Here is a 52,595-nt window from a genome sequence, read left to right on the forward strand (position 1 = left end):
GGGCACGGCGACGCCTGCCACGACGCGTCCGGGAGCGCCGCGGGCCCGGGTGACCGTCCGTTGGCGCGCGCGGCGCCTGACGCTCGGGGTGTCGGGGGTCCGCGGGTCGGTGCGGTTCGTCGTCCGGCGGGCCGGGAGGCGGGGGAGCGTCTCCGCGCACCGGAGGCGGTGGACCGTCCCGCGGTCGGTGACGCGGGCGCGGGCGGTGCTGCTCGTCCGGGCGGAGGATCGCCGGGGCACGCGCCTGGCGGGGAGGACGGTCCGGGTCCCGCGCTGACCGCGCCGGGCACGCGTCACGTGCACCGTCCGCGGGACGCCGCGGGCGCTCAGCCGAACAGCGCCGCGATCGGGTCGACCGGTTCCTCGCCGTCGCGGACGGTGAAGGAGGCGAAGATCGCGACCACGGCGTTCCCGACCCAGTCGGACGGCGTCTGCGGATCGAACCGGAGACGAGCGATGTGGCCGTCGAGCAGCGCGTCGATCGCGTTGGCCAGGTCGTCGATGGTGCGGTCCGGACGCAGGCGCCGACCCAGCACCCGGACGAACTCCTCGTGCACCGGGACGTAGTTCGCGATCTGCTCGCGGCGGGCGGCGCGGAGGAGGCGCGCGGCGTCGCCGTCGCCGTCGCAGACCGCGAGCGCCACGTAGTACATGCGCTCGCGCGGTGCGACGTCCTCGTCGGTCGCGCCGGGGGTGAACGCGTCCAGGTTGCTCCGCACGGCCTCGAGGACGACGTCCATCGACCGCTGCTCGGGGAGGTCCCGCGACGCCTGGGTGTAGGTCTCCGCGGCTCGGCGATTGGCGGCGACCGCGTCCGTCAGCGCCGCCTCGAGCATGGCGAGCGCCAGGTCGCGGCGCTTGAACGAGAGCCGGCCGCGCCCGTGGTCCTGGCTCGGCGTGTGCCCGAACTGGTACCGGACGGTCGACGCCGCCCAGGGCGCCTCGGCGGCCAGGAGCTCCGGCGTGGTCGCCTTGAACAGGTCGTCGAACGTCGCGTCTCCGAGGCGTCGCAGCGCGACCTCGACGATCTGGTCGCGGACCGCGGGCGCGTCGCGTGTCGTCCTCATCGCCGGTCAGCGGACCGTGGTGAGGAGCGCGTCGGGCGCCACGTCGATGGGGTGCAGCGGCACGAACCCGCCGCGGAGGGCACCGACCGCCAGCTGCGTGCGCGTCTCGACCCGGAACTTCCGCATCAGCGACTGGACGTGCGACTGCACGGTGCGCGGCGAGTTGTTGAGTCGCCGGGCGATCTGGGGGTTCGTGAACCCCTCGACGACGAGCGAGAGCACGGTCAGCTCCCGCGTGGTGACCTGCGGGGTGGCGTCTGGGCGCCGATCTCCGGCGATGGTCGCCGCGGGGCCCGTCGAGGCATGGAGCACGAGTTCGATCCTGGTGGGTCGAGGGACGATTCCGGCCCTCGACGGGGACTCGCAGGCCGTACGGGACGGTACAGGACGTGAACGGTGTTAGGGCGTATTAGGAGCCTGCTCCCCTGCGGTTTTCCACAGACGTCGGCGGACGATCCCGAGCGTCCGCTCCCGGCGCCGGTTCAGTCTTCGAGGAAGGTGTGGTCCTGGCCGTAGACGCGGCGGTAGTAGGCCTTGTAGTCGTCGGTGGCGACGAGCGGCTTCCACCAGTGCGGGTGGTCGCGGTACCAGTGCACGGTGGACTCCAGGCCGCCCTGATCGAAGTCCATCTTCGGCGACCAACCCGCGAGCGCCTCGAGCTTGCTGCTGTCCAGGGCGTAGCGGAAGTCGTGGCCGAGGCGGTCCTCGACGTGCCGGATCTGGTCGGTCGACGCGCCGGTCAGGCCGATGATCCAGGTGACGACGTCGAGGTTGATCTTCTCCTTCGCGCCACCGACGTTGTACGCCTGCCCGGAGACGCCGTGGGTGAGGGCGGCGTGGATGCCGGAGGCGAAGTCGTCGACGTGCAGCCACGTGCGGACCTGGTCGCCCTTGCCGTAGACCGGCAGCGGCCCGCCGTGCAAGGCGTTCAGCGTCATGACGGGGATCAGCTTCTCGGGGAACTGGCGGGGCCCGTAGCAGTTGGATCCCCGCGCGATGACGACGTCCTGCCCGTAGGTGTGGTGCGCGGCCAGGACGGTGAGGTCCGCGCCGGCCTTCGACGCGGAGTACGGCGAGGAGGGCTCGGAGGGGGTGCTGTTCGGTGAAGGCGCCTTCGGTGATCGAGCCGTAGACCTCGTCGGTGGAGACCTGCAGGTAGCGGACCTCTCGGCGGCGGGCTTCCTCGACGAGGGTGTGGGTGCCCAGGGCGTTGGTGAGGACGAATGCCTGGGCGTCGAGGATCGAGCGGTCCACGTGGGTCTCGGCGGCGAAGTTGACGATCGCGTCGACGCCGGCGGTGGCCTGCTGGACGGCGTGGGGGTCCTCGATCCGGCCGACCATGAGCTCGACGTCGAGGCCTTCGACGTTCTCGCGACGGCCGGCGTAGGTCAGCGCGTCCAGCACGCGGACCTCGTCGCCCGCGGCGACCCTTTGGTGCACGAACGCCGAGCCGATGAACCCGGCACCACCACAGACGAGAAGCTTCATCAGAGGATCTCGATCTCGGAGTTGTCGCCGACCATGAAGCGGTACGCCCGCGGGGTCCGCTCACCACGCCGCACGATCACATCACGCCCCAGCAGCGACGACTCGATCCGGCCCTCCAGCCCGATCAGCTTCGCCCGCTCCAACAAGATCGAGTGCTCCACCTCCGACCGCTCCACCACCGCATCCCTGGCGATCGCGGAATACGGGCCGACGTACGAATCCTCGATCACCGCGTCATGACCGATCACGACCGGACCACGCACCACCGACCGCACGATCCTCGCACCGGGCTCGATGATCACCCTGCCCTCGACCTGGGAGTGCTCATCGATCTCCCCGTCCACGCGGCGTTCGATCGTCTCGAGGATCAGCCGGTTGGCCTCCAGCATGTCCGCGAGCTTGCCGGTGTCCTTCCACCACCCGTGCACCACGTGCGGCTCGACCCGATCACCCTGATCGACCTGCCACTGGATCGCATCCGTGATCTCGAGCTCCCCACGCGGCGACGGCTCGATCGCCTTCGCCGCCTCCAGGATCCGCTTCGTGAACAGGTACACCCCGACGAGCGCCAGATCGCTCTTGGGCTCCTTCGGCTTCTCGACCAGCCGCGCGACGCGACCGTCCTGCAGCTCCGCGACACCGTAGGACGTCGGGTCGTCGACGGGCTGCAACAGGATCATCGCGTCCGGCGCATTCTGCTCGAACTGCTGCACCAGCTCCGAGATGCCGCCCTGCAACAGGTTGTCCCCGAGATACATCACGAACGACGACTCGCCCAGGAACGGCTCCGCCGTCAGCACCGCATGCGCGAGGCCATCGGGGGAGGTCTGGTCGATGTAGGTGATCTGCGCCCCGAACTGCGACCCGTCGCCGGCGACCTCACGGATCTCGCCCCCGGTCTCGGGGTTGAGGATGATCCCGATCTCCGTGATCCCGGCCTGCACCATCGACCGGATCCCGTAGAACAGCACCGGCTGGTTGGCCACCGGCACCAGCTGCTTCGCCGACGTGTGCGTGATCGGCCGCAACCGCGTCCCACGACCGCCCGACAGGATCAGACCCTTCAGATGCGCCATTGCGGCCGGAGGCTATAGGTGTAAGCCGGAAGGGGCGACTCGCACACCGCCCGCCGCGTGTCGGCGGAGCGAGGCCGTGGGCGTGCGCTCACGCCGGCCTGGGTCGCACGAGCGGCGGCCCGTCGCCGCCGGACGGCGGGTCGGTCCTGCTGACGGTGAAGGCGGCGACGATCGCCGAGACGGCGTCGGCGGCTGCCGCTCGGCCGTCCGGTGCGAACCGGGCGTGCGAGCGGCGGCCGTCGTCGACCGCGTCGATGGCCGCGCCGAGCTGCTCGAGCGTCCGCCCCGGCCGGAGCTTGGTGCCGCGGGCGGCCAGGATCGGCGCGTACTCCTCCACGAACCGCGAGATCCGACGGTCCCGGGCCTCCCGCAGCAGCCGGGCCACGTCCGGGTCGCGGTCGCAGACCGCGAGTGCCACCTGGAGCAGGAGGGCCGCCGGGCGTTCCGGAGCGCGCGACGACGGGCCCGGTACAGCGCCGGGCTCGTGCGTGCCCGGCAGCGCCTCCGGCGACGAGGGACCCTCCGCCCCGGGAGGGAATGCGGGGGAGGCGGGCTCGGCCAGCGCCGCCTCGAGCATCGAGAGCGCGAGCTCGCGGCGGCGAAACGCAAGGCGTCGCCTGCTCTCGTCCGTCGTCCGGCGGTCGCCGAACTGGTACCGCACCGTCGAGGGGGCCCACGGCGCGTCCGACGCGAGGAGCTCCGGTGTGAGGGTCTTCAGGAGGTCCTCGAACGCGAGGCCACCCAGCTGCGTGAGGGCGACGTCGACGATCTGCTCCCGGGTGGCCCCCGAGCGTCCCGGCCCCGGCCGGTGATCGCTCAGGCGTGCCACGGGCAGCCCGCCACGATCGTGAGGCCGGTCCGCTGCACCGAGGGCTCCTCAGCGCTCGTGGGGAGCCTGGTCGGCGGGCTCCGTGAACGAGAGGAAGACCGCGAGGAACGCCTCTCCGATCCAGTCCGCGGACGCTTGGGGATCGAAGCGCAGTCGCATGAGGTGCCCGTCGAGCAGCGCGGACACGGCGGCGCAGAGGTCGTCCATCGACCGCCCTGGACGGATCCGTCGCCCGGTGGAGACCATGAACGCCTCGTACACCGGGGCGTACCCCGCCAGCTGCGCAGCGCGCGAGCGGCGGAGCATCCGCGCGGTCTCGGAGTCGACGTCGCAGACGGCGAGCGCCAGGTGGTACATCCGCTCCCGCGGGGCGATGTCGTCGTCCGTCGCGCCCGGGGTGAACGCCGCGAGGTTGTCGGCGATCGCCGATGCGATGCTGTCGAACGGCCCGTCGACCGTCGGCTGATGGACGGCTGCGGCGTACGAGGCCGCCACCGCCTCGCTCGACTCGATCGCGTCGTCGACGGCCGACTCCAGCATCGCCAGCGCGAGGTCGCGGCGGCGGAACGACAGACGCCCCCGGTCCTCGCTCCGGCCACCGTGACGCCCGAACTGGTACCGCACCGTCGAGGCGGCCCACGGCGCGTCCGCGGCCAGGGACTCCGGGGTCAGCGCCTTGAACAGGTCGTCGAGCGATGCGTCCCCGATGCGCTGCAGCGCGACGTCGACGATCTGATCGCGAACCGGGCGGACCGGCTTCGGGCTCATGGTGCGCATCAGCCCTCCGTCGAGCGGCGAGCGACGCATCGCGGGGGTCCCGAGCCGATCGGCTCGAAGCGTTCGGGGTGGCTTGAGGGAGAGCCGATCGAGGAGTCCATGTCTGTCCGATCCTGGTCGGGCGTGCAACTGATGATCACGACGGGGACTCGTTGATCGTCGGCGACGGTACTCGAAGGTAACGGCGTTCGCAATGAGCATTCTGCACACAGCGGCGCATTCCCTGTCCCAGACAGGGTGTAATCGGCTTACGAAGTTCACTAGATGCGGCTTATAGCGTTCACCGCGTGGCAGGTCGCGCGCGGCGGGCGCCCGGGAACGATCAGTGTCAGCCCCTACTCGCGCCGCGTCGACGATCAGTGGTGGCGCGCATGGCCGACGTCCGCGGAGCCGGCGTGGGTCGGCGAGTGCGATCGGATCGGCGACGCGCCCGGCGGGGTCGGCAGCGACGAGCGGCGCTCGCGGGCGCCGCTCGAGGTCACGGGAGCGGGGCGGCCACCCGGGCCGGTCCGGCTCAGAGGATGCCCGCAGCGGAGACCGTGACCTTGAACTGGCCGTAGTTGTCCTTCGCCGCCGGATCGTAGAACCGCACCGCAATGCGGTTCTTCGTCGGGATGACCAGGTACGTGTAGGAGTGGGTCGCCGAGTACGGCGCGCCCAGGTAGCCGAAGCCGTTGCCGGTGTCGATCTCGAAGTTCTTGTCCGTCGTCTCCGGCAGCGACGGGCACGTCCCGTCGGCCTTGACGACCGACGCGAACCTGGCGATCGCGTCCGCGCCGACCGGCCCGTTCGCGACGCCCAGCGTCGGGAACGGCGTGGTCGCCGACGGCGTTCCGCAGGTCTTGAACCGCGGGTTCGCCCAGTTCGCGGGTGCGTAGAGACTGACGGCGCCCTCGACCTTGATCGTGTACGGGACGAGTGGGATGACGTCGACGCCGACCGGGCCGACGTACGTGCTGCCGTCGGTCTGCGGGCTGCGGGAGTCGAGGAAGAACGTCGTGGCGGCGCTTGCCTGGCCCGCCACGGCGAGCGTCGCTCCGGCGGTCACCGCCGCTCCGACGATCGTTGAGCGGAGCTTCGTGGTCATGGGGTTTCCGGTATTCCTGTGGTGGTTCGCCGAGGCGTGGTCCGCGGCCGATCCAGACTGATTTTAGTGAGCAGCGCCTGTGACTTCTGGTCGTCATGTGCTACCGAAAAATGGCACGGAGGAGTGTCCGCGATGCGGACGGCGCTCCGAGGGGAGTGAGGCTCCGGTCGGTGTCGGGTGATGGGTCAGGAGACGGCGTGTGGCTGAGGTGGCGCCATCCGCTCGGTAGGTGGTCCCGGTTCGCGAAGCGTGGCCGAAAGATGTTCGGCGACACACCGATATCCTTCGCGCGACAGGTGCACGCCGTCGGTGGTGGTCCCGGGTCGAGGTGTGCCCCGCGCGGAGGACAACGGGGCATGGGTGTCGACGAACGCGTGTCCTCGGGCGCGGGCGGCCTCGCGGAGGAGGGCGTTGACTCGTGCGACGGCGCCGGGATCGGCGCGCCGGCTCGTGATCGGCGGCAGGGCCATCACGACCAACCGGACGTGCGGGGCCGTCCTGGCGCACGCATCGAGGAGCGCGGAGTGCGCCCGGTGCACGTCGGCGTCCGTGGACCCACGGAGCAGGTCGTTCGTCCCGGTCTGCAGGACGACGACCGCGGGGTGTCGCTCCAGGAGCTCGTCGACGCGGGAGGCGAGGCCCGAGGTGCGCTCGCCGGGCCATCCCCGGACGAGGACGTCAGGCGCCACGTCGTGCAGGAGGTCTCGCGGAAAGCGGGAGGCGAGGCTGTCGCCGGCGAGGATCGTCCCGCCGGGCGCCGAGCGCTGCGTCCGCCAGGCGAGGACCGGCGCGGGGCGCTCGCCGCGACCGACGGCCGTCCGCGCCCGACGCCGCGTCGCGGCGACGACCCGGAGGGCGCGGCGCGTGACGTCGGCGGGGCGCAAACGGATCCTCGTCGGCCGGGGTGCGAACGCGGGGCCCCGAGACGCCGGCGTGGCGTCCCAGGGTGTCCCGAGCTCGCGCCGGGCTACTTCGCCAGCGGGGTGACCCGGATGCGGAACTGACCGTAGTTGTCCTTGGCGGACGGGTCGTAGAAGCGTGCCTTCAGCGGGAATCCGGCGCCGATCACGCGGTACGTGTACAGCGAGCTGCCGGCGGCCTTCGTGCCGGTCAGGTGCGCGTAGCTGGCGCCGCCGTTCGAGCTGACCTCGAGGTTGCCGGCGGGCTTCGGGACCGCGACGGGGGTGCCCGTCGTGATGTAGGAGAAGACGGCGCCGGCGTCCTGGCCGGTCGGGCCCGTGTTGTCGATGCCCGGGCTCGGGAACGAGGGCTTGACGCCCTTCGTGCCGACGACCGTGAAGCGGGGGTTGGCCCAGTTCGCCTTCGAGTAGACGCTGACGATGCCGGCGATGGTGACGGAGTACGGCTTGCCCGCCGTCATCGTCTGCGCATCGGTGACCGGGCCGACGAAGCTCGACGTCTGCGTCGCCGCGTGCGAGTCGAGGAACGTGGTCGTCGTCGCGGCGTTCGCCACGGCGGGTGATGCGGCGATGCCGACGGCGACGATCGCCCCGGTGAGGGTCGTTTTACGCATGTGAACTCCGGTGAGGTTGCGCTCGAGCGGCGCGGGTCAGATGAGGCTTGTCGCTGCCGGCGAACGCTGTCAGCCGGGTCGAACTCGAAGGGACGGTGACGGGTCCGGCGAACGTTGTCAACCATCTGCTGACGTGGTTTCTCACAACCTCAAGCGCGTCCAGTCCGGGCCGATCAAACGTTGCTCGCGCGGCCGGATCGCCCTCTGCAGCGGGGCCGACGGCGGGCGTCGGCCCTCGCCTTCCACCCTCCGGGATGCCGCCGCGAAGGATGCCGGGCGCCGAATCTTCGACGAGCGTCGGCTCGGGGCGGGGCCGTCTTGTACCGCCGGATGAGCGGCCGTCCGTCACCTCCGGCTAACGTAGTTCACGGCCCCGGTACATCCTCGCTCACATCTTGGAGGACCATTGACCCGTCTTCGTCGCCCATCGGATCGCAGCGCCGCGCCCTCGCGTTGTGGGATCGCGCAGCACTTGCCCTTGAGCGCAGATGCTAACGCTGTAACCTCCGCCTCCGTCTTGCCGAACACCGCTGTCCAGAACCCTCCCGCATGAGCGCCGTCCAATCACCTCTGCCGGGTCCGCCCGTCCGCAGCCTCCAGCTGGTCGGCGGTGGTGGGCTTGCCGAAGAGCGCGTCGCTCCCGAGCGGTTCCGCCGCCGGCTCATCCGCGGACGGGTCCGGAAGATCGCGCTGGTCAGCGCCGACCTCACCGCCCTCGGCGTGGCGTTCGTCGCCGTCGAGGTCCTGGGGCTCGGCGTCCGGACGTCCGGGACCCTCTCGCTGGTGGCCCTGGCCCCGATCTGGCTGTTGGTCTTCCAGATGTACGGGCTCTACCCGCGGCACCCCCGGTTCGTCACGACGTCGACGCTCAACGAGCTCCCGCAGAGCTTCCACGCGACGCTCGTGGCCGGGATGCTCTCCGCCGCGTGGCTCGGCCTGACGGGTGGCGACCACCTCCGCTGGACCGTGGGTGCGCTGCTTGTTGGCGGCATCGTGGTCCTCCCGATCGCCAGGTCCGCGGTCCGTCATCTGTTGACGTCGGTCCTCGGGCCCGAGCGCATCCTGCTCGTCGGCGGCGGCACGATCACGAAGACGGTCGAGCGCAGCCTCGGCCTCCGCCGGGACGTCGACGTCGCCGGGTTTGAGCCGCTGCCGGCCCGCTGGGCCCGCGATCCGCGGACCGACGAGTCGATGGCGCACGTGCCCCGTGACCTCTCCTCCGTCGTCCGCGAGGGGCGGATCGACCGGATCCTGCTCTCGACACGTGATCTGCGCGACTCGTCGCTGGCCGAGTTCCACGACTGGGCGCGCACCAACGTCGTCAGCCTGACCGTCCTGCCGGAGCACTTCGACGTGGTCGGCGTCGGCGCGACGGTCGATCAGGTGCAGGGCGTGCCGGTCGTGTCCCTGCAGCCGCCGACGCTGTCGCGGACGTCGCGCTGGCTCAAGCGTTGCCTGGACGTCGTCGGCGCCGGCCTGGGCTTGCTGGCGCTCCTGCCGCTCGCGTTGATCATCGTGACAGCGATCAAGCTCGACTCCCGCGGGCCCGTGTTCTTCCGCCAGCAGCGGATCGGCCGTGGGGGCCGGAACTTCGGCGTGTTCAAGTTCCGCACGATGGTCCCGGACGCCGACGCGATGGTCGAGGGGCTGATGAAGCACTCGTCCGACCCGCACTGGCTCCAGCTCGAGTCGGACCCGCGGATCACCCGCGTGGGGCGTCTCCTCCGGGCCACGAGCCTCGACGAGCTGCCGCAGCTGCTGAACGTGCTTGTCGGACACATGAGCCTCGTCGGTCCGCGGCCGCTGTCGCTCCGCGACGACGCGTTGATCGACGGCTGGGGTCGCGGCCGGCTGAACCTGACCCCCGGCCTCACGGGTCTCTGGCAGGTGCTCGGCCGCAAGTCCGTCCCGTTCGAGGACATGGTCAAGCTCGACTACCTGTACGTGAACAACTGGAGCCTGTGGGGCGACGTGAAGCTCCTGCTCCAGACGCTGCCGGCCGTGGTCTCCGGCCGCGGCGCCCGGTAGGCGCTCCGCGAGGGCACCTCCGCCCCGACGGCACCTCCGCTCCCGGCCGCGGTCTCTCACGAGGCCGCGGCGCGCCTACGCCGGCCGCTGGGGCACGTGGCGCCCGAGGACGACGAGCAGCCCGATCCGCTCGGCGGCGGCGCGGACGGCGAACCGGGGCTTCCCGGTCGTCGCGAGCGCACGGAAGGCGATCCAGCGGACGCCGTGCCGGAACGCCAGCGCCGACAGGAAGCCGAGGCGCCCCGCCGGTCGGAAGTGCTTCTCGGCGTACATGCGCTTCGAGTGCGCGAGGTGCGCGGTGAGCGCCGGCTGGACGCCGTTCCCGTGGTGGTGGGTGATCTCGACCTGCGGGAAGTGCCGGATGGACCATCCGGCCTGGTGGATGCGGAGGCACCAGTCGGTCTCCTCGGCGTAGAGGAAGAACCGCTCGTCCATCGGCCCGGCGTCGGCTACGGCCTCTCGGCGGACGATCAGGAACGATCCCGTGATCCAGTCGACGTCGTGCTCCTCGCGGTAGTTGTCCTCGTCGACGTCGGCCTCCTGGAGCTGGCGCAAGATCGGCCACCGCCGGGCGGCGAGGGCCTCGCCCCACTGTCGTGCGGGGCTCGGGAACCGCCACGCCGACGGGAAGACCTCGCCGGACGATGAGCGCTGGATCACGCCGCCCGCGCCGACCGCCGGGTGCTCGTCCATGAGGAGGACGACGTCGGCGAGCGTTCCCACGTCGATCTCGACGTCGGGGTTCAGGAGGAGGACGTACCGCCCGCGGGCGCCCTCGAGCCCGGCGTTGTTGCCGGCGGCGAATCCGCGGTTCGGGCGCCGGCGGACCTCGACGGCAGGGAACTCGGCCTCGATCGCCTCGGGGGTCCCGTCGGTGGACGCGTTGTCCACGACGACCCAGTCGATCTCGGCGTCCCCGCCCGCGGCGAGGGCCGACCGCAGCGTCTGCAGCGCCATGTCGCGCCCGTTGTAGGTGACCAGCACGACGGTGAGGTCCACCACGCCGGCGGGTCCCTCGGTCGTCACGGGCGGGTCCGGAGCTGGGCGCCGGGGACGACGCTCCCCGCACGGATCCCCGCACCGGGCGCCGCACCCCGAAGGCGGTAGTCCCCCGCCGCGGCGTCGACGAACCGCGGGCGGCCGCGGTAGGCGGGGCGGCCGACGGTCCTGCCGCGGCCGAAGACGTTGCCGCCGGCGCTCGCCACCGCCCCGGCCGACCGGGTCGTCAGGTCGAGCAGCACGTTGTCGTCGAGCCTGACGCGCGTCGCCCCGTCGACCGTCGAGGCGTTCCCTAGGACGACGCCGAGCAGGGCGTTCCAGAACGTGTTCTGGCGAATGACGGCCCCGGGGGCGTTGTAGAGCTGCAGGGCGGCTCCGCCGACCCGCGCGACAAGGTTCCGGCGGACGACCAGTCGCGTGGTCGGCGCCCCGTCCTTGACGATGATCCCGTGGGTGACGTCCTGGAGCACGTTGCCCTCGATCGTGGCGTGGTCTCCGCCGGTGAGCTGGAGGCCGTCGCTGTGGTAGGCGAAGCCGGGTGGCTGGTGGACGTCGCGGATGCGGTTGTTCGCGATCCGGAGGTCCGAGTAGCCGTTATAGACCCCGATCGCGTCGTGGTCGGTATCGGAGATGGCGTTCCCCACGATCCGGATGCGTTCGTTGTCCGGCGCACCGGTCGTCGACGACCCCTGGAGCATGATGCCGCGCGCCGTGCCGCGGAGCCGGCGGATCCGGTTCGCGCTGATCGTGACGTCCGAGCTCTGGCGGACGTAGATGCCGGCACCGGCGAACGAGCTGTGCTCGACGACGACGCCCTTGCTCCGGTCGATCCGGAACCCGCGGTCGAACGCCAGTCCCGTGAAGCTGTACCCGCGAACCGCACGGACCTCGGCGCCGTGGACGACCGGCGGCCTCGAAGTGTCGGCGGCGGCGAAGTGCAGGCCGGACCGCATGGTGCGACCGTCCGCCGTCAGTCCGGCGTACGTCCCGGGGGACACCGCGATCGACGCGCCGTCCGGGGCGGCGACGGCGGCGTGTGCGAGCGTGCACCACGCACCGTCCGTGGACCGGGCCTCCTCAGCGGTGTGCAGATCGTCACACGTTGGTCCTCCTACGACATATTTGTCGGTGGTCGGAGGGGCGGGCGTTCGTAGTTCCCGCGGCTCGGTGGAGGTGGAGTCGCCGGAAGTGCTGCCGGTGAGAACGACGATCGCGATCACGCCGAGTGTGAGAGTCACGATGCCCGCTGCGACGCTAGTGGTCCTCGCGTCGGACCAACGGGAGTTCGGGTGACTCGGCATGAAACGTGTAATCTACCGTTTCGTGGCCGGTCCAGGCCTGGGTCGATCGGGGCTTTCATGGAACTCGTAGCAATTCTCCAGAGGCTCTGGAAGTACAGGATCCTCACCGCGTTGGTCCTGCTCGTGGCAGTGCTGGCGGCTGTGGTGAGCAGCTACGACATCGGTTCATCAGGTCTCACGAAACGTGCGTCCACGTCGCGGTTCGGCGCGGCGCAGGGGCAGTTCTACGTCGATACGCGCAGGCCGTCGCTGATCACGGCCGAGGCGCAGCAGCCCGACCTCATCGCCCGGTCGAAGACCGTCGCGAGCTTCATCGGTGCGGGGCGCGTGCGGTCGGCGCTCGCCCGCATCGTCGGAGTGCCCGTGGCGCAGATCCAAGTGGAGGGGCCGCTGCCGGACCAACCGGGCTCCTCGGCGCAGCCCGTCGCCCAGCAGCGGGCCAACCAGCTCGTCGGCGAGGGCAGCCCGTACAAGATCTTCGTCGACACCGATCCGAGCTCGCCCACGGTCACGCTGTTCGTTCAGGCGCCGGACGGCGCACGGGCGAGCAGGCTCGCGTCAGCGGTGCCGGCCGCCCTGAAGGACTACTTGGACCAGCTGACCCGTGACGCGCTCCCGGCGGAGAAGAACCGGTTCGACCGCGCGCAGGTCCCGACGAACAGCAAGCAGGCCCTGGCGCTCCAGAAGGCGAACTTCGCGCGGAAGCTCGACGACACGCTCGCGGGGCGCACGGTCATCCGGACCGTCGGCGCCCCGGTCGGTGGCAACGTCACCACGCAGTCGTCCCAGGCGATCGGTGGACTCGTGTTCATCGTCGTCCTCGTCGGCGGTGTGCTGATCGTGCTCCTCATCGGTGCTGTCCGGGACCGGCGCCGGGCTGCGTGAGCCGCATGGCCGTCGCCGGGCCTGCCGATGACGTGGGGGAGCGGCGCCGGTACGCGACTGACGACGCCGACTGGCCGCGGACGAACCGCGCTCAACCCTGGCTGCTGGCGGTGATCCTGTGCACCGTCTTCCTGGTCCCGATCGACTCGATCAAGCTGCCGATCAGCCTGCCGATCGACGCCCGCCCCGACCGCATCGTCCTGCTCGCGTGCATCGGACTCAGCATCGTCGTCGCCCTGGTCCGGGCGAAGTCGGCCCAGCGGATCCGGCACCGCTACGGCCTCATCGAGATCACGCTGTTCCTCTTCGTCGGCGCGGCCGTCGCGAGCGTCGCCCTGAACCTCGACACGCTCCAGGCTCTCGACCAGGTGGCACCGACCGTCAAGCGGTTCGCGCTGCTCGGGGCCTACGTCGTCTTCTTCCTCGTCGTCGTCAACACCGTCCGGCGCAGCGAGCTCGACGCGTACGTCGGGCTGGTCATCGGGCTGGCGACGATCGCCGCCACCGGCACGATCGTCGAGTACGCCACCGGCTTCAACGTCTTCTTCTGGATCGCCCAGCACGTGCTCCCGCCCGGGACCTCGTTCTCCGGGAGCTCGTCGATCCGCACCACCAACGGTCGGCCGGACATCACGGGACCGACCAGGCACGGGCTCGCGGACTGCACGATGATCGCGATGTTCATCCCCTTCGCGCTCATGCGGGCGGTCGACGCGGTGCGGAGCCGGGAGCGCCTCCTGTACGGGATCGCGACCGTCCTCATGGTCGCGGGGTGCCTCTGCACGCTCCGCCGCACCGGAGTGATCCTGCCGTTCGTCGCGATCTCGACGCTGATGCTGTTCGGCGGACGGCGCATGGTTCCAGCGGCGGTCATCACGGCGTGCCTCCTGGCCCTCGCGCCCGTAGTGGTGCCGGGGACGGTTCGCGATCTCCGGTACCAGTTCTCCTCATCGAACACCGCGAACCAGCAGTCGTCCGCCGGCCGGCGCTCCGACTACGGGGCGATCCGTCCGGACATCGAGGCGCACACGCTGATCGGTCGCGGCTACGCCACCTACGACCCGGGGCGCTATCGGTACCTCGACAACCAGTACCTCGGGGCGCTGATCGGCGTCGGTGCGATCGGCACCGGGAGCTACGTGCTGATCATGCTCGTGGCCGGTGCGTTCGCGCTCCGTATCGGAATCCGGCTCAGAGGGAGTCCCAGCGCGCTCGGGCTCGCGTCGGCGGGCGCGATCCTGGCCTATGCGGCGAGCAACGCGCTGTTCGACACGTTGTCGTTCCCTCAGGCGCCCTACGGCTTCTTCCTCGTCCTCGCGATCGTCGCGATTCTGCGACGCGAGCCCTCGGACTCGTCCGCCCCGACGGAGCAGCGGGCGTCCGTGGCGCCCCCGGGCGCCGGTGCCGGCAGTCCGTCGGCGGTGGGCGCGTGAGCACCGGTACGCGCCCTCGCGTGGCGGTCGTGTTCGACGGCGACGTCACGGATCCGCGCGTGTGGTCGGGGACGCCGTTCGGCGTGTACAACGGCCTGCGGGCGGCCGGCGCCGAGGTCATGCCGGTCGACTGCAGCCTGCGGCCGCGGGCCCGCGACGCGATCGCGTTGGCCCTCGCGCCACCCCACGTCCTCCGGGCGCGGGACGCGACGCTCGAGCTCCGCGTGCGCTCCGCGTACCGCACCGCGCGCATCGGTCCGCAGATGGCCGCGATCCTGGGCGCCCGCGCCGGAAGGCGCATCCGGCGCCTGGGGGCCCTCGACGGGATCGTCCAGATCGGCACCGGGTTTCGTGTGCCCCCCGTCGCGCCGATCGTGACCTACGAGGACATGACGATCCGGCAGGCGCTCGGGTACCCGTTCCGGCACTGGACGACGATGCCGCAGCGCCACATCGACAAGCGCGTCGAGCTCCAGCGACGCTGCTACTCCGCGGCCCACGCCGTCGCGATGATGTCCGGGTGGGCCGCTGCGTCCGGAAGGACCGACTACGGGCTGCCCGCGGACCGGGTCGTGATCGCGGGGGTCGGCAGCAACGACGAGCCGCGATCGGTCGTCCGGGACTGGTCGACGCCGCGATTCCTCTTCATCGGCGTGGCGTGGGAGCGCAAGAACGGTCCGTCGGTGCTCGCGGCGTTCGACCGCGTGCGCGCCCTGTGGCCCGACGCGACGCTCGACGTGGTCGGCGGCCATCCTCCGCTCGACGCCCCGGGCGTGACCGGCCACGGCGTGGTCCGACGGGACGAGGTCGGAGGCGACGAGCTCCTCCGCGGGCTCTTCGACCGGGCGACCTGCTTCGTGATGCCCTCGCGCTTCGAGCCCGCGGGCATCGTCTACACCGAGGCGATGGCCTGTGGGCTGCCGTCCATCGGGACCACGGTCGGCGGTGCTGGCGGCCTGATCGGCGACGCGGGGACCACCGTGGACCCGGGCGATCCCGAGGCGCTCGTGGAGGCGATGCTGGCCGTCGCCGACCCGGAGACCGCGCGACGGCTCGGGGCGCGTGCCGAGGTCCGGTCGGCGCTGTTCACGTGGCAGGCGGTGGCGGAGCGGCTCCTCGGCGCGATCTCTCCCGACCTGCTCGACCGTCCGCTGGCGGCGCCGCTGCCGGGGTGAGGCCCGGAGCGGGGATCAGCCGGCGTCCCCCACCCTTCGCCCCTCGCGGCGCTGTGCGACGAGGGCCATCAGCTGTCCGGCGCGGTCGTCCCACGTGTTTTCGCTCGCGTACCGTCGCCGCCTAAGGCCGGACGCCGGGTCCTCGGCGAGCGCCTCGCCGACGAGGGTGACGAGGTCGTCCGGCGACGACGCGAAGTGGATGAGACCCGCGGGGAAGTCCCCGAGCGCGGGCGAGCCGGTCGCGACGATCGGGTGGCCGGCGCGGAAGTAGTCCCAGACCTTCAACGGCGAGGCGTACTGCTGCCACTCGTCCTCCTTGTAGGGCACGAGGCAGCAGTCCAGGGCGTCGAGCCACGAAGCGATCCGGTCCCCGTCGACGGGACCGAAGTGGTGGACGTTGGGGAGCGCGAGCAGCCGTTCGAACGCGGCGCGGGGGAGGAGCGGGCTCAGCGGCCCGACCAGGACGAGCGAGCCCATCGGATGTGCACGGGCCAGGTCCTCGAGCGCATCGAACGCCCACCGCCCGTCGATCCGGCCGACGCTGCCGAGAAGCGGCCTGGGGAGGTCTGCGAGCTCTTCCACGACGGGGCCGGACGACGGGCCGGCGTCCGACGCCGCTGACGAACCGTGCCGGAGCAGCACGCTGTCGATCCCGTCCTCGGCGAGCCGCGCCTGGAGCCGGGGGGAGACGGCGCACACGAGGTCGGCGGAGCGCCAGAACCGCAGCTCGCGTTCCCGCAGGGCGCCGGCGTCGAGGCCGGTGAGGTGTCCGCCGGCCTGCAGCCAGTCCTTCACCAGCGCGACGACGAAGGGCCGCGGTCCAGGGGCGGAGTCCACGGTGAACGGCCGCGCGCCGATGGCGATGGTCGGATGCATCCCGGCGCGTCGCACCGCCGCCCTGAGCTGGCGGCGGATCCAGGGCGCGGACAAGCGCTGGGCCCAGGGCCGGCTCTTGGGCGGCAGGGACACGACGCGGAGCACGTCCACAGCGCCGTCGCGACGGAGCTGTCGGCGTCCGAGCGCGAACAGGCGGCGCACACCGGCCCGGGTCAGACCGGCGCGGAGCGGCTGGATCAGCGTCGCCGGGGTCTCGACGAACAACACGTGGTGGCGCGCGCCGAGCGCCCGCGACAGGTGGTGATCCGTGAGGGACGGCGTGTCCCAGAGCGTGCTGCCGTACACGACGATGTCCTCGGCGGGCTCAGGTGGCACCCGCGGCAGCTTATGGGGTCGTGGACGGGGCCGATCGCGCCGGGGCACAATAAGTCCGCGATTTTTAGCCAAATGGAGAACGCCGTTAGCTGTACTGTTCGGCGCGTGCATTCCTCCCGCTCAGCCGGAGCGCATGCGACCTCCGTGGATTCGTCGTTCCGCGCGCATACGTCTTTCAGCGTCCGGATCGGGGTCCTCGCCGGGATCACCGGACTGGCCTTCCTCGCAGCGGGTGGTCGGGCGTCGGCCGCGACCGTCGACCTGGATTCGCACTCGACCGCCGGAGGCCGGGTCATCGGTCCGGCGGCGCTGCCGATCATCCCCACCGGAGTGCGTCAGATCGCCCAAGTCCAGGGCACGGTCAGCTTCTGGTCGTCCGGCGCGTGGGCTTCTCCGCGGGCGCTTTACTGCGGCGCGCCGCTCACCGGGGCGGTCTTCCCGTCGCCCGGCCGGGCGGGCGGTCCCACGGGCGTGGACGCCGAGACCCGATTCGGTGCCCTGGTCTTCAAGGGCCGAGGGGTGTGCACGAATCACATCGGTCGCTCCAGCACACTCGAGGTGTCGACCGGTGGCGCCTACGCGGACCCGACGCCCCTGCCCTCGTCCGACCCGGCGACCCACACGTACCGCTACGCGCTCGTCGGCACGGGCGCACCTGCGCAGTTCCGGATGTTCGATCCGACGTCGTACGACAACTACGGCGTCCTGCGCATCACGACGCGCGATGCCGTCGGATCCGACTGCGTGGGGATCGGCGCGGCACAGCTCGGGTACGGCTCCGAGGTCGCGTGCCGGACCGCCTTGGGCGATGCGCCGCCGGCCGACATCCCGGTCGTCGTGACGCCGGCCGCCCTCCCCGCGTCCGGGGCCACGCCGGTCGCGGTGCCCGTGGGGACGGCGGCGGTCTCGCCGGCGAAGGCCGCGAAGCCGGGGGACCAGCCGACGGTGCTCCCGTGCCGCTCCTCGCGCGCGTTCACGATTCGGATCAAGGAGCCGAGGGCCCGCAGGTTGCGCTCCGCGAAGCTCTACCTGAACGGCAAGCGCATCGCTACGGCCCGCCGCCGCAAGAGCGACGGGCGCCTCGTCGCGCGGGTCTCCGTGCTCAAGAACAAGCGGCGCGGCGTCTTCACGATCCGGATCAAGGCGGTCCGGACGAACGGGAAGAAGCTCAACGGCTTCCGCCGGTACCGGACGTGCACCGGGAAGGCCCCCTCCGACCGCGTCTACTTCAACAAGTCGCTGCTCTAGGTCGAGCGTGATGATCGGTCGGTACGCGAAATGACGACGCTGATGGTCGCCTCCACCGGAGGGCACCTCAAGCAGCTGCACCGCTGGCGGCTGCACCTGGACGAGGTCCAGGGGCCCTTCAGTTGGATCACCTTCGACAAGCAGCAGAGCCGCTCGATGCTCGCCGACGAGGACGTCGAGTACGTGAAGGTCATCGGCTCGCGGGACCCGCGCGGCGCGCTGCGCAGCCTCCCGGACGCCGCGCGGATCGTCCGCCGCCAGGCGCCGTCGGCGATCGTCAGCACCGGCTCCGCCGTCGCGCTGCCGTTCATGCTCGCGGGCCGGGCCCGCGGCGTCCGGTGTCTCTACATCGAGAGTGCGGCACGCAGCCAGGGTCCGTCGCTCACGGGCCGGATGGTCGCCAGGATCCCCGGCGTCGAGCTCTACACGCAGTACCCCGGATGGGCCGACGGCCAGTGGCGGTACCGCGGCTCGATCTTCGACGACTTCATGGTCGCGCCCTCCGAGCCGGTCGAGGACCGGCCGCTGCGGGTCGTGGTGACGCTCGGGACGCTCAAGTACGGCTTCGAGCGCCTGATCCACCGGCTCCTAGAGATCCTGCCCGCCGACGCCGAGGTGCTCTGGCAGTCGGGCAGCACCGGCGTCGGGGGCCTCGGGATCGAGGGCTGCGAGTCGATGCCCGAGGACGAGCTCGCGGCCGCGATGCGCGAGGCCGACGTCGTCGTGAGTCACGCCGGCGTCGGCTCGGCGCTGACGGCCCTCGAGGCCGGCCGGCTCCCCGTGCTCGTCCCGCGCCTCGTTCGGTTCGGCGAGCACGTCGACGACCACCAGAACCAGATCGCCACGGAGCTCGAGTCGCGGGGACTCGCCGTCAACGTGACCCCCGACGCCCTCGACCTCGAGACCCTGCTGGTCGCCGCCGCCTCCCGCGTCGTGACCGGCAGCGAGGTCGGATGCTGACGCTGAACAAGCTGAAGGCGCTACGCCGCGTCCTGGTCGATGCGAAGCGGTTCTACCTCACGCGGATCTTCGGGATCGACCTGCACCCGACCTGCCAGTTCAGCCTCAGCGCCTACTTCGACCGCACGTTCCCGAAGGGCGTGCACGTCGGGAAGGAGTCGTACGTGGCCGTCCAGTCGATGATCCTCACCCACGACCGGGTCCGCGGGCTCTATGTACACACGCGCGTGGGGAAGCGGTGCTTCATCGGCGCGCGGAGCATCCTGATGCCCGGCGTCCAGATCGGCGACGGCTGCGTCGTCGCTGCGGGCGCCGTCGTCACGCGCGACGTCCCTCCCGGCTGCATCGTCGCCGGGAATCCGGCCAAGGTGATCCGCGAGGGCATCGACGTGTTGGCGTATGGGCGGTACCGCAACGCCGACGAGACCACTCTCCGGCTCAAGGCCGAGGGCCTGCTCGACTAGGCGCGAGCCCGGACCTCCCCGATGCATCCCGCCACACGTGCACCACGCCTCGTGCTCGCCGGCCTCCTCGCCGCGGCCGGGTTCCTCGTCCTCGGCCCGCTCCCGGTCGACCTCTTCACCGAGACCGTTCGCGCGACGCGCAACGTCGCCGACGCCCTGGGGTTCGACGGCTCGTCGATCCACAAGCTCGACGTCGAGAAGGCCTGCAACGTGCTGATCGCCGTGCCGATCGGGTTCCTGCTCGCCCGCGGATGGCCCGCGGTCGACCCCCGCAGGTGGCTGGCGGCGGCGCTCGCCGTATCGATCGCCGTCGAGCTCGCGCAGACGTTCGTGCTGAGCGGCCGCTACGGCACCGTGCTCGACGTCGTCCTGAACACGACCGGCGCGGCCGTCGGGCTGCTGCTCGCGTCGGGTGTCCGACGCCCTCAGCGGTCCTCGGCCGTGAAGGCCAAGAGCTCCTCATAACGGGATGCCCAGCTGTTCGCCCCGATGAATCCGAGCCGCTCGTCCTCGGACCCCCGGCCCATCCGCAGTGCCTCGAGGACCCCCTTCGAGAAGTCGTCCGCGCGCCGCAGCACGACGCGGTTCCCCAGCCGCTCGAGCTCGGGGAGCGGCGTCGCGACGACCGGCAGGCCTCCGGCGAGGTACTCGTACGCCTTGAGCGGGGACATCGTGCGTGTCATCGCATTGACGTGGTGGGGCACGATCCCGACGTCGGCGGCGAACACCAGGCCGGTCAGCTCCCGGCGGCCGACCGCCGGGTGCACCGAGACGTTGGGCAGCTCGTCGACGAAGGCGAAGTGGTCGGGCTCGATGAGGTTCCCGACGAAGACGATCGAGGCGTCCGGATGAGCTGCGCTCAGCTCGCGCACGATCCGCTGGTCGACGCGGTCCATGAGCCCGCCGGTGTAGAGGAGCCGGGGCCGGGGGAGCGCGGCGAACCACGCGGGCGGCTCGACCCGGGTCGTCCACTCGTGGGGCTCGATGCCGTTCGGGACGACCAGCGACCGGCCGGACGGCTCGATCCGGCGGAGGATCTCGTCGGTGACGGCGGCCACGTCCGTTCCGTTCCGGCGCAGGGTCTCGTAGGCCCTCGCGTACCACGGGGACAGTCGCCGTTCGCCGGCCGCGAAATCGTCGGTGGCGTAGTACGTGACGCCGGACGTCCAGTCGTCCAGTCGACCGTGGGCGGCGAGGAAGGCGTTCGTCGTCAGGAGGTGCGGACGATCGAGCCCCTCGCGGTGCGACGCGCGGCGGAGCTGGCCGGCGTACCGCCGGTACGTCCGGGCGATTCCCGCATCGTCGGCCGGGTCGACACGCCGCAGCCGGAGCGGCGTCGCGTGCCGGACGGTCTCGGACGCCGGGAACGGTCGCTGCTTCCCGGCGAGTCGCCGGGCCCAGACGACCGGCGCGCTGCTGGCGTGGTCCGCGATCAGCAGCCGCCGGTACGGAGCAACGCCGTCGATCAGCGCACGTGCGAGGTGGGCCTGCGCGTAGACCACGCCGGACGGGGCGCTCGCGTGCCAGGTCAGGCGGTGCAGCGCGAAGAGGAGGTCGCGGTCGGTCGGCTCCAAGGGGGGCGAACAGTACAAGCACCGGGCGTGCCCGACCGCGCGCGAGTGCGGAGGAAGGGCCGCGCGGTGCCGGCCACGGCAGCCGCCCGGACGACGTCGGGGCCGCCGCGCTCCGGACGGCGGTCGGTATGACGCGGGATCCGCTTCGCGTGCTCCAGTCGGTCCGTCTCGGGGGCCGGGAGGCGAGCTACATGGACCACGTCGCCGCCGGCTTCGGGCCGGAGGTCCGCCCGATGGCGTTCAGCTACCAGACGGCGCTCGCCGGCCGCTGGGACGTCTTCCACGTGCACTGGCCGGAGTCCCTGCTCCGTCATCCGAGCCGTCTGCGCCGGCTGCTCCGCCGTACGCTCTTCGCCCTCCTCGTCCTGCGCATCGCCGTCACGCGCGGCCCCGTCGTCCGCACGGTGCACAACGTCCGGCCGCACGAGCCGGGCCCTGCGGTCGAGCGCTGGCTGCTGCGGCGCCTGGACCGCCGCGTCGGGACGTGGGTCCGGCTGAACCCGGTGACGACGACGCCCACGGACGTCCCGGTGGTCACGATCCCGCACGGGCACTACGTGCACGAGCTGACAGACGGCGCGGGCCGCCCGCCGGACCCGGAGCCTTCCCGGCTGCTGTTCTTCGGGTTCATCCGGCCGTACAAGGGCGTCGAGGAGTTGATCGGGGTCGTGGCCGGGATGTCCGATCCGGAGATCCGACTGACGGTGGCCGGCAAGCCCGCGTCGGAGGCCTCGCGCGCCGCCGTGGAGGCGGCCCGGGCCGGCGACGAGCGGATCGACCTTCGGCTCGAGTTCGTGCCGGACGACGAGCTCGGCATGCTCGTCGCCGGCGCCGCCCTCGTCGTGCTGCCGTACCGCGAGATGCACAACTCCGGGGCGGTGTTCGCAGCACTCTCCGCTGGCCGCCCCGTGCTGGTCGAGCGCAACGCCGTGACGACCGAGCTGCAGTCCGAGCTCGGCGACGACTGGATCGTGCTGTTCGACGACCGGGTCGACGCCACGGACCTCCGGGTGGCGTTGCTCCGGGCCGCCGAGCGCGACCCCACTGCGCACCCCGATCTGTCCGGGCGGAGCTGGCCCGAAGTGGCCGAGCGCTACGCCGACGTCTACCGGGACCTCACCGACGGGAGGAGCGGCCGATGACGACCGTCGAAATCGTTCACTGGAACCCGAGGCGGCGCGTCTCGCGGTTCCTGCCGCGGCGGATCGCGCGCCCGGTGAACAACTTCGGGGACCTCGTCGGGCCGTGGGTCGTCGGCGAGCTCCTCCGGCGCCGCGGCATCGCCGTCGACAGCGCCCGGCGCCCGGCGCGCCTCGTCGCCGTCGGGTCGATCCTGCACCTCGCGGCCGACGGTGACGTCGTCTGGGGCGCGGGGATCAACGGCAAGGTGCTCTCGCTCGCGCCCGGGGTCGCCCGTCTCGACGTGCGCGCCGTCCGGGGCCCACGGACGCGGGAGTTCCTGGCCGGCCTGGGGCACGACGTCCCGGACGTCTACGGGGATCCGGGGGCGCTCGTCGGCGCGCTCTGGACGGCCCCCGTCGCGCGGGACGGTCGGGACCTCACGGTCGTCCCGAACCTCAACGACGTCGACCGCTTCCCGGCCCACCCGGCGATGGTCCATCCCCGCACCGACCTCATGTCGATCGTCGCGGCGATCGCCGCCAGCCGGCTCGTCGTGGGGTCGTCGCTGCACGCGATCGTGATCGCTGAGTCGTTCGGGGTCCCGGCGCGACTCGTGCGCTCCGTCGCCGAGCCAGCCTTCAAGTACGACGACTACTACGGGGGAACCGGGCGCCCGACGTACCGGCCGGCGACCACCGTCGAGGAGGCCGTCGAGCTCGGCGGCGAGCCGCCGGCCGTCCTCGACCCACGACTCCTCGAGGCGTTCCCGGCCGACCTCTGGACCGCGCCCGGGCACGGAGGGGCGTGAGGTCCTCACCGACACCCGACGGCACTCCGGCGCCGGTCGACGAGCCGACCCCGGCGGACGGGAAGGACCTCCGCTCCAGGACGTTCTCCTCGGTCCTGTGGGTCGTGGCCGACCGCTGGATCAACCGGGTCGCGTCGCTCGTCGTCTTCGCCATCATCGGGCGGCTCCTCGGGGCGTCGGAGATCGGGCTCGTGGCGCTGGCCGCGACGTTCGTCGCGCTCTTCCAGGTCTTCGCGGACCAGGGCTTCAGCGACGCGCTGATCCAGCGGAAGGAGATCGACGACACGCACCCGGACTCCGCGTTCTGGGTGTCGGTCGGGAGCGCCACGATCCTCTGTCTGAGCGTGATCGCGGTCGCGGGCCCGATCTCGTCGGCGGTGCAGACCCCGGATCTCGCGCCCGTGCTCCGCGTCCTCAGCGTCACGATGGTGCTCTCGTCCCTGAGCGCGACGCCGGCCGCGCTGCTCGAGCGGGACTTCGGCTTCAAGCAACTGACGAAGCGCCGGGTGGTGGCGAACCTGACCGGCGGCGTCATCGGGGTCGTCGCCGCATTCGCCGGGGCGGGCGTGTGGGCGATCGTCGCCCAGAGCGTCAGCTCGTCGCTGATCGGCGTGGTGATCCTCTGGACGGTGGTGCCATGGCGTCCCCGCATGGCCATCAGCAGGCAGAGCGTCCGCGACCTGCGGCCCGTCGGCCTCAACGTGCTAGGCATCCAGCTGTTCGCGTTCCTGAACAACCAGTCCGACAAGTTCGTGATCGGCGCGTTCATCAGCCCGGCCGCGCTCGGCTTCTACTACATCGGGATGCGGATGATCACGATCATCGCCGACATCCAGACCTCCGTCATCCAGCAGGTGTCGCTGACCGCGCTGTCGAAGGTCCAGGACGACCTCCCGCGGTTCAGGAGGGGGTTCCTCGCGCTGACCGGGACGTCGGCGGCCGTCGGGGTGTTCACGTACGCGTACTTCGCGGCGATGGCCCCCGTCCTGATCCCGCTCGTCTTCGGCTCGAACTGGGAACCCAGCGTCCGGATCGCGCAGATCCTCTGCGCCATGGGCGCGCTCAACAGCGTCCTCGTGTTCGACCGGTCCGCCCTCATCGCGCTCGGGCGGGCGAAGCTCGCGCTGCAGATCACGATCACCCAGAGCCTCGTCGGGCTCGTCGCAGTCGTGGCGACGGCGCCCCTGGGCATCACCGGCGTCGCTGTCGGCGTCTCCGCCCGCCAGTACCTCGTCTGGCCGTTCCGCCTGAAGACGCTGCGGACGGCGATCGGACTGCCGGTCTGGACCTACCTCCGGCAGTGGCTGCTCCCCGCGGCGGCCGGGGTGGTGATGTTCGGGGTGCTGACCGGGCTGCGGACGGTGCTGCCCTCCCCGGGCGGGGCGCCGGGCCAGCTCGGCGTCGCGGCGCTCGGCGCCGTGGTGGGCATCGCCGTCTACGGGCTGATCGGGCGGCTCCTGTTCCGGGACATCCTCCAGGAGTTCTCGGGGGCGATCCGGGCGCGCAGGAGGCGCCGGCCGAGCCCGGAGCCGGTGGTGTCGTCGTGAGTGCCGTCGTCGACCCGCCGATCCACGGCCGGGCGGAGCAGAGGAGCGCAGGAGCATGTCGTCGATGAACGCCACCACCAGGTTTCGCACCCGTCTCGGGCAGGTCCGGCGGCTCCCGCGGTACGGGGAGCTCGTGCGGCAGCGGTACGCGACCCCCTACGTGGGGTGGGTCGGTGAGCGGAACCTCGGCGACGAGGCGATGTACCTCGCGCATCGCCACCTGCTTCCGGAACTGCGGCTCACGAGCCTCCCGAACGTGCTGAGCGCGGGTCCGCGACTCGTCGCCGGGATGCCGTGGCTCACGTGCCCCGCCGTCTGCCTCGGCGGCGGGACGCTCGTCGGCAACGGCCATTTCCGCCAGACCTTCGAGAGCGCGACCGCGGCATGGCGCGGGGTTCCGATGTTCGCCCTCGGGGTCGGCGTCGAGGATCCGGCGTACGAGACCGGCCGTCGGGCGGGGGTCACGGCCGAGATCGAGGCGTGGCGGGCGCTGCTCGGGCGGTTCGGGCACCTCAGCGTGCGCGGACCGCGCTCCCGGGACGTCCTCGCGTCGATCGGGATCGACGCGGCGGTCGTCGGCGACTCGGCGCTCAGCCTGCCGGGGATCGTGCGGCGCGAGCGCGAGAGCGGGCTCGTCGGCGTGAACGTCGGCGTGGTCGACGAGCAGTGGGGCGACGACGTCGAAGGGTTCCGGGCGTGGATCGGTGGCGTCGTGCGCTCGCTCGTGGGGCGCGGCCACCGGATCCTCTTCGTGTCGACCTCTGGTCCGGACGACGAGTACATGCGGGAGCTGGCCGCCGTGTTCGCGCCCGGCTCCGAGGTCGTGCCGGCCCGCGACCCGCGGGAGGCCGCGAGCCACCTGAGCCGGTGCGAGGTGCTGGTGGCGCACAAGCTGCACGCCGCGATCCTCGCGGCCGCCGTCGACGTCCCGGCGATCGCCCTCGAGTACCGGCCGAAGTGTCGCGACTTCCAGGAGTCGGTCGATCGCGGCGGGTTCGTCATGCGGACCGATGCGTTGGACGCCGACCTCCTGCTCGGCTGGATAGACGATGCCGTCCGCGACCATCCGCGGCAGTCCGCGGCGCTGCGGGAGCGCGTCGTGGCGCTGCAGGGGTCGCTGGCCCGCGCGGGGGCGGACATCTCCGCGCTCGTCGCGCGTTGACCATCATCCGTCTACTCCACGGATGCCGGTTCGTCCATCGTTCGTCCGCATCGGATGAAGGTCCGTCCTTGCGGACCGATGAACGGGCCATGCTCCCCCGCCGGAACGACACGTCCCGACTCGCCGCGCTCGTCGCGATCGGGGCCGTCGCCGGCCTGGGAGGGGCGGCGGACCCCGCCGGGGCCCGGACCACCGCCGCGAAGCGGGCGCCGACCGCCGCGACGGTGAAGGGCGTCCGGAGCGCGCACGCCCACCTCCATGCATCCCCTGCGCCGCGCGCGGCTCCGCGCCGCGCAGGTCTGCGGGCGGCGGCGAGGGTCGCTGCCGGCGGCCCGACGCTGTACGTCGCGCCGGACGGGTCGGACACCGGGACGGGGGAGCAGTCGCGGCCCTTCGCGACCTTGACGAAGGCCCTCGCCAAGGCCGCCGGCGGCGAGACCATCGTCCTGGCGCCGGGGGACTATCCGGCGGCCAAGGACGGGCGCGCACGCTCGACGTGGGTGTCGGTGGTGGGCCCCGGCTCGGGCCGGGCCTCGGTCGACGGCCTCGCCATCACCGGCGGCCGATACCTCGACATCAGCGGCGTGACCTTCACGGCGGGCGTCGGGCTGCGGTCCTACTGGACCCCCCAGACCGGGACGGTGGCTCCGGGCCACGTGCACCTCTTCGGGAACGAGTTCACGAACCCCGGCGGCACGTGCGTCGGGGCGCGGGACGGCGCCACGGACGTCGTCGTCAGCGACAACCTGATCCACGACTGCCAGGTCGGATTCGGCGCGGGCGCGGGAGGTGCGATCGTCCAGTCGTCGGGGCTGGAGATCAGCGACAACACCATCTCGGACCTGACGGGTGACGGGATCCAGTTCGGCCAGTGGGACGACGTGTCGATCACGGGGAACGTGATCGACGGCATCCGTGATCCGGCGAAGACGTACCACAACGACGGGATCCAGCTGACGGGCAACTCGGCCGGTGTGACGATCGCGGCGAACACGATCACGGACTCCCGGACCCAGCTCCTCCTGATCCAGGACGCGATGGGGCCGATCGACGACGTCGCGGTTGAGAACAACGTGATGGCCGGCGCCGGTGCCGTCGCCGTCCAGAGCCTCGGTGCGACCGGCGTCCGGTTCGTGCACAACACGATCTGGGGCGGGAAGGACGGCGGGCTCTGGCTCGCCAAGGGCATGAGCTACACCGGGCACGCGGCGAGCTCCGCCACCGACGGCGTCGTCGTCAACAACGTCCTGTCGACCTTCGCGCGCCGGGAGGGCGCCGCGACCTCGGTGGCCGCCGGCAACGTCGTCCCCTGCGCGGCGAAGACTCCGCCGCCGACGAACGACGGTGCGGGGACGACGTGCGTCACGGACCCCGGTTTTGCGAACGCCGCGGCAGGCAACTACCGACTCACGAGCAGTGCGGTCGGTCGCGGCCTCGGATCGTCCGTCTTCACGCTTCCGACCGACCGGGACGGCGACGCCCGCTCCGGCGCCCCCGTTCCCGGCGCCTACCGCTGACGCGGGAACGACCCGGCCGGGGCGGTGGCCCCGGGGGACGGGAGGGTGTGACCCGGGGGCGCGACCTGCGGACGTCCGCGGAGTATTCGGCGCAAAAGCGCAAGAACAGTGGACGCATGCGCAGTAAGGTCCGTCGCATCCCCCAATAATGGGACCCACGCATCCACCAATTACCGGAGGCCGTTCGTGAAGAACTCAGGTCGCTCCATCGCCATCGGTGCCACGGTCGGCACCGTCGCCGCTCTCGCACTCGCCGGACCCGCCCAAGGCGCGCTGTTCGAGGGGGAGGCCACGCTCGACGCCCACCGCACGAACCAGGGCTCCGATCCGTACACCCAGACGGCCGAGGTCAACATCCTGAGCCTCCTGCCGATCGTCCTGCCGGTGCAGATCGAGGTCCGCGGGGCGGTCAGCCTCTGGGCACACCAGAACTGGGCGAACCCGCGGTTCCCGGTGATCGGCACGCCGCTGCCCGAACCGCGCTATCCGTCGCCCGGCGTCGTGAACGGCCCGGTCGGCGTGGACGCCGGCGGCCGCTTCGCACAGGTCACCTCGAACGGCGTCTCGGCGGGGACGAGCAACCAGAACCTCGAGATCGACCTCGGCGACGGCCGGGGATTCCGGAAGCTGCCGCTCACGGCCGTCGTCGGCAAGCCGAACACCTACCGCCTGAGCTTCAACACCGCTCGCGTGCTCACGACGAGGGTCCGGGCCCGCCTGTACGACCCGGCCGCCCAGGACAACTACGGGCAGTTCAAGATCACCGTCAAGCAGCTGTAGCCGACGGGCACCGGTGGTCCGCCCGGGACTCCGCGTCCCGGTACGCGCCGGGGGACCGCCCTCAGGCGTCGCGGAGGTCGGTGCTCCCCGACCGCAGGCGCCGGACGTTCTCGGCCCGGGACGCCTGGCGGATGTCGTCCGGGAACCGGGGGATCTTCCGGAACCGGGCGATGTACCACCCGATGACGTAGGCGATGCCGCCGATCACCCGCGGCCGTTGCTTCATCCGGATCAGCCCACCGGCGACGACGCCGAGCGGGTGCGCCCCGATCGCGTAGGTGACCTCGCCCCAGCGGGTGAACGCCCGGAGGCGGCCGTCGTGGGACCCGGTCGGGCGCAGGTGGAACGTCGGAGGGTCCGCGATCGGGAGGCTCCGCGTGGCCCAGCCTCGATCGCGCGCGCGGACCTCGTCCGCGCCGTCCCACCCGATGATCGTCGGGATCGGGGCGATCGCGTCCCAGCAGGTCCGGCGGTAGAAGCGCGTGGGGCCCCGGACGTGCTGGACCGGGTGCGGCTCGATCTCGACCGCGCCGCTCGGGCTGTGGATCGCGAGGTAGGTGCCGCAGATGCCGAGGCGGGGCTCGGCCTCCATCGCGCCGAGGATGGTCTCGAAGTGGTGCGGCGCGAGCTCGAGGTCCGCGTCCATCTTCACCACGACGTCCTCGTCGCCCTCGCAGAGCTCGAGCGCCTCCTTGAACGCCCCGAACTCCGGGGCGGTGGCGAGGCGGTCCTTCGACGGCGGACGACGCGGCCGCTGCACGGTCCGCACCCATGGCTTGTCGGCGGCCCACGCCTCGCACAGCTCCACCGACCGGTCCGTCGAGCCGTCGTCGACGAGCACGAGGCGCTCGGGGAAGCGCGTCTGCCGCGCCATCGAGGCGAGGAAGCGCGGCAGGTAGTCCTCCTCGTTGAGCAGGCACACGAGGGTCAGGCAGCTCAGGTGCTCTCCGGACCGGGCCGGCGTCGGCGCATCGATGGTCTGCTCGTCTGGGTGCGCCATGCGGGTGATCCTGGACCTGGGCGGGGGCGAATCGCCGCGAACTATACGGGCCGGGTCGCCCCGCCCCGTGCCATGGCTCACGGCGATAGCCCGATGGTCGAGGGCGGAGGATCGGCTGGGGCGGCCGGGCCCCCGCCCGCCCATGGCTACCCTCCGTCGATGGACACCGCTGACGTCGGGAAGATCGCCGCCGCCCTGATGGACGCGCTCGACCAGAACTTCGCCGAGGGCGATCTGGAGGATCTGACGTTCATCGCGACGGTGCGCGAGGGGGAGAGCCTGAACGTCATCAACATCTCGACGGCGAACGAGCGCCCGGCCGACAAGCTCTGGATGCTCGAGCACACCAAGCAGGCGACGCTCGGCACCTGATCGGCTCAGCGCCGCGGCAGCGCCTCGTAGCTCGACCGCAGCGGGTAGGTGCTGTTGTCCGAGCGGACGATCACGCCGTAGTTGCGTCGCGAGCGCCCGCCGCCAGTGGCGTTCGGGATCGTGATGATGTTCGTCCCCGCCCGGGCGCAGCGCAGCTTGGTGCGGACCACGCGGGAGCCCGTGCGGGTCTTCTCGCGGACCTCGAGCGTGATCGGCACCGCCCGCCGCATCGCGACGTAGACGACCATGCCGCGCTTGCCGCGCGCCTTGATGAAGATGCTGTAGAGCGGGCTGTTGCCCTTCTTGCCGCTCTGGGCGCCCGTGCACTTGGACAGGTCGAGCCCCGAGCCGCCCGTCCCGCTCGAACCGGAGTCGCCCGAGCCCTCCGCCGTGCTGCCCGTGCCGACCGGGGCCGTCACCGACGACGTGCGGTTCGTGCTCCTGCAGCCGGTGACGACGTCGAGCGCGTCGGCGTTGACCTTGCCGTCGTACGAGGCGTCGCAGACGATCCGCTGCCGGCAGCCGTCGGCGGCCTGGATCGTCCCCGTGCCGCCGTGCAGCCGCACCGCGAGAGGGATCCAGGCGCAGATGCCGCTGCCGCCGTCGGGCTTCGTGTTGAACATCACCAGCGAGGACTCGCCGGACTCCGCCGCGTCGACCGTGATGTCGCGGTAGAGCCGCATGTCGCAGCGCCACGACGCGTAGTCGTTGCCCGTGGGCGTGCACCCCGCGGGGGCCTCGGAGAACGGCGCCTTGTGGTCGACGATCCAGATGCACGGGATCGACGAGCCCGCGAACACGCCGCCGGCCGTCGGGTCCGCCCCGCAGCGCAGGTGGGGGAGGATGTTGATCGAGTCGCTGGTGCCCTGCAGCTTCCACTCCAGGGACTGCGAGCCGTCGGCGTTCTGGACGGCGGTCAGGGGTGCGGTCGGCGACGACGCCGACGCCGGGCTGGCGACCGCGCCCGCGAGGAGCACCAGGGCGACGGGGAGGAGCGCGAGGACACGGCGACGCAGCACCGGGCAACGGTACGTCATCCGGGACCCATGGGCGCAGATCAGACGGGTGTCCGATCGGTATCGGCGGCGCCCGGGGCGGCGCGGGCGGGGGACCGTGCGCTGCCGTCCTCGGTCGCGCCCTCGCCGGATCGGCGGTCTCCGGCGGGCCCGGGGAACGTGGCGTGCCGGCGCTCGCCGCGCGAAGTGAACACATTGCACTCCTTTTGTCACGGAAAGTCACCGAAAGATGTAGTCTGCCGCGGCCGGTGTCCTCAGAACGCCGGCGTTCACCAGAGGGGAGGACCTCGCATCCAAGCGCGGGGGCCTCCGGTCGGCGTCGTCCCCGGACCTCGGCATTCCCGCACCCGCGTCGCCCTCGAGGCGCGGTGCAACACGGTCCAGGAACACACACATGCAGAAGAAGACCCTCCAGGTCGTCGGCTTGGCGGCCGGCGTCTCCGTGCTCGTCGGCGGGAGCGCCGCGACGGCCAAGACGCTGATCTCCGGCAGCGACATCAGGTCCGGCACGATCTCCGCGAGGAACGTGAAGACCAGCACGCTGACGGGCAAGCAGGTCCGCAACGGCTCGATCACGCTCGCCGACCTCTCCCCGGCCACGCGCAAGCTCGTCGAGGACAAGGCCCAGGCCGGTGCGGCAGGCGCGACCGGGGCCACCGGCGCGACGGGTCCCGGCGGGGCCAAGGGCGACACCGGTGCCAAGGGCGACACGGGCGCGAAGGGCGACAAGGGCGACACCGGCAACGCCGGCGCGAACGCCGACGGCTCCGTCACCAGCCGCGTCCGCGGCTCCGGCGACGCCGGCGTCGTGCTGAACAACGTCGCGGGCAGCGGCGGGAACAACGCCACCGGGTCGATTACGCCGGACGGATTCACGACGGTCGTCAATGCGCCCGGCGGCGGCTTCGCGCGTGCCACCCTTCCGTTCGCTGCGGGGACGGCGCTCAAGGACCTCCGTGCGCTGCTCTTCAAGTGGTCGGTCAAGACGCGTGCCTCGAACACCGTCACGCCGACGCTGAAGCTCGACATCACCGACGCGTCGCCGTGCACCGTCGACGCGCTGCCCGGTGGCTGCCGGAACGCCGTGTTCCCGAACAACAGCACGACGCTCGTGTTCGAGCCGTACTACACCGTGGGTACCGTGACGTCGGACACCACCAACACGCTGGACTCCACGACTCCCAGCAAGTGGTGGAGCACGCGCGGCATCCAGGGCGCCACCAACCGCGACACGTTCGTCTCGCTCCAGTCGATCATCGACGCGAACCCCAACGCCAAGATCCAGGCCGTCTACACGGAGTCCGGGCAGAACAGCGCCGGTCCGCCGTGGTCCGGGTTCGAAGGCAGCGTCGACTACGTGAACCTCGGCGTCGTCGGCGGCGGCGTCGACCGGTTCGACTTCGGCAGCTGAGCACCCCGCCCGCGTCGTCACCCAGGTGACGGCGCGGGCATCCGCCGTCCGGCCATCCGGGCGGGCGCCGTTCGTCCAGGACGCTGGGGCGGGGCGACCTGACGCAGGACCCTCGGACGCATGGCCTCCACCGCGTCCCGAGTCCGAGCCGAGCGCGCCCGCAGGCGTCGCGCGGCCCTGGCGCTCGCGAAGGAGCGCCGTCGCGTCGCCGCCTGCAAGCGGAAGGCGCGCAAGAAGGGGACGTCCGTCAAGGCGTGCACCACGAAGAAGCCACGGACCCCGGCGCGCCCCGCCGACCCGGCGATCACGCCGCGGCCGGCGCCGACGGCCCCGTCCGTCATCCTGCCCGCCCCCGCGGTCCCCGGTCCCGCGGCGCCCAGCACCGCCCAGCCGGTCACCGCCCCGTCGGTGCCGGTCGGTGCCGACGTCCCGACGGTGCCGACGCCGCCGCCGTCCACCCCGACGCCCACCAGCACCCCGTGGGGGCCCGTCACGTTCGGCCGCGTGCAGGCCACGCGCCTGCTCTGGCGGGCCGGGTTCGGGCCACGGCCGGGCGACGTGGACCGCATCCTCGCGCTGGGGCTCGACGGCGCGATCGACGAGCTCGTCGACCCGCCGGGGGTGGCCCTCACCGGCGCGGCGCCGCGCGACCAGAACGGCGGCGCGCTGAAACCGACGACGACGTGGGGCCACGACCAGCTCTGGTGGCTCGACCGCATGGTCCGCTCCAACCAGCCGCTGGTCGAGCGGATGACGCTGATCTGGCACGACTGGTTCGCGACCTCGAACGCGAAGGTCGGCAACACCGCCGGGATGCTCGCCCAGAACGCGACGATGCGGGCCGGCGCGCTCGGATCGTTCCCGGACCTGCTGCAGAAGATCACGCAGGACCCGGCGATGCTCGTCTACCTCGACGGCTGGGACAACCGCAAGGGCCATGTCAACGAGAACTACGGCCGCGAGGTCATGGAGCTCTTCACGCTCGGCGCCGGTCGCGGGGCGTACACCGAGCAGGACGTCCGCGAGATCTCCCGCGCCTTCACGGGCCTGAACTTCACGACGAACGCCGACGGCACGTTCACGCCCACGTGGACCGCCGCGCAGGCCGACCGCGCGAGCAAGACGATCTTCGGGAGGACCGGCACGTTCGACTGGAAGGACGCGTGCCGCCTGCTCGTCGAGCACGAGCAGCACCCGTCGTTCCTCGCCGCGAAGCTGTGGTCGTCGTTCGTGCCGACGGCCCCGGACGCCGCGACGCTCGCCGAGCTCGTCCGCGTCTACCTCGCGAACGACCGTCAGGTGAAGCCGGTCGTCCGGGCGATCCTCTCGCACCCCGACCTCCACCACGGCCAGGCGATGGTCAAGCCGCCCGCGGTCTTCGTCGCGGGTCTGCTGCGCGCGCTGAACCGGACGATCGACGTCGACCACTGGGCCTGGATCCTCGACCTCTGCGGCCAGGTCCTGTTCTCGCCGCCGAACGTCTCCGGCTGGGACGACACCCGGTGGATGAACTCCGCCACCTGGCGCGGCCGGTACACGGCGGTCGCGGTCGCCGTCGACCCGATGACCCTCGTCCCGTGGGCCACGGACGTCGTGCAGTCGATCACCGAGACCCCGGACCAGGCCGTCGACCGCGCCCTCGCGTTCTGGGGCAACCCGCCGGTCTCCGCCGACGCACGGCGGGCGCTGGTCCTCCACGCGAAGGAGGCCGGGCTCACGCCGACCGCGCTGCTCTACAAGAAGCCCGGCTTCGCGCTCCGGCAGAACGGCCTCCGCCTGCTCGTCGGCAGCTCCTCCGACGCCCAGACCTCATGACCACGCCCACGACCACGTCCTGCTCCGCCTTCACCCGCAGCGAAGCGCTCCGGATGGGCGCTGCCCGCGCGGGCGACGGGCTGCCCGCGATCGAGCCCGGGATGCCGACGCCCGCCGGCACCGGCCTCACGCGCCGCGGCGTGCTGCTCCGCGGCGCGGGCATGGCGCTCAGCGTCTACGGGGCGTCGAAGCTCGGCGTCGACGCGCTGCAGGAGGGCGTCGCCGAGGCGGCCTCGACCCCGCAGACCCGTGTTCTCGTCTCGATCTACATGCCCGGCGGGATCGACGGGATGAGCGTCCTGGCGCCCACCGGCGACCCGCGGTACGCGACCCTGCGCCCGACCCTGAAGGTCACGACGGGCACGAGGCACAGCGTCGACCCCGGCCTGACGTGGGCCCCGGCCGCCGCCGGCCTCGCCACGCTGGACGCCGAGCGCAAGATCGCGGCGGCCCCGGCCATCGGGTACACGGGCGCGGACCAGTCGCACTTCACCTCGCGGCACTTCTGGGAGACCGGGGACGTCGGGTTCAGCTCGGCCTACGGCTGGCTCGGGCGCTACCTCGACCGGCACGGCGCCGACGGCAACCCGCTGCAGGGCCTCAGCCTCTCCGGCAGCCTCTCGCCGACGCTGGCCCCGGCCACGGTGCCGGTCGCCGCGGTCGCCGACCCGTTCGCCCTCGGGCTCTGGACCCCGGGCATGTGGGGCGACGCGTTGCCGCCGTTCTACGACGCGCTCGCCGACCTCGGCGCGCTGCCGACCCCCGACCCGCAGCTGCGCACCGCGCGCGTGGCCCAGGGGCAGGCGGAGCAGGTCCGCCGGCAGCTCGGTGGCCTGGACGGCGCCGCGCCGTCGACGTCGGCGTACCCGGCCGGGGACTACGGCCGGCGGCTCGCCGGGCTCGCGAAGATGATCGACGACGACCTGCCGCTGCGGTGCGTCACGGTCGACGCCCCGGGCGGGTACGACACGCACGACAACCAGGCCACGGCGCTGCCGGGCCTGCTGAAGCAGACCTGCGACGGGATCCTCGCCTTCCAGCGCGACCTGGAGGCCCGGGGCGTCGCCGACCGCGTCGTCGTCCTCGTGTGGAGCGAGTTCGGCCGTCGCCCGAAGCAGAACGAGACCGGCACCGATCACGGCGCCGCCGGCGTCGGGTTCGTCATCGGCACGTCGGTGAAGCCCGGCCTGCTCGGCGAGTTCCCCGGCCTCGCGACGCTCGACGCGACCGACAACCTGCGCTCCACCCTCGACTTCCGCAGCGTCTACTGCGGGATCCTCGAGCAGTGGTTCGGGGTCGACGCGGGGCCGCTGGTGCCTGGCGCGAGCGGGTTCGCGCGGCCGGCACTCCTGGCCTGATCCGAGAGGCCCGTCACAGGGTCGTGCACCCGGCTCGCCAGACGTTGCGAGGGGGCGGGCACGGATCTACTCTCGAGGGGTGTCCACACCTGAAGCCGCGCCCGGCAGCGGACCACGAGGTCTCGGCCCGGTGCCCTCCGCGAACGCCACCGGCGGGCTCGCGCCCGGCAGCCGGTTCCTGATCGTCGGCGGCGGCCTCGTCGGCGCCCACGCGGCGGTCGAGCTCGCCCGCCTCGGCCACCCGGTGACGGTCTTCAGCCGCTCCTTCAGCACGTGGCTCCTCGAACAGCGGGCGATCCACCCGTCGATCGAGCTCGTCACGGGAGAGCTCCCCGCCGGCGAGGACCTCAGCGCCCTGATCGACGCCGCCGACGTCGTCCTGCTGGTCGCCGGCTCGAGCACCCCGGCGTCGGCCGAGGACGACTCGACGGCCTCCGTCCTGGGCTCGCTCGTCCCGACGCTCACGGTGCTGGACGCGATGCGCCGCACCTCGACGCGCCGGATCGTCATGGCGTCCTCCGGCGGCACGGTCTACGGGAAGGTCCAGATCCTCCCGACACCCGAGATCCACGTCCGCGAGCCGATCTCGCTGCACGGCGTCAACCAGGTCGTCTCCGAGGAGTACGCGCTCTTCTTCGCCCGCCAGTACGGGCTCGAGCCGACGGTCCTGCGGTTCTCCAACGTCTACGGGCCCGGCCAGTACGTCCGCGGCGGCCAGGGCGTCGTGGCGGCCTGGTGCCGCGCGATCGCCAACGGCGAGCCGATCACGCTGATGGGGGAGGGCGCGCTCAAGCGCGACTTCGTGTTCGCCCGCGACGCCGCGCAGGCGATGCTCGCGGTCGCGGGGACGGACGCCCGGGGCAGCTACAACGTGGGCTCCGGGATCGCGACGGCGCTGAGCGAGGTCGAGAACCTGCTCCGCGCGATCACCGGGGAGGACTTCCCGGTCAACCGCCTGCCGTCCCGCGCGGTCGACGTCCCGGTGACCATGCTCGACTGCGGCGAGCTCGAGCGGGTCGCGGGCTGGAAGGCCACGACGTCGCTCGTGCGCGGACTGTCGCTCACGTGGGACTGGTACTCGTCGCACGTGCCGGAGGGCCTGCCGAACCACGGCGTGGCCGCCGAGACGGTGACCGCGCCGCCGGCCTGACCGCGCCGCCGGCCTGACCGCGGCGCGGGACGCACCGGCCGCCGGACGTCCTCCGGCGGGCCGACCCACCGGCCGAGCTCGGGCTCAGGCGCCGAGGCGCCGCGAGACCTCGACGATCCGCTCGCCGTAGCGCGCCCACGAGAAGTCCTCCGCGCGCGTCCGGGCCGCCCGGCCCATCGCGCGCCGGCGCTCCGGGTCGGCGTGCAGCTCCAGCAGCCGCTCCGCGATCGCGCCCGGGTCGCGGATCGGCACGACGAAGCCGTCCTCGCCGTCGCGCAGGACGTCGCTCCCGAACGTGTGGGCGGACATGATCGACGGCAGCCCGCAGGCCATCGCCATGATCGCCGTCTGCGGGAAGCCCTCGAACAGCGAGGGCAGGACGTAGACGTCGGCCGAGCGGTAGATGTCGGGCATCTCGTAGATCGGGACCGGCGGCAGCAGCCGGACGTTCGGCCGGGACAGCCAGGCGTCCGTCGGGCCGATCGGGCGACCGAGGAAGACGAGCTCGCTGTTCGGGATCCCCGCCTGCTCGAACGCCTCCACCAGGTAGGAGATGCCCTTGTACTGGGAGATCTGGCCGGCGAACAGCACGCGGAACGGGCGATCGGGGTCCTCCGGCGCCGGCTCGCCCGGGGAGAACATCTCGAGGTCGACGCCGAGCGGGGTGATCTCGAGCTTCTCCGCGGACACGCCGCGCTCGACGAACGTGTCGCGCGCGTAGCTCGACAGCACGAGGATCCGGTCGGCCTCGGCGATCTCGACGTCCATCCGTGCGTGCCGGCGCTCGTCGAAGTACGCCAGCGGGAGCGTCGCCGCGTAGTCGGGGCGCAGGCGGTGCTCCTCGCGGGTGAGCTCCAGCGTCGTCGTGTGGTGGGCCGTCGTGTAGTCGAGGACGGAGACGGCGCCGATCCGGCGGGCCGCGCGGATCCCGGCGAGCGCCGCGCCGGCCGGCAGGACGACGACGCGGTCGCCAGGGCGCAGCGCCTTGGCGGCCGCCCGGTCGAACCAGCGCGCCGTGCGGTCGGCGACGCGGGCGTGGATCGCCGGGCTGGGGCTCGCCCGCAGCACCGCGGCCTCGACGAACGTGCTCGGCTGCGCCACCCGCTCGACGTGCTCGGGCCGGACGCCCTCCGGGACGTTCCGCAGCCGCAGGTACCGGCGCGCCTTCTCGCCGAGCCCGGAGGGGAGGACCCGCGCGACGCGGTCCTCGAGCGCCGGCGTCGAGGCGAGGGTTGTGACGTAGGCGCGCAGGAGCCCGGCGCCCTCGAGGGCCTCGGCCATCGTCCGCTTCCACCGGAGCGACCCGGGATTCGTGACGACGACGTTGCCGGGCGGGGCTGGTTCGCGCTGGTGCGACATTGCCCGGCACGATAGCCCGCCGCGCGGCAGGTCCCGGGCGCCGCGACGCCTGTTCGCGGGCGGCGCCGACCGCTAGGTTTCCGTGGGCCCGAGCGCGGGCCGTCCCTCTCCACGGAGTCCTCGTTGCCGCCGTCGTCCAGCGTCCCGCGCGTCCTGCGCGTCATCCCGTCGATCGATCCGGAGGTCGGCGGCCCGTCGTACCACCTGGTCAACGCCGCCCTCGCCGAGGCCCGCGCCGGGACCGCCCACGCCGTCGTCGCCTGCACGCGCCGACCAGGCCAGCCGGATCCCGAGTCGGTGGCCGGGCTGCGCGCCGAGGGGATCGGCTACGTCGCCTTCGACCGCCCGCGGATCGCCTCCGGCATCGCGCTGCGCTGGGGCATCAGCCCGCGGCTCGCCGTCTGGATGCTCTGGAACGCCCGGCGCTTCGACGTCATCCACGTCGACTTCGTGTGGACCTTCGGCGGCATCGTCGCCGCCGTCGCCGGGCGCCTGTGGGGGCGCCCGGTGATCATGACCCCGCACGAGTCGCTCACGCGGTTCGAGATCGCGCAGTCGCGGTCGCCCCGCCGCGCGCAGCAGAAGCTCGCGATGCGCCGGCTGCTCCTGCGCGGCGTCGACGAGATCGTCGTCTCCTCGCGCCTGGAGGCCGAGCACTCCGACCTCGACGACCACGTCAGCCACGTCGTCTCGCACCCGATCGACGCGGGCGGGCCGCCGCACGACCGCCGTCGGCCGACGCCGGCCGCCGGGGAGCTCACCGTCGGGTTCCTCGGCCGCCTGCACCCGAAGAAGCGCCTGGAGATGCTCATCGACGCCGTCGGGCGGACCGGCACCGGCGTCCGCCTCGACGTCGGCGGGGACCAGCCGCCCGAGCGCTTCCGCACCCTCGGGGAGGAGGTCGCGGCGTCCCCGGACGCCGGCCGGATCGCGCTCCACGGCTTCGTCCCGGGATCCGGGCGCGACGCGTTCTTCGACGGGATCGACGTCCTCGCGATGCCCTCGGACTTCGAGTGCTTCGGGATGTCCGCCGCGGAGGCGATGGTCGCCGGGGTCCCCGTCGTCGTCAGCGACCACGTGGGCGTCGCCGACGTCGTGACCGAGTACGGGGCCGGCGTCGTCGTCCCCCGCGACGACCCCGCGGCCCTCGCGCGCGCCCTGGACGACCTGGCCGCCCACCCGGAGCGCCTGGGCCCGATGGGCGACGCCGCGCGCCGTGGCGCCCGCGAGCGGTTCTCCTACGCGGCCTACGGCGCGGAGATCGGCGTGGTCTACGACGAGGTCTCCGCCCGCCGACGACCTACACTCCGGGGCATGGCGTCCATGGCCCTCCAACGTCGGTGGCGTCAAGCCATCAAGCTCACGCGCCTCGTGCGCGTGCCCGAGTACCGGCGCGCGCTGCGCTTCGGCGTGGCCGCGACGGTCGAGCACGACCGCGCGCCGCTGCCGGACGACCTCGCGACCGTCGTCGACGTCGGCGCCAACCGCGGCCAGTTCGCGGTGATGGCCTCGCACCGGTGGCCGGACGCGCAGCTCGTCTGCTTCGAGCCGCTCCCGGAGCCCCGGGGTCTGCTGCAGCAGGCGCTCGGCGGTCACGCCCGCCTCCGCGTCGTCGACGCCGCGGTGAGCGACGAGGAGGGCACCGCCGAGTTCCACATCAGCCGCTCCGACGACTGCTCGTCGCTGCTGCCCGTCACGGACACCCACATCGAGACGTTCCCCGACTCGGTCGCCGTCGAGTCCGTCCCGGTGCGGATCGTCCGGATCGACGCCGTGCTGGACGCGCCGATCGCCCGGCCGGCGCTCCTGAAGATCGACGTCCAGGGCGCCGAGCTCGGGGCCCTGCGCGGCGCCGTCGGCGTGCTGGACCAGTTCGACGCGATCCTCGTCGAGGTCTCGTTCGCCGAGCTCTACGGCGGGCAGGCGCTCGCGTCGGACATCATCCGCTTCCTCGACGACCACGGGTTCGTGCTGACCAGCATGGGCGCGCCGTCGAACGACGCCGAGGGCCGGACGCTCCAGACCGACCTCGTCTTCGGGCCCCGGACGACGGCGCGCCCCGAGGAGCTCGCCGCGTGAGCGGAGCGCCCGGCACCGCGGGGGACGAGCTCGAGCGGGCGCGGGAGTCCAGCACGGTCGGCGGCCGCCCGGTCGCCGAGCTCGTGCGCTCCGGCCACCTCCCGCCGGACCCGTACGGCTTCCGCGAGCTCGTCTGGGCCGACTACGAGGCCCACTACCACTACAAGGAAGAGCCCGCCGAGCGCCGGCGGCTCCTCTTCCTCCCGCGGCTGCTGACGAACTCGTCGCTGCACGCGACGCTGCTGATCCGCCTGGTGCAGAAGGCCCCGGGGGCCACGACGTGGCTCTGGCGGCGGTTGCTGCTGGCGCTGCACGGCTGCGACGTCGGCCGGCAGACCGTGATCGGTCCCGGGCTCCAGATGACCCACCCGACCGGGATCGTCGTCGGCGTCAACACGTCGATCGGCGCCGGGGTCACGCTCATGCAGGGCGTCACCGTCAGCCCGGTCACCACCAACTGGCGGGTCGGCGGCGAGATGGGCGTCCTCCACATCGGCGACGGCGTCACGGTCTTCGCCAACGCCGGCGTCTTCGGGCCGATCACCGTCGGCGACGACGCGATCGTCGGCTCGCTCGCGCTCGTCAGCCGCGACGTCCCGTCGCGGTGGATCGCCACGAGGGACCGCATGCGCCCGGCGAGGCAGGACGAGCTCGCCGGGGTCCGATGAGCACGGCGCAGGACGTCGAGGAGGTCGCACCGGTCCCCACCGTCGGCCCACCGGCCGTCCCGCGCGCCGGTCGCGCCGTCAAGTGGGCCCTCTTCGTCAGCCTCGGCGTGACCGTCGGGGTCCAGGTCGGGAACCTCGCCACCGGCGTCATCCTCGCCCGCACGCTGGGCCCGGCCGACCGCGGTGGCCTGACCGCCGTCCTGCTGTGGCCGTCGCTGCTGGCGATCGTGGGCAGCCTCGGCATCGCGGACGCGCTGACCTTCCACGCCGCGCGGGCGAGCGCCCGGGTCGGCACGCTGATCGGGACGGCCGTCGCGCTGGCCCTGGGCCTCGCCGCGGTCCTCGCGGGCATCGGCCTGCTGATCGAGCCGCTCGTCCTGCACCGCTACGACGCGTCGACCGTCCACGCGGCGCAGCTGCTCGTGGTCACGTTCGTCCCGATCAACCTGCTGGGCACGTTCCTGCTCGGGATCATCAACGGGCGCCAGCGCCTCGTGGCCTACCAGCTGCTGCGCGGCCTCGTGACGGTCTCGACGGCCACGGTCCTGATCACGATCGACGTGGTCTGGGGCCTCACGATCCAGAACGCGGTGCTCGGCTACATCGCCGCGAACGCGGTCACGCTCGCCGCGATCGTGGCGGTGCTGCTGGCGACGGAGCGCCCGCGCCTGCGGGCGAGTCGGCGCCTGAACCGCGAGGTCGTCCGGTTCGGTCTGAAGAGCCACACGAGCAACGTCTCGGTGCTGCTCAACGGGTCGCTCGACCAGCTCCTGATCTCCGTCTTCCTCGCGTCGAAGCTCCTCGGCCTCTACACCACCGCGGTGACCGTCAGCCTCGTCGTCGCGATGATCGGCCTGTCGGTGGCGCCGGTCGCGCTGCCGACGATCGCGAAGCTCCCCGCGGGGCCGCAACGCTCGGCGAGCGCGCGGACCTACATCTCCGCGACGTTCCTGCTCAGCGCGGCCGTGGCCCTGCCCCTGTTCGTCTTCGCCGGTCCGCTGATCGCGCTCGTCTTCGGCGAGCCGTTCCGCGAGGCCGAGACCGCGGCCCGGATCCTGCTCGCGGGCGCCGTGGTCGCGAGCACCGCACGGGCGCTCGAGGCGGTCCTGAAGGCCGTCGACCGCCCGCTCGACGCCGGCGTGGCCGAGGTGATCGCGCTCGGCGGCACCGCGATCTCCCTCGCCGTCCTGCTGCCGCTGTTCGGCCTGACGGGCGCGGCGTGCGCGTCGCTGGCCGGGAGGACCGCGAGCGGGGTGCTGCTCACCGTCCGGACGTCCCGGGCGCTCGGCGTGGGGCCGCTCCGGCTCTACGCCGTGGACGTGCGCGTGGTCGGAGCGCTGATCGGCGCCGTCCGGCGCCGCCGGGCCTGACGGCGGGCCGCGGCGCGACCGTCGGGCGGTCGGTGCGCCGGTCGGGGCCGCCCGCGCTCCGGCGGGCGACCCGTGTCCGTCTGCTCAGTCGGCGGTCGACGGCCGCGGGGGCCGGACCTTGCCGGCGATCGCGCTGCCGTCGGCGGGCACGTCCTCCAGCAGGAGCTGCTTGGCGCCGATCGTGGCACGGTCCCCGATCGTGATCGGGCCGAGCGCCATCGCGTGCGGGAAGAAGATCACGCCGTCGCCGACGCGGAGCCACTCCTCCAGGCCCTGGTCGGGGTACCAGCGCTTGCGGGTCGGCCCGATCGTGACGCCGTGGTGCAGGACGACGCCCGCCCCGAACGACGTGCCCGGGCCGATCGCGATCGAGAACGGGTGCGGGAGCTCCAGGCCGGGCCCGATGATCGTGTCGGGCGCCCAGTCGATCGCGTGCCAGGAGAGGAGCAGCCGGCGCCAGACGAACGCCGTCGGGCGCGGGGCCAGCGTGATCAGGCGGATCAGGAACGTCGCGTGGAAGCAGGCGTTCGTGATCATCCGCGGCACCATCAGGAGCCGCCGGCGCTCGACCGGCTCGTTCTTGTACGCGTAGAGCTGCTCGTAGTCGGATCGGACGAGGGCCCAGAAGCCGGGACCGCCGTCGGCGCGGGCCACGTTCAGGCCACCGCGTCGATCACATAGTGCGTGGCGAGGTTCGGCTTCTGCCGGCGGTGCGCCCAGTTCTCGTACGCGAGGTACGAGCGCTGCAGCGGCCGGTTGAAGCGCAGGTAGCCCCCGGCCTTGTACAGGGGGACGATGTCCCAGGAGCTCCAGCCCCCGGCCTCGAGGCGCTTGCGCAGGCCGCGGTCGGTGCAGCCGTCGTACTTCGTCGGGAACTTGTCCTCGGCCGGGAACCCGAGGAGCCGCTCCTGGGCCTTCGAGCTGATCCGGTACGGGACGACGCGGGCGGCGAGCGCGTAGAAGCCCCACGCACCCGACAGCATCGCGACCATCCGGCCGCCCGGAACCAGCGAGCGGTGCTGCGTGGCGAGCGCCGCGGCCATCGACGGGACGTGCTCGAGGACCTGCCAGCTGATCACGAGGTCGAACGACTGCGCGAGCTGGGGGAGGGGCGAGGAGATGTCGCCGACCACCCGCTCGTCGTAGTCGCCGTCCTCGGCGCGCTCGAGCTCGTGCTCGGAGACGTCCAGGCCGACCCAGTGGCAGCCCTCGGGGCGCTGGTCGGCGGGGACGGTCGGCCGGGCGCCGGAGCCGACGTCGAGGACGCGGGCCCCTGGTTTCAGGCCGGCCGCGACGCGGTCGAGGAACGGACGCTGCCATGCGGTGCCGTAGCGCTCGGGCAGCCGCCCGGCGGCGACCTCCGCGCGCTCGGCGGCGGCCTCGTCGGTGTCTTTCGGGGTGAGGATCAGGGTCATCGTCCGGAGCTCGCGAGGTTGGTGATGACGAAGGAGGACCACGCCTGCTGCGACGCCTGGAGCGCGGCGGGGTCCACGGTGGAGTGGATGAAGGGCTGGCCGGCGGTCGGGCCGCCGGGGAGGACGACGGTGCGGGTGCCCGGGAGCGCCTTCTCGAGCAGCTCGGCCTGGCTCGGCGGCACGATCGGGTCCGTCGCGGCGACGACCTGGAAGACCTTGGCCTTGATGCGGTCGGCCTGCAGCGCCGGGCTGAGGCGCTTCAGGTCGTCGGACCCGAAGGCGTCGACCGCGAAGCGCTTGAGCGTCCGCAGCGCGCGGCTGTCGTCCAGCACGGTGAGATCGGTCGGGCCGGCCAGCGACACGACGCACCGGAGCTTCGGGCGGCGGATCGCGAGCTCGAGCAGCAGGTGGCCGCCGGCGGACTGGCCGACCCCGCAGGTCGGGGTCGGGGTGCCGAGCTCGCGCTGGGCAGCGTCGTAGGCCGCGACGACGTCGTCCACGCCGCGCGCGCCGGCGCGGTACTCGGGGATCAGGACCGCGTAGCCCTGGCCGCGCCACAGCGGGGCGGCGACCTTCTGGAACGCGGCGACCTCCGTCGGGTTCCGGCCCTTCCAGGCGCCGCCGTGGACGAACATGACGAGTCCCTTCGGCGGCTTGCCGGCGTACGCGCCGTCGGGGAGCTCCACCGAGGCCTTCGGGGCAGGGCCGGGATCGGCGGGCTTATCGCTTCCGCACCCGGTCGTCAAGCCCGCGGCGAGCGCGATCGCGGCGAGGAATGCCGCGCGCCTGTGGGCAGGAAAAGCCACGCCGCGCATCATGCCACGCACTGCTCGGTTGACACCGTTTCGACTGCTATGGTCCGGCCGCGTCGACCACTGTTTCCTCCCGGAAACGCACAGGATGGGGCCACCGGAAGTGCCGAGAACGACCAGCCAGACGTGGACCGCCGGGTCCGAGACCCACGCATGAGCAGTCAACAAGGCGGCGGGATCACTCCCTACCTCCGGATGCTGCGGGAGCATCGGCTCCTCATCATCATCGTCACGATCGTCTGCGCCGGCGCCACCGCCGCCTACTCGTTCACGCGCGAGTCCAAGTACGAGAGCGTCGCCCAGCTGTCCTTCCAGGAGACCAGCCAGAGCAACGCCGTCGCCGGCGTCGCCGCCCAGCAGGTCTCCACGGCCGCCGAGCTCGCGGCCAAGGGCGCCACGGCGGTCCTCAGCGACGAGGTCCTCCAGCAGGTCAAGGACCGGCTGCGGACGGGCCTCTCGCTCGACGACCTCCGCTCCCGGCTGAAGGCCGACATCGACGCGACGAGCAACCTCGTCGACGTGACGGCGACCACGGACAACGCGCAGTTCTCCGCCGCCCTCGCCAACGAGGTCGCCAACCGCGTCGTCAGCGTCCAGGTCCGCGCCGAGCGCAGCCGCTTCAAGCGGATCGCGATCACCCTGCAGCGCCAGCTCGACGAGCGGCTCAAGGGCATCGCGAAGGACGACATCACCGGCATCCTCGCCGCGTCCAACGGCTACAGCGACCGCCTCGCGTCGATCAACACGCTGGCGGTCTCCGCGACCCCGGTGAAGCTCGCGAACACGGCCACCGTGGCCGACTCCCCGGCCTCGCCGAAGCCGATCCGCGACACCGTCCTCGGCGCATTCGTCGGCCTGCTGCTCGGCCTCGTCCTGGCCTTCGGGCGGGACTCCCTCGACCGCCGTCTGCGCGACGTCTCGGACATCCGCGAGCACCTCGACCTCCCGGTCGTGGGCATCATCCGCAAGTCCGCGTTCGGCGTCCTGCCGTTCGTCAAGGACTCCGAGGGCCAGGAGACCGAGGCCTTCCGCAGCCTGCGCACGAACGTCGAGCTGATGAACGCCGACCACCGGCCGCGCAGCGTGCTCGTGACGAGCGCCCTGCCGCAGGAGGGCAAGTCGACCGTCGCCGCCGGGCTCGCGCTCGCGAGCGCGACCTCGGGGCGCCTGACGATCCTCGTCGAGTGCGACCTGCGCCGCCCGTGCCTCGCCGAGCGCCTCGGCGTCGAGGCGAGCCCGGGCCTCAGCGACTACCTCGCCGGCCGCGCGACCCCCGCCGACGTCCTCCGCACGGTCGAGCTCGCCCAGAGCGCCGTCACCGGTGACGACGGCGCCGCCCCGCAGCTCGTGGTCGTCCCCGCCGGCTCGCCGACGTCCAGCCCGACCGAGCTCCTCGGCTCCCCGCGCTTCGCCGAGTTCCTGGAGGAGATCGGCAGCGTCTACGACACGGTCGTCATCGACACCGCGCCGGTGCTCTCCGTCGCCGACGCGCTGCTCGTCATCCCGACGGCCGACGCGGTCCTGGTCTGCGTCCGCGCCGACCAGACGACCCGGAACCAGGCGTCGGCCGGCAAGGCGACGGTCGAGCGCGTCCCGGACAAGGACCTCGCGCTCGTGGTGACCGGCGTGGCGCCGCACCGCGACGAGGACTACGGGTACTACAGCGCCACGTACGTGACGGCCGCCTGACCGATGGCGACCCAGGCGCGACTCGGCGGACGCCCGGCCGCCGGCCGGGGGCTCCCGTCGCGCGGCGACGTCGGCCTGGGCCTCCTGGTCGGCGTCCTGGCGGTCGTCACCGCGTTCGCCGTCACCAAGGGCGTCTGGATCGGGATCGTCGGCCTGATCGTCGTCGGCGCCGCGTGGATCGCGGGCATCCGCGACTGGCGTCGCTCGTTCGTCGGGCTGCTCGTCTTCCTGCCCTACTCGGGCATCTTCATCATCGCGGCGTATCCGGCCACCGGTCCGGCGACCCTGCTGAAGGACCTGCTGTTCGTCCTCCCGCTGTACGTGGGGTTCCTCGGCGTGCACGTCCTGAAGGGCCGCTCGGTGGCGGTCCGCGGGTTCCCGCTCGGCCTGGGCCTCGCGTTCGCGGGCATCGTCGTGCTCCAGATGCTGGCGCCGACGCTGCCGAACATCGTCGTCGGCCTGATCGGCGCCAAGGTCTGGCTCCTCTACATCCCGCTCGCGTACGTCGCGTACTGCTTCCTCCGCACCCGCGAGGACCTGAACCTGCTGCTGACCGTGATGGCCGCCGCGTCGGTCATCCCGTGCGTCGTCGGCATCGTCGAGGGCATCCTCGTCAACACCGGGCACGGGGACATCGTCTACAGCTGGTACGGCGACGCCGCCGCCGCCGCGACCCAGCAGTTCGTGAACGTCGGCGTCGGCGACGCGACGATCAACCGCGTGCCCAGCACGTTCTCCTTCGTCGGGCAGTACTCGTTGTTCACGATCATCTCGATCTCGGTCTCGTACGCCTGGTGGCGCGGGGTCCTGGTCCCACGCGGCGGCGTCCGCGTGTGGATGGGCCCCGCGCTGCTCGGTCTCGTGGCGCTCGCGGCGTTCCTGTCGGGGGCCCGGGGGACCGTGCTCGCCGCTCCGGCGCTGATCGCGGTCATCCTCGTCCTCGACGGCATCAACATCCGCACCTGGGTCGTGGCGCCGGTCGCCCTGGCCCTCGTCATGACGCTCGCCGCGTCGATCTTCGGCACCGGCGTGGGCGCGCTGCTGCAGAACACCTGGGACCACGCGATCTCCGAGTTCGACATCGGGACGATCCAGGGCGTCGAGCACGCCTTCAACCACACGACCTTCGGTCTCGGGACGGGCGTCGACACGGTCTCCGCCCGGTACGCGCTGCCGAAGTTCAGCCCGTACGCCCTCGTCGGCGGTCGCGTCGAGGAGAGCTGGTGGATCAAGGCCCTGCTCGAGCTCGGGATCATCGGCCTGGGCCTCGTGATCGTCTTCGTCCTCGGCGTGCTGCGTGCCGCGCTCCGCGCCCACCTCTCGGTCAAGGACAAGGGCCTGCGGGCGATCTCCGCCGCCTGCTGCGCCCTCCTGGCCTACGCGGTGTTCTTCAACTTCAAGGGCTCGGGGCTCGACCTCGATCCCCTGAACGTCGTCTTCTGGGTCTTCGTCGGGATCGTGCTGCGGCTGCCGGTGATCCAGGAGGAGGAGCGCGAGCAGGAGCGCCGCGCGGGCCTCCTGGCGGCCGCCACGGAGGAGCCCGGACCGGACCCGGGCGGCGACCTCGGGCGCGCGGGTGTGCGTCCGGGCACGCGAGCGGGGGAACCGCTCGTCACCGCGCTAGTCTCGCGGCGATGACCAAGCGCCTCCTCGTCACCGGCGGAGCCGGCTTCATCGGATCCACCGTCGCCCTCGCCGCGGCGGCCACGGGCGAGTGGGAGGTCGTCGTCTGCGACAACCTCCGACGCCGGGGCTCCGAGCTGAACCTCCCGCGGCTCCGCGCCGCCGGCGTCGCCTTCGAGCACGCCGACGTCCGGCACCTCGACGACCTCCTCGCCCTCGGCGCGTTCGACGCCCTCGTGGAGTGCTCGGCGGAACCGTCCGTGATGGCCGCGGTCGACGGCTCCGGCCAGTACGTCGTGGACACGAACCTCGTCGGTGCGCACCACTGCCTCGAGGCCGCGGCGCGCCACGGCGCGCACGTCGTCTTCCTCTCGACGAGCCGCGTGTACCCGCTGCGGCACCTGAACGGCCTGGCCCTCGACGAGACCGCCACCCGGATGACGATGGCCCAGGAGCAGCCCGTCCCCGGCGCGTCGGAGCACGGCATCGGCGAGGCCTTCCCGCTCGACGGCGCCCGGACGCTCTACGGCACGACGAAGCTCGCGGGCGAGCTCCTCGTCGCCGAGTACGGCGAGAGCCACGGGATCGCCACGACGATCAACCGCTGCGGCGTGGTCGCGGGCCCGTGGCAGATGGGGAAGGTCGACCAGGGCGTCTTCACGCACTGGATGAAGTCGATCATGGCGGGGCAGCCCCTCAGCTACATCGGCTTCGGCGGCACCGGCAAGCAGGTCCGCGACCTCCTGCACGTCGACGACCTGACGGACCTCATCCTGCGGCAGCTCGCCGACCCGCAGCGCTGGGACGGCACGACCTTCAACGTCGGCGGCGGCGTCGACTGCAGCCTGTCGCTGCTCGAGACGACGGCGCTGTGCGCCGAGATCGTCGGCCGCGAGGTCGAGGTCTCGGGGATCCCGGAGACCCGGGTCGGCGACGTGCCGATCTACGTGTCCGACTGCCGCGCGATCTTCGCCCACGACGACTGGCGGCCGACCCGGTCGGCCCGCCGCGTCCTCGAGGACATCCACGCGTGGCTACGCGACCACGGGGCGTCCGTCCCGGGCTGATGACCCGCTCACCGGCGCGCTCTGCACCGGGGCCGCGGCCTCCGGGCTGCGGCGCACCCGCCGGGCACGCCGGGCGCCGCGGGGCGCGACGTCGGTGAGGACCTCCTCCCAGCGGTCGAGCACCCGGTCGACGGAGAATCGGTCGCCGGCGTAGGCCAGCGAGCCCGTCGCGTGACGGTGGCGGAGGACCTCGTCCTCGAGCTCGTGGACCAGGGCCGGCCCGAGCCGGTCCGGGATCTCGGCGGGGGAGAGCGTGACGCCGGCGCCCGCCTCGTGCAGCACGTGCTGGACCTCGCTGTCGTCGCGGACCGCGCCGACGACGGCCAGTCCGCGGGCCATGAAGTTCATGAGCTTCGACGGCATGTTGAACTCGACCGTCGGGCTCGTCTGGCTGATCAGCGCGACGGTGGCGCGACGGGTCTCGCGCTCGAGGTCGGCGCCGCCGAGGATCCCGGTGACGCGGACGCGGTCGGTGGTGATCGCGGCGCGGACGGCGTCGCCCGCGACGCCGTCGCCGGCGATGACGAGCTCGGCACCGAGGTCCGCGAGGCGCTCGTCCGCCTGGAACGCGCGGACGACCGCGACGAGGTTCTGCGTCAGGCCGATGTTGCCCATCGTGAAGACGACCGGGCGGTCCGCGTCGCCGTGCACCTGCGGGCCGTCGGCGAGCTCGCGGGTCGCCGAGTCCGGGATGTGGACGACCTTGCCGTCCGGCACGCCCTTCTCGAGCATGTTCCGCCGCGCGGCGCGGGAGATGACGACGACGCGCTCCGCCGACGCGTAGCAGGCCTTCTCGTACCGGCGGAGCCAGCGGACGAGGCCGCCCTCCTGCATCAGCCCGGTCGCCACGGCGCCGTCGGGGAGGATGTCGTGGATCCGCACGACGAACGGCGTGCGGCGGACGCGGGCGTGCAGGGCGGCGACCCCGAGCGCCGGGAAGCTCGGCGTGGCCCCGACGACGACGTCGGCGGCCGGGAGCAGCGGCGCGGCCGCCACGCACGAGGAGGCGAAGGTCGCGTCCTGCAGCATCCGGTCCGAGGCCGTGCCCCGGCCGACGCGCAGCGGCACGCGCAGGACGTCCACGCCGTCGTGGTCCTCCCGGGTGGGGCGCAGCGGCCGGTCCCACACGGGATCCGGGTAGTGCGCATGGGCGGCGAGGACCGTGACGTCGTGTCCGCGGGCCTGGAGGCCCTTCGCCCAGACGGTCGCGAGGGGAGCGATGCCCGTCGGCTCCGGGGCGAAGTTCGAGCTCCACAGCTGTATACGCATTGAGCCGATCGTAGCGAGCGGCGCTGCGATTCTCCACCGATCGGGGGTCCACCGGCGCAACGATCGGGGGACCCCTGAAGGGTGGACCTCCGTTGGAGCGCGTGCAAGGAGGATCGAGCGTCCGTCCAGTGACGATCCCGACGATTCCCCTCGATTTCGTCGGGTCCACGACGTATCGTGCGCCCGGTGACCAACCCCATCTGCGTAGTGACCGGCTCGGGCGGACTGATCGGGTCGGAGGCCGCGAGGCACTTCGCGTCGGTCGGCTTCGACGTCGTCGGCATCGAGAACGACATGCGTCAACAGTTCTTCGGGCCCGCGGCGTCGACCGCGGCCAGCTCGTCGCAGCTCGCCGCCGATCTGGGCGACGCGTTCCGGCACGAGGTGCTCGACATCCGCGACGCCGACGGCGTGGACGCCCTCTTCGCCTCGCTGGCGAAGCGGATCGCGCTCGTCGTCCACACCGCGGCCCAGCCGTCGCACGACTGGGCCGCCCGCGACCCCTTCACGGACTTCGGCGTCAACGCCAACGGCACGCTGAACCTCCTGCAGGCCGTCCGCGGCCACTGTCCGGAGGCCACGTTCGTCTTCTGCTCGACGAACAAGGTCTACGGCGACCGCCCGAACTTCCTGCCGCTCGAGGACCGCGGCACCCGCCTCGAGCTCCCGGACGACCACGAGTGGGCCGGCGGCGTCGGCACCGACATGTCGATCGACCGCTGCACCCACTCGCTCTTCGGCGTCTCGAAGGTCGCCGCCGACCTGCTCGTGCAGGAGTACGGCCGCTACTTCGGGATCCCGACCGTCTGCTTCCGGGGCGGCTGCCTCACCGGCCCGCAGCACGCGGGTGCGCAGCTGCACGGGTTCCTGAGCTACCTGATGCGCTGCACCGTCACCGGCGATCCGTACACGATCTTCGGCTACGAGGGCAAGCAGGTCCGCGACAACATCCACGCGGTCGACGTCGTGCAGGCCTTCGAGGCGTTCCATCGCGACCCGAAGGTCGCCGCCGTCTACAACCTCGGCGGCGGGCGCGAGAGCAACGTCTCGATGCTCGAGGCCATCGACCTCTGCGAGAAGGTCGCGGGCAACAAGCTCTCCTGGACGCTCTCCGACGAGGCCCGCATCGGCGACCACCGCTGGTGGATCTCCGACCTCTCGGACTTCAAGGCCGACTACCCCGGGTGGGGCATCACCGTCGGGATCGAGGAGATCCTGCGGGACATCCACGCCTCGAACGCCGACGAGTGGACGGCGCTGCGTGCTGCGTGAGCGCCAAGGGCTCGTCGTCCTGCTGATCGTCGTCCTCGGCGTCGCCGTGGGCGCGGTCGCGGGGGGCGCGATAGCCGGCTCCCGGACGACGAGCTACGAGGGCGTCTCGACCCTGCAGGGACACGCCGCCTCCGCCGACGGCTCGCTCGGGGCACTCCTGTCGGCGACCTCCGGGAGCACGGCCGGCGAGGTCGCCTCGAGCTCCGTCGGGCTCGTCCGGAGGCCCGACGTCGTCGCCGCCGCGCGGACCGCCCTCGGGCCCGGGAGCGCCACCGCGACCGCGACCGCCCGCCAGCTCCCCGGCGCCCGGCTCGAGGTCGTGGTGCGCTCCACCGACCGCGGCGCCGCGGCCGCCCGTTCGCGGGCCTTCGCCGTCGCGCTGCGCGGCGTCCAGACGACGACCACGCGCCGGTCCTACGTCCGGACCGCGATGTCCGTCGAGGCCGACGCCGCCACGACCCCCGCCGGGCCGGCGCGCGCCACGCTCGTCGACAACGCCGCGGTCCTGCGGACCCTCGCGCAGCGCGTCGTGCCGCTGCAGCTCCTGCAGGTCGGCACCGTCCGCACGATCGAGCCGTCGCCGTCGGACGGGGCCGTCGCCGCGCTCGGCGGTCTCGCCGGGCTCCTCGTCTCGCTCGTCGTCGTCGGCGGCTTCCTGGCCGGCCGTCGCTCGCGCCGGCCCGTCGCGGTCTCGTCCTTCGCGGGCGGGACGCGACCCGCCGCACCGGCCGGTGCGGCGCGGGTCCCCGTCCGCCCGGCTGCCGCGGCCCCTGCGGCCCCGGCCCCGGCGGCCCCCGCCGCGGCCCCGGCGTCCGACGCCGCTCCGGCATCGGACTGGAGGCCGAGCCCCGCGACGGTGGCGGCGCAGCAGACCGAGCGCAGCGCCTGGACCCCCGCCCCGCCGCCCGACGCGGGAGTCGTCGAGGCCTCCGCGGGCACGCCCGCGGAGCTGCCGAGCACGGACCGCGCCGCGGTCCCGCCGGCGTTCACGATCACGGGACGCTTCGGGCGCTCCGGCGGTGCGCTGCCGGTCGGACCGGAGCGGCTCGCGGAGCTCCGCGGGCTGCTCGCCGAGGCGCGACGCCCCCGCGAGGACGGCGCCGAGGTCCTGCTCGTCGCGGCGCCCACGGCCGGCCCGTCGTCCGCTGGACTCGCACTGGCCGCGGGGGTCGCGGCCGCCGCGGGGGGCGAGCGCGTGCTCGTCCTCGAGGCCGAGCCCGACGAGGGATCCGGCATCGCCGTCCTCGCCGCGCTCGAGCGCGGGCCCGGGCTCGGCGACCACCTGTCCGGCGCGTTCGGGCCCGCCGAGGTCCTCCAGCCGCTGTCGCTGGAGTACGCCGGGGCCGACGAGCCGGGCGCACGGACCCCGGTCGTCGTGGTCGCCGGGGAGCTCGGCGTCGTCCCCGACGGCGAGCGCCTCGACGCGCTGTTCCGCGACGCCCTGCGGGGCTACGACCTCGTGGTCGTGAGCGCCCGGGCGGACGACCACGTCGGCACCGTCGGCCGTCACGCCGACGCCGTCGTCCTCTGGATCGACGTGGACCGCACGACGGACCCGCTGGTCGAGGAGGCCGTCGAGCGCGTCGCGGCCGTCACGAGCGCCCCGGTCACCGTCGTCGGCGCCGTCGGCGCCGGCTGGCTCAGCGTCAGCGGCTGACCGGAGGGCCCGTCAGGCCCGGTCGTCCCAGAGGCCCGGGACGACCCAGGCGTTGACGTCCTCGTCGGCGCCCGCCGCGACGGGGGGCGGGGGCACGGCCGCGGCGCCCCGGGGCGCCGG

The 52,595-nt window shown here is 72.7% G+C and carries 46 protein-coding genes and 1 pseudogene; 27 read left to right on the forward strand and 20 right to left on the reverse strand.

Annotated elements, in window-relative coordinates; translation table 11 throughout:
* Nucleotides 1-326 precede the first annotated feature (326 nt).
* The 9 genes and pseudogenes from PATMI_RS0112870 to PATMI_RS37470 form a co-directional block, all read right to left on the reverse strand.
* Nucleotides 327-1,067, reverse strand: a complete 741-nt coding sequence (locus PATMI_RS0112870) for a hypothetical protein (RefSeq protein WP_026911188.1) — start codon at nucleotides 1,065-1,067, stop codon at nucleotides 327-329.
* Between the two features lie 6 nt (nucleotides 1,068-1,073).
* Complete coding sequence (locus PATMI_RS0112875; RefSeq protein ID WP_026911189.1) at nucleotides 1,074-1,379, reverse strand: response regulator transcription factor; 306 nt, start codon at nucleotides 1,377-1,379, stop codon at nucleotides 1,074-1,076.
* A 170-nt stretch (nucleotides 1,380-1,549) separates the two neighbouring features.
* Nucleotides 1,550-2,555, reverse strand: a pseudogene (gene rfbB / locus PATMI_RS38705) (dTDP-glucose 4,6-dehydratase).
* Nucleotides 2,555-3,631, reverse strand: a complete 1,077-nt coding sequence (locus PATMI_RS0112885) for a glucose-1-phosphate thymidylyltransferase (protein ID WP_157260620.1) — start codon at nucleotides 3,629-3,631, stop codon at nucleotides 2,555-2,557. Before PATMI_RS0112885 ends, rfbB begins: the two are co-directional and overlap by 1 nt.
* An 88-nt stretch (nucleotides 3,632-3,719) precedes the next feature.
* Nucleotides 3,720-4,460: a hypothetical protein gene (locus tag PATMI_RS0112890; RefSeq protein ID WP_026911190.1), complete on the reverse strand. Its 741-nt coding sequence runs from the start codon at nucleotides 4,458-4,460 to the stop codon at nucleotides 3,720-3,722.
* Nucleotides 4,461-4,508: 48 nt separating this feature from the next.
* Entirely contained in the window at nucleotides 4,509-5,228 is a 720-nt protein-coding gene (locus PATMI_RS29770; RefSeq protein WP_157260749.1) for a hypothetical protein, read from the reverse strand.
* Nucleotides 5,229-5,751: 523 nt separating this feature from the next.
* Entirely contained in the window at nucleotides 5,752-6,324 is a 573-nt protein-coding gene (locus tag PATMI_RS0112905; protein ID WP_026911191.1) for a hypothetical protein, read from the reverse strand.
* 185 nt (nucleotides 6,325-6,509) lie between these two features.
* A complete protein-coding gene (locus PATMI_RS38775; protein ID WP_026911192.1) occupies nucleotides 6,510-7,208 on the reverse strand; it encodes a GDSL-type esterase/lipase family protein in 699 nt (232 codons plus the stop codon).
* An 83-nt stretch (nucleotides 7,209-7,291) separates the two neighbouring features.
* Complete coding sequence (locus PATMI_RS37470) at nucleotides 7,292-7,858, reverse strand: hypothetical protein (RefSeq protein WP_169738366.1); 567 nt, start codon at nucleotides 7,856-7,858, stop codon at nucleotides 7,292-7,294.
* 549 nt (nucleotides 7,859-8,407) lie between these two features.
* On the opposite strand from PATMI_RS37470, the gene PATMI_RS34540 reads away from it, so the two are divergent.
* A complete protein-coding gene (locus PATMI_RS34540) occupies nucleotides 8,408-9,886 on the forward strand; it encodes an exopolysaccharide biosynthesis polyprenyl glycosylphosphotransferase (protein WP_051471550.1) in 1,479 nt (492 codons plus the stop codon).
* 75 nt (nucleotides 9,887-9,961) lie between these two features.
* Here PATMI_RS34540 and PATMI_RS29780 read toward each other — a convergent pair whose 3' ends face one another.
* A complete protein-coding gene (locus tag PATMI_RS29780; RefSeq protein WP_051471552.1) occupies nucleotides 9,962-10,912 on the reverse strand; it encodes a glycosyltransferase family 2 protein in 951 nt (316 codons plus the stop codon).
* Nucleotides 10,909-11,838, reverse strand: coding sequence for a right-handed parallel beta-helix repeat-containing protein (locus PATMI_RS0112930; RefSeq protein ID WP_026911194.1), 930 nt, complete (start codon nucleotides 11,836-11,838; stop codon nucleotides 10,909-10,911). The genes PATMI_RS29780 and PATMI_RS0112930 overlap by 4 nt, the downstream gene beginning before the upstream one ends.
* 405 nt (nucleotides 11,839-12,243) lie before the next feature.
* Between PATMI_RS0112930 and PATMI_RS0112935 the strand changes: the two genes are divergently transcribed.
* The 3 genes from PATMI_RS0112935 (at nucleotide 12,244) to PATMI_RS34545 (ending at nucleotide 15,679) form a co-directional block, all read left to right on the forward strand.
* Entirely contained in the window at nucleotides 12,244-13,071 is an 828-nt protein-coding gene (locus PATMI_RS0112935; RefSeq protein WP_157260750.1) for a hypothetical protein, read from the forward strand.
* A 110-nt stretch (nucleotides 13,072-13,181) separates the two neighbouring features.
* Nucleotides 13,182-14,504, forward strand: coding sequence for an O-antigen ligase family protein (locus PATMI_RS0112940; protein ID WP_026911196.1), 1,323 nt, complete (start codon nucleotides 13,182-13,184; stop codon nucleotides 14,502-14,504).
* Between the two features lie 20 nt (nucleotides 14,505-14,524).
* Entirely contained in the window at nucleotides 14,525-15,679 is a 1,155-nt protein-coding gene (locus tag PATMI_RS34545; protein WP_051471554.1) for a glycosyltransferase family 4 protein, read from the forward strand.
* Between the two features lie 15 nt (nucleotides 15,680-15,694).
* Here PATMI_RS34545 and PATMI_RS0112950 read toward each other — a convergent pair whose 3' ends face one another.
* Nucleotides 15,695-16,891, reverse strand: coding sequence for a glycosyltransferase (locus PATMI_RS0112950; protein WP_026911197.1), 1,197 nt, complete (start codon nucleotides 16,889-16,891; stop codon nucleotides 15,695-15,697).
* A gap of 144 nt (nucleotides 16,892-17,035) precedes the next feature.
* Here PATMI_RS0112950 and PATMI_RS0112955 point away from each other — a divergent pair, with 144 nt between their 5' ends.
* From PATMI_RS0112955 to PATMI_RS29795, 4 genes are read left to right on the forward strand one after another with little or no spacing between them, the layout of a single operon-like run.
* On the forward strand, nucleotides 17,036-18,139 hold the full coding sequence (locus PATMI_RS0112955; protein WP_026911198.1) for a hypothetical protein: 1,104 nt from the start codon (nucleotides 17,036-17,038) through the stop codon (nucleotides 18,137-18,139).
* Between the two features lie 42 nt (nucleotides 18,140-18,181).
* The gene (locus PATMI_RS0112960; protein WP_211241732.1) at nucleotides 18,182-19,099 is read left to right on the forward strand and encodes a glycosyltransferase; all 918 of its coding nucleotides are present in this window, start codon (nucleotides 18,182-18,184) and stop codon (nucleotides 19,097-19,099) included.
* Nucleotides 19,093-19,563, forward strand: coding sequence for an acyltransferase (locus PATMI_RS38530; protein WP_036725796.1), 471 nt, complete (start codon nucleotides 19,093-19,095; stop codon nucleotides 19,561-19,563). The genes PATMI_RS0112960 and PATMI_RS38530 overlap by 7 nt, the downstream gene beginning before the upstream one ends.
* A gap of 21 nt (nucleotides 19,564-19,584) precedes the next feature.
* Nucleotides 19,585-20,028, forward strand: a complete 444-nt coding sequence (locus PATMI_RS29795) for a VanZ family protein (protein WP_084269919.1) — start codon at nucleotides 19,585-19,587, stop codon at nucleotides 20,026-20,028.
* On the opposite strand, the gene PATMI_RS0112975 is transcribed toward PATMI_RS29795, so the two are convergent.
* On the reverse strand, nucleotides 19,989-21,137 hold the full coding sequence (locus PATMI_RS0112975) for a glycosyltransferase (protein ID WP_026911200.1): 1,149 nt from the start codon (nucleotides 21,135-21,137) through the stop codon (nucleotides 19,989-19,991). The two genes, PATMI_RS29795 and PATMI_RS0112975, sit on opposite strands and share 40 nt — an antisense overlap.
* Nucleotides 21,138-21,286: 149 nt before the next feature.
* Here PATMI_RS0112975 and PATMI_RS29800 point away from each other — a divergent pair, with 149 nt between their 5' ends.
* The 6 genes from PATMI_RS29800 (at nucleotide 21,287) to PATMI_RS0113005 (ending at nucleotide 28,073) form a co-directional block, all read left to right on the forward strand.
* On the forward strand, nucleotides 21,287-22,279 hold the full coding sequence (locus PATMI_RS29800) for a glycosyltransferase (RefSeq protein ID WP_169738367.1): 993 nt from the start codon (nucleotides 21,287-21,289) through the stop codon (nucleotides 22,277-22,279).
* Nucleotides 22,276-23,067: a polysaccharide pyruvyl transferase family protein gene (locus PATMI_RS0112985; RefSeq protein ID WP_026911201.1), complete on the forward strand. Its 792-nt coding sequence runs from the start codon at nucleotides 22,276-22,278 to the stop codon at nucleotides 23,065-23,067. Before PATMI_RS29800 ends, PATMI_RS0112985 begins: the two co-directional genes overlap by 4 nt.
* Complete coding sequence (locus tag PATMI_RS0112990; RefSeq protein WP_026911202.1) at nucleotides 23,064-24,614, forward strand: lipopolysaccharide biosynthesis protein; 1,551 nt, start codon at nucleotides 23,064-23,066, stop codon at nucleotides 24,612-24,614. The genes PATMI_RS0112985 and PATMI_RS0112990 overlap by 4 nt, the downstream gene beginning before the upstream one ends.
* Nucleotides 24,615-24,678: 64 nt before the next feature.
* Entirely contained in the window at nucleotides 24,679-25,776 is a 1,098-nt protein-coding gene (locus tag PATMI_RS29805) for a polysaccharide pyruvyl transferase family protein (RefSeq protein ID WP_051471557.1), read from the forward strand.
* A gap of 89 nt (nucleotides 25,777-25,865) precedes the next feature.
* Entirely contained in the window at nucleotides 25,866-27,293 is a 1,428-nt protein-coding gene (locus tag PATMI_RS0113000; protein ID WP_026911203.1) for a right-handed parallel beta-helix repeat-containing protein, read from the forward strand.
* A 186-nt stretch (nucleotides 27,294-27,479) separates the two neighbouring features.
* Nucleotides 27,480-28,073, forward strand: coding sequence for a hypothetical protein (locus tag PATMI_RS0113005; protein ID WP_026911204.1), 594 nt, complete (start codon nucleotides 27,480-27,482; stop codon nucleotides 28,071-28,073).
* A gap of 61 nt (nucleotides 28,074-28,134) precedes the next feature.
* On the opposite strand, the gene PATMI_RS37475 is transcribed toward PATMI_RS0113005, so the two are convergent.
* Nucleotides 28,135-29,073, reverse strand: a complete 939-nt coding sequence (locus PATMI_RS37475) for a glycosyltransferase family 2 protein (RefSeq protein WP_026911205.1) — start codon at nucleotides 29,071-29,073, stop codon at nucleotides 28,135-28,137.
* Nucleotides 29,074-29,232: 159 nt separating this feature from the next.
* Between PATMI_RS37475 and PATMI_RS37480 the strand changes: the two genes are divergently transcribed.
* Nucleotides 29,233-29,445, forward strand: coding sequence for a hypothetical protein (locus PATMI_RS37480; protein ID WP_026911206.1), 213 nt, complete (start codon nucleotides 29,233-29,235; stop codon nucleotides 29,443-29,445).
* Nucleotides 29,446-29,450: 5 nt separating this feature from the next.
* On the opposite strand, the gene PATMI_RS37485 is transcribed toward PATMI_RS37480, so the two are convergent.
* Nucleotides 29,451-30,464 (reverse strand): hypothetical protein, encoded by a 1,014-nt coding sequence (locus tag PATMI_RS37485; protein WP_026911207.1) that lies wholly within the window; start codon nucleotides 30,462-30,464, stop codon nucleotides 29,451-29,453.
* Nucleotides 30,465-30,855: 391 nt separating this feature from the next.
* Between PATMI_RS37485 and PATMI_RS37940 the strand changes: the two genes are divergently transcribed.
* The 4 genes from PATMI_RS37940 to PATMI_RS0113040 all read left to right on the forward strand — a co-directional run bounded on the left by PATMI_RS37940 (nucleotide 30,856) and on the right by PATMI_RS0113040 (nucleotide 36,195).
* Nucleotides 30,856-31,872, forward strand: a complete 1,017-nt coding sequence (locus PATMI_RS37940) for a hypothetical protein (protein ID WP_026911208.1) — start codon at nucleotides 30,856-30,858, stop codon at nucleotides 31,870-31,872.
* Between the two features lie 120 nt (nucleotides 31,873-31,992).
* On the forward strand, nucleotides 31,993-33,687 hold the full coding sequence (locus PATMI_RS34555; RefSeq protein ID WP_051471560.1) for a DUF1800 domain-containing protein: 1,695 nt from the start codon (nucleotides 31,993-31,995) through the stop codon (nucleotides 33,685-33,687).
* Nucleotides 33,684-35,045 (forward strand): DUF1501 domain-containing protein, encoded by a 1,362-nt coding sequence (locus PATMI_RS0113035; RefSeq protein WP_026911209.1) that lies wholly within the window; start codon nucleotides 33,684-33,686, stop codon nucleotides 35,043-35,045. Before PATMI_RS34555 ends, PATMI_RS0113035 begins: the two co-directional genes overlap by 4 nt.
* A 130-nt stretch (nucleotides 35,046-35,175) precedes the next feature.
* A complete protein-coding gene (locus PATMI_RS0113040; protein ID WP_026911210.1) occupies nucleotides 35,176-36,195 on the forward strand; it encodes an NAD-dependent epimerase/dehydratase family protein in 1,020 nt (339 codons plus the stop codon).
* An 84-nt stretch (nucleotides 36,196-36,279) separates the two neighbouring features.
* Here the strand turns inward: PATMI_RS0113040 and PATMI_RS34560 are convergent, their stop codons facing one another.
* Complete coding sequence (locus PATMI_RS34560; protein ID WP_051471561.1) at nucleotides 36,280-37,554, reverse strand: glycosyltransferase family 4 protein; 1,275 nt, start codon at nucleotides 37,552-37,554, stop codon at nucleotides 36,280-36,282.
* A 123-nt stretch (nucleotides 37,555-37,677) separates the two neighbouring features.
* Between PATMI_RS34560 and PATMI_RS34565 the strand changes: the two genes are divergently transcribed.
* The 3 genes from PATMI_RS34565 to PATMI_RS0113060 are packed head-to-tail and all read left to right on the forward strand — an operon-like array spanning nucleotide 37,678 to nucleotide 41,671.
* Nucleotides 37,678-39,633 carry an FkbM family methyltransferase gene (locus PATMI_RS34565; RefSeq protein ID WP_051471563.1) on the forward strand — a complete coding sequence of 652 codons (1,956 nt, stop codon included), beginning with the start codon at nucleotides 37,678-37,680 and terminating at the stop codon, nucleotides 39,631-39,633.
* Nucleotides 39,630-40,301: an LbetaH domain-containing protein gene (locus tag PATMI_RS34570; RefSeq protein WP_051471565.1), complete on the forward strand. Its 672-nt coding sequence runs from the start codon at nucleotides 39,630-39,632 to the stop codon at nucleotides 40,299-40,301. The genes PATMI_RS34565 and PATMI_RS34570 overlap by 4 nt, the downstream gene beginning before the upstream one ends.
* Nucleotides 40,298-41,671: an oligosaccharide flippase family protein gene (locus PATMI_RS0113060; RefSeq protein ID WP_026911211.1), complete on the forward strand. Its 1,374-nt coding sequence runs from the start codon at nucleotides 40,298-40,300 to the stop codon at nucleotides 41,669-41,671. The genes PATMI_RS34570 and PATMI_RS0113060 overlap by 4 nt, the downstream gene beginning before the upstream one ends.
* A gap of 84 nt (nucleotides 41,672-41,755) precedes the next feature.
* Here the strand turns inward: PATMI_RS0113060 and PATMI_RS34575 are convergent, their stop codons facing one another.
* The 3 genes from PATMI_RS34575 to PATMI_RS0113075 are packed head-to-tail and all read right to left on the reverse strand — an operon-like array spanning nucleotide 41,756 to nucleotide 43,772.
* Entirely contained in the window at nucleotides 41,756-42,325 is a 570-nt protein-coding gene (locus PATMI_RS34575) for an LbetaH domain-containing protein (RefSeq protein WP_026911212.1), read from the reverse strand.
* A gap of 2 nt (nucleotides 42,326-42,327) precedes the next feature.
* On the reverse strand, nucleotides 42,328-43,086 hold the full coding sequence (locus tag PATMI_RS0113070; RefSeq protein ID WP_026911213.1) for a class I SAM-dependent methyltransferase: 759 nt from the start codon (nucleotides 43,084-43,086) through the stop codon (nucleotides 42,328-42,330).
* Nucleotides 43,083-43,772 (reverse strand): alpha/beta hydrolase family protein, encoded by a 690-nt coding sequence (locus tag PATMI_RS0113075; RefSeq protein ID WP_026911214.1) that lies wholly within the window; start codon nucleotides 43,770-43,772, stop codon nucleotides 43,083-43,085. The genes PATMI_RS0113070 and PATMI_RS0113075 overlap by 4 nt, the downstream gene beginning before the upstream one ends.
* Nucleotides 43,773-44,051: 279 nt before the next feature.
* Between PATMI_RS0113075 and PATMI_RS0113080 the strand changes: the two genes are divergently transcribed.
* From PATMI_RS0113080 to PATMI_RS0113090, 3 genes are read left to right on the forward strand one after another with little or no spacing between them, the layout of a single operon-like run.
* Nucleotides 44,052-45,587, forward strand: coding sequence for a polysaccharide biosynthesis tyrosine autokinase (locus tag PATMI_RS0113080; RefSeq protein ID WP_169738368.1), 1,536 nt, complete (start codon nucleotides 44,052-44,054; stop codon nucleotides 45,585-45,587).
* Nucleotides 45,588-45,590: 3 nt separating this feature from the next.
* Complete coding sequence (locus PATMI_RS0113085) at nucleotides 45,591-47,225, forward strand: hypothetical protein (protein ID WP_026911216.1); 1,635 nt, start codon at nucleotides 45,591-45,593, stop codon at nucleotides 47,223-47,225.
* Nucleotides 47,222-48,277 carry an NAD-dependent epimerase/dehydratase family protein gene (locus PATMI_RS0113090; RefSeq protein ID WP_026911217.1) on the forward strand — a complete coding sequence of 352 codons (1,056 nt, stop codon included), beginning with the start codon at nucleotides 47,222-47,224 and terminating at the stop codon, nucleotides 48,275-48,277. The genes PATMI_RS0113085 and PATMI_RS0113090 overlap by 4 nt, the downstream gene beginning before the upstream one ends.
* On the opposite strand, the gene PATMI_RS0113095 is transcribed toward PATMI_RS0113090, so the two are convergent.
* Entirely contained in the window at nucleotides 48,245-49,546 is a 1,302-nt protein-coding gene (locus PATMI_RS0113095; protein WP_026911218.1) for a glycosyltransferase family 4 protein, read from the reverse strand. The two genes, PATMI_RS0113090 and PATMI_RS0113095, sit on opposite strands and share 33 nt — an antisense overlap.
* A gap of 186 nt (nucleotides 49,547-49,732) precedes the next feature.
* Here PATMI_RS0113095 and PATMI_RS0113100 point away from each other — a divergent pair, with 186 nt between their 5' ends.
* Together PATMI_RS0113100 and PATMI_RS0113105 are read left to right on the forward strand one after the other, a co-directional pair.
* On the forward strand, nucleotides 49,733-50,818 hold the full coding sequence (locus PATMI_RS0113100; RefSeq protein WP_211241733.1) for an NAD-dependent epimerase/dehydratase family protein: 1,086 nt from the start codon (nucleotides 49,733-49,735) through the stop codon (nucleotides 50,816-50,818).
* Nucleotides 50,808-52,475, forward strand: a complete 1,668-nt coding sequence (locus tag PATMI_RS0113105; RefSeq protein WP_026911220.1) for a hypothetical protein — start codon at nucleotides 50,808-50,810, stop codon at nucleotides 52,473-52,475. Before PATMI_RS0113100 ends, PATMI_RS0113105 begins: the two co-directional genes overlap by 11 nt.
* The last annotated feature ends 120 nt before the right edge of the window (nucleotides 52,476-52,595 follow it).

The sequence above is a fragment of the Patulibacter minatonensis DSM 18081 genome, assembly GCF_000519325.1.
Lineage (GTDB): Bacteria > Actinomycetota > Thermoleophilia > Solirubrobacterales > Solirubrobacteraceae > Patulibacter > Patulibacter minatonensis.

Coding starts and splice junctions, on each gene's coding strand:
- PATMI_RS34555 (WP_051471560.1), top strand. CDS start 31,993: ATGGCCTCCACCGCGTCCCGAGTCCGAGCCGAGCGCGCCCGCAGGCGT.
- PATMI_RS0112870 (WP_026911188.1), bottom strand. CDS start 1,067: ATGAGGACGACACGCGACGCGCCCGCGGTCCGCGACCAGATCGTCGAG.
- PATMI_RS29770 (WP_157260749.1), bottom strand. CDS start 5,228: ATGAGCCCGAAGCCGGTCCGCCCGGTTCGCGATCAGATCGTCGACGTC.
- PATMI_RS0113000 (WP_026911203.1), top strand. CDS start 25,866: ATGCTCCCCCGCCGGAACGACACGTCCCGACTCGCCGCGCTCGTCGCG.
- PATMI_RS34560 (WP_051471561.1), bottom strand. CDS start 37,554: ATGTCGCACCAGCGCGAACCAGCCCCGCCCGGCAACGTCGTCGTCACG.
- PATMI_RS0113080 (WP_169738368.1), top strand. CDS start 44,052: ATGAGCAGTCAACAAGGCGGCGGGATCACTCCCTACCTCCGGATGCTG.
- PATMI_RS37480 (WP_026911206.1), top strand. CDS start 29,233: ATGGACACCGCTGACGTCGGGAAGATCGCCGCCGCCCTGATGGACGCG.
- PATMI_RS0113090 (WP_026911217.1), top strand. CDS start 47,222: ATGACCAAGCGCCTCCTCGTCACCGGCGGAGCCGGCTTCATCGGATCC.
- PATMI_RS0112885 (WP_157260620.1), bottom strand. CDS start 3,631: ATGGCGCATCTGAAGGGTCTGATCCTGTCGGGCGGTCGTGGGACGCGG.
- PATMI_RS29795 (WP_084269919.1), top strand. CDS start 19,585: ATGCATCCCGCCACACGTGCACCACGCCTCGTGCTCGCCGGCCTCCTC.
- PATMI_RS38530 (WP_036725796.1), top strand. CDS start 19,093: ATGCTGACGCTGAACAAGCTGAAGGCGCTACGCCGCGTCCTGGTCGAT.
- PATMI_RS0113070 (WP_026911213.1), bottom strand. CDS start 43,086: ATGACCCTGATCCTCACCCCGAAAGACACCGACGAGGCCGCCGCCGAG.
- PATMI_RS0113085 (WP_026911216.1), top strand. CDS start 45,591: ATGGCGACCCAGGCGCGACTCGGCGGACGCCCGGCCGCCGGCCGGGGG.
- PATMI_RS37940 (WP_026911208.1), top strand. CDS start 30,856: ATGCAGAAGAAGACCCTCCAGGTCGTCGGCTTGGCGGCCGGCGTCTCC.
- PATMI_RS37470 (WP_169738366.1), bottom strand. CDS start 7,858: ATGCGTAAAACGACCCTCACCGGGGCGATCGTCGCCGTCGGCATCGCC.
- PATMI_RS0113060 (WP_026911211.1), top strand. CDS start 40,298: ATGAGCACGGCGCAGGACGTCGAGGAGGTCGCACCGGTCCCCACCGTC.
- PATMI_RS0112985 (WP_026911201.1), top strand. CDS start 22,276: ATGACGACCGTCGAAATCGTTCACTGGAACCCGAGGCGGCGCGTCTCG.
- PATMI_RS0112935 (WP_157260750.1), top strand. CDS start 12,244: ATGGAACTCGTAGCAATTCTCCAGAGGCTCTGGAAGTACAGGATCCTC.
- PATMI_RS0113035 (WP_026911209.1), top strand. CDS start 33,684: ATGACCACGCCCACGACCACGTCCTGCTCCGCCTTCACCCGCAGCGAA.
- PATMI_RS0112960 (WP_211241732.1), top strand. CDS start 18,182: ATGGTCGCCTCCACCGGAGGGCACCTCAAGCAGCTGCACCGCTGGCGG.
- PATMI_RS29805 (WP_051471557.1), top strand. CDS start 24,679: ATGAACGCCACCACCAGGTTTCGCACCCGTCTCGGGCAGGTCCGGCGG.
- PATMI_RS0112930 (WP_026911194.1), bottom strand. CDS start 11,838: ATGCGGTCCGGCCTGCACTTCGCCGCCGCCGACACTTCGAGGCCGCCG.
- PATMI_RS37475 (WP_026911205.1), bottom strand. CDS start 29,073: ATGGCGCACCCAGACGAGCAGACCATCGATGCGCCGACGCCGGCCCGG.
- PATMI_RS0112905 (WP_026911191.1), bottom strand. CDS start 6,324: ATGACCACGAAGCTCCGCTCAACGATCGTCGGAGCGGCGGTGACCGCC.
- PATMI_RS34540 (WP_051471550.1), top strand. CDS start 8,408: ATGAGCGCCGTCCAATCACCTCTGCCGGGTCCGCCCGTCCGCAGCCTC.
- PATMI_RS0113095 (WP_026911218.1), bottom strand. CDS start 49,546: ATGCGTATACAGCTGTGGAGCTCGAACTTCGCCCCGGAGCCGACGGGC.